We start from the raw sequence: 53,749 nt of genomic DNA, 5'->3' as shown, positions 1-53,749 counted from the left end.
TTCGCTGACCGGCGTCGCTGATCCGTCCCGCCGAAGATGGGGAGGGGTCCCCATCTTTGTCGCGGGCCCATCGCGTTTTTCCCGCACCACGTGGGAGTATCGTCTCGGCGGCGGATGTTTCCGCCCCCGCAGGAGGAGTTTCTGTCGCTGCGACGACGCCCCGTAAGGTGCACTAAGGTCGCTGTAGCGCATCGAGGTGCCGCATGGTTCTCTTCCGAAATCGGCTCGATTCGGGGACCGTGTGAGTGAAGAGGCGGCGTGCAATGCTGTCGTCTGGAGGACAACGTCCGCAACCCGGCCAGCCGGGGCGGACCGGGGAGGGGGATTTGTGAGCGAGATCGTCTTTATCGCCAAGGAATCGGATCCGAACGAGGGACGCGTTGCCGGCTCCGTCGAGAGCGTGAAAAAACTGAAGGCGCTTGGCTTCGACGTGGTTGTCGAAGCGGGTGCGGGCCTCAGTTCACGCATACCAGATCAGGAATACGAGAAGGCCGGTGCGCGGATCGGTACGGCGGCGGATGCGAAAACCGCCGACGTGGTCCTCAAGGTCCGTCGGCCGACTGCGCAGGAGATTTCCGGCTACCGGTCGGGCGCTGTCGTCATCGCCATCATGGATCCCTACGGTAACGAGGAAGCGATATCGGCCATGGCCGGCGCGGGCCTCACGACCTTCGCCATGGAGCTGATGCCGCGTATCACCCGCGCCCAATCCATGGACGTGCTTTCCAGCCAGGCAAACCTTGCCGGTTATCAGGCGGTGATCGACGCCGCGTACGAATATGACCGCGCGCTGCCGATGATGATGACCGCGGCCGGCACCGTACCGGCGGCCAAGGTCTTCGTCATGGGCGCAGGCGTTGCCGGCCTGCAGGCGATCGCTACCGCCCGCCGCCTGGGCGCGGTCGTCTCGGCGACGGACGTTCGCCCCGCCGCCAAGGAGCAGGTAGCCTCCCTCGGCGCCAAGTTCATCGCCGTCGAGGATGAGGAGTTCAAGGCGGCCGAGACCGCCGGCGGCTATGCCAAGGAAATGTCTGGGGAGTATCAGGCCAAGCAGGCCGCGCTCGTCGCCGAGCACATTGCCAAGCAGGACATCGTCATCACCACGGCGCTGATCCCCGGCCGCCCGGCGCCGCGGCTCGTTAGCCGCGAGATGCTCGATTCCATGAAACCCGGATCGGTCGTCGTCGACCTTGCAGTCGAGCGCGGCGGCAACGTCGAAGGAGCCGAAGCCGGCAAGGTGACGGAGGTCGGGGGCATCAGGATCGTCGGCCATCTGAACGTGGCGGGCCGCATCGCCGCTTCCGCCTCGTTGCTCTATGCCAAGAACCTCGTCACCTTCCTGGAGACGATGGTCTCGAAGGAGACGAAGGCGCTGGCACTGAACATGGAGGACGAGCTCGTCAAGGCCACGGCGCTGACCCATGGAGGGGCAGTCGTGCACCCGGCCTTCGGCGGTGTCATGAGGGGGGAGAAGTAAGATGGCGAACGAACTTCTGGACAAGGCACTGACCGATCTGGAACGGGCGGTCGAGGCGGTGAAGACCGCCGCCGAATACGTGCCCGATGCGGCCGGAGCGGTGGCGCATGGCGCGACCGGCGGCGCGATCGATCCCTTCGTCTTCCGCCTCGCGATCTTCGTGCTGGCGATCTTCGTGGGCTATTACGTGGTCTGGTCGGTGACGCCGGCGCTGCATACGCCCCTGATGGCGGTGACCAATGCGATCTCGTCGGTAATCGTCGTCGGCGCCTTGCTTGCGGTCGGGATTTCCGCCTCGGGGCTTGCCACCGGCTTCGGCTTCGTCGCACTGGTGCTTGCTTCGGTGAACATCTTCGGCGGCTTCCTGGTCACCCAGCGCATGCTCGCCATGTACAAGAAAAAAGAAAAGTGAGGCGGGCCGATGAACGCTAATTTCGCTGCCTTCCTCTATCTCGTCTCGGGCGTGCTCTTCATCATGGCGCTGCGCGGCCTGTCGCATCCGACCACCAGCCGCAAGGGCAATACCTACGGCATGGTCGGCATGGGCATCGCGATCGTCACGACGCTGTTCCTGGCACAGCCGTCGATCGGCGGGTTTCTCCTGATCGTCGTAGGTCTGGCCGCCGGCGGCGGTGCCGGCGCCTATATCGCAAAGCGCATCCCGATGACGGCGATGCCGCAGCTCGTGGCCGGCTTTCACTCGCTCGTCGGTCTCGCTGCCGTTCTGGTGGCGGCCGCCGCACTCTATGCCCCGTCCTCCTTCGGTATCGGTGAGGTCGGCTCGATCCACGCCCAGGCGCTGGTCGAAATGGCGCTCGGCGTGGCGATCGGCGCCGTCACGTTCACGGGCTCGATCATCGCCTTCCTGAAGCTCGACGGCCGCATGTCCGGCAAGCCTATCCTTCTGCCCTACCGCCACGCGATCAATCTCGCGATTGCCGCACTCGTCGTCTTCTTCATCGTCGGGTTGGCGCTCAGTGAAAGCCATTTCGATTTCTGGGCGATTGTCGCCCTGTCGCTGGCGCTCGGCGTGCTGATCATCGTTCCGATCGGCGGCGCGGATATGCCGGTCGTCGTGTCGATGCTGAACTCCTATTCCGGCTGGGCCGCGGCCGGCATCGGCTTTACCCTCGGCAACCTGGCGCTCATCATAACCGGGGCGCTCGTCGGCTCGTCGGGCGCGATCCTCTCCTACATCATGTGCAAGGGCATGAACCGGTCCTTCATCTCGGTGATCCTGGGCGGCTTCGGCGGCGAGACGGCGGCTGCCGGCGGCGACGACGGGGTCCAGAGGACGGTGAAACAGGGCTCGGCCGACGACGCCGCCTTCCTGATGCAGAACGCCTCTAAGGTGATCATCGTGCCGGGCTACGGCATGGCAGTCGCCCAGGCACAGCACGCGCTCCGGGAGCTTGCCGACAAGCTCAAGGAGAACGGCGTCGAGGTGAAATACGCGATCCACCCGGTCGCCGGCCGCATGCCGGGCCATATGAACGTGCTGCTCGCCGAAGCGAATGTCCCCTATGACGAGGTGTTCGAACTCGAGGACATCAATTCGGAATTTGCCCAGGCCGACGTCGCCTATGTCATCGGTGCCAACGACGTCACCAATCCGGCGGCCCGGGACGACAAGTCCTCGCCGATCTACGGCATGCCGATCCTGGACGTCGACAAGGCCAAGACCTGCCTCTTCGTCAAACGCTCGCTCGGCTCCGGCTATGCCGGCATCGACAACACGCTGTTCTACAAGGACGGCACGATGATGCTGCTCGGCGACGCCAAGAAGATGACCGAGGAGATCGTCAAGGCGATCAATCACTGAGGGTATCGGCTCCATTTAACTGGAGGCGATCTCCGGATCCCAGGTGAAGAGCTCCTTCGCCCTGGCGATGCCGCGCAACGCGAAGCGCCCGAGCGAAACGGCATTTGCCCGATGCTCGGGCGGACAGGCGGCGATGAATTCCGAAGACATGATCACGTGCCGCTCGACGGAGCGGCACATGGCGGAGATACGGCTCACCTCGTTGACGGCCGGTCCGACGACGGTGAAATCCAGCCGGTTCTGGCTGCCGATATTGCCGTAAAAGACCTCGCCGATATGCAGGCCCAGATAGACGTCGGTAGTCGGCTTCCCCTCGTCGAGCCGCCTTGCGTTCAATTCCGCGAGCATGACCCGCAGCTGACGCTCCGCCGCGATGGCGGCGGCGCAGGCCTCGGCCGGTTTGCGGCCGTTGAAGATGGCAAGCACTCCGTCGCCGATAAGCTTCAATACGCTGCCGCCATGATCGTGGACGGCGGTGATCACCATGCCGGAATAGTCGTTCAGAAAGGGGATGACATCCTCCGGCGCGACGCTGTCGGCTATGCGCGTGTAGTTCCTCAGATCGGAGAACCACATGACTGCTTCGATCCGCTCGGCCGAGCCCCGTTCGATGCTGCCCTCGACGACGCGGCGGCCGGCGTCGGGGCCGAGATAGACATCCGCAAGCGTCCCGATGATGCGCATGCACGAGGCTGCCTTCACCGCGAGCGCAAGGGTGGGTAGCAACACTCTCAGTGCCGCGATGTCCTCCTCACGGAAGCCGGCCTGCTTCTTTGTGGTCCAATAGGAGTACAGGCAATCCATCTGCCCTATGCGGCCGCGGTCGGTGAAGTGATGAATCATGCTGACGCAGTCGGTGTGGCCCTCTGCCTTGAGCGTGTCGAGCATGGTGAAGGGAATATGCTTCTCTCCGGCAAGGCGGGTGCGGCGCTCGGTTTCATTGTTCTTGAGCATTTGGAAGAAGACGGAACGCTGCCAGTTGGTCTGGGCTTCGCCGCCGCTGGTCGAGCCGTATTGCACGACCTCGGGAACCTCGCCGCTTTCGCTGTTCCACTGGAAGGCGCGTCCCTCGAACTCCGGGTGCAGCGTATCGATGATGCCGAGCGCACGATCTATGGGCAGGCCCGCGGCGTGGCACCGTTCACAGAAGCCGGCAAGAAGGTCCTGCTCCTTCAGGCCTCGAATTCCCTCGTCCGACATCCACACAACGATGTCGCGGATCAGCTGTTCCTTCATCCTGCATCCCGTCGTGCCGGCGTTACCGCGTCCGGCAACGATCATCACCATCACAGTGCAGCGACTTGCGGCGCCGCGCAAGGTGGGCCGTGCGGATCACGCAATGTGGCGCGGACGGGGAAGGGAGAAGAGACGGCCTCACCGCTCGCCCCGCGATCAACCGGCCGGCGCCAGGACCAGATGATCCACGCCAAGGGCGACATTCAGGCCCTCTTGCACCTGGACATTGACCGGTTGCAGCATGAAAGCCTTGTTCGTGCCGCCGGCAATGACCTTCGCTCCGCCACCGACAGCGAAGCTCGCATCGGCGCCGACGCCGACATATTCGCCAGCCAGTGCATATTCGTTCAGCGGAGTGCCGGTTTTCGCCAGCACGTCCCAGATCATGACGGTTTTGCCGGTGGAGCCGATGTCCAGGCCGATCTTGGTGATCTTGCCCGCGTAGACTCCTCCAGGCGAGCCATCCGCCGGCGAGAAGGTGCACATCAGGTTCTTGGTGGAGGTGACGATCAGCCCGGTGCCGCCTTCCGAGCCGCATGTGAGACGCCCGAGCGTGACGTAATTCTGGGCGCTGGCAGCTCCGGTGAGCGCCGCAAAGGCGATTGCCGTAATGAGGGTCTGTCGAATCATGGCTCGGATCTCCGTGCTGGACCGTTTCACTGTTCATTCCAACTGTGAAACGCTCTAAACCCGCTGAAACCAGGCGCTTCCGGACGGAAAACCGCTACACACTTTTCCTGGAAGTGCTCTGGTCCAACGCACTTCCGGACGGAAAACCGTTACACACTTTTCCTGGAAGTGCTTCTAGGCCATGGTCAAACGGATTGAATTCAGGATGGTTCCGCGACCCTGTTCGGCTTTGATGAAACGACGACGCCCGCGACAGGCGCGGGCGTCTGATGTCTAACGGAGAATGGGCGACGTCAGGACATCGCCTTGGCGCGGGCAAGGCCGGCACGCGCCGGCTCGTATTTGGGATCGAGCGACAAGGCATGCGAATAGGACTTCGCCGCCTTGGCCTTGTCACCGCGTCGCTCGTAGATCAGCGCCTGGTTTGCCCAGGACTCCGCCAGCTTGCCATTCAGGTTGATGGCCGTGTTGAAGTCGGAGAAGGCATTGTCGTCGTCGCCCTGGGCCACATAGGAGATGCCGCGGCCGTTATAGGGTTCGGGTGAGCTCGGCGAGAGCGAGATTGCCTTGGAGAAATCTTCGATAGCCTGCGCGTGCTGGTTGCGCGCCTGATAGATCAGGCCACGATTGTGGTAGGCGCGGGGGTCCGCCGTATCGAGTTCGATCGCCTTGTTGAAGTCGTTGAAAGCGGCGTCGAGCTGGTTCGCCTGACGGTAGAGATTGCCGCGGCCGATATAGGCGACATCGTAATTCGGATTGATCTGCAGCGCTGCATTGTAATCGGCAAGAGCGGCCTGCTGGTTGCCCAGGTTGCGCTGAACCAGCGCCCTGTTGGCATAGGCCTGATGGAAGCGCGGGTTGAGCTGGATCGCCTGGTCGAAATCGGCGACCGCGCGGCGGAATTCGCCGGCGCGCCCGTAGGCCGAGCCGCGCACATTGTAGCCCTCGGGGTCGCTCGGATTGGACGCGATGACGCTCGAGAGCGAGGCGATGTTTTCTTCCGAGCCCTGTGCCCGTTCGACACGGAACATCGATTCGGGCTTGTCGGTCTGGCATCCTGCGATGAGCAGGGCCGAGCCGAGCACGAGAAAGGCGGCAAGCTTCGGCTTGCGCTGGTGGCGGCGGTTCGCCTCCTCGGTGATGAGGCCGGAGACGTCCGCAGTCATGGCAGCAAGTGTCAAAGTCGATCCCTCAATGCGACAAGGCCCGAAAGCCATCGGCTTTCCGTTTACAGAGCACGCAAGTGCGGCGGCTGACCGTCGCCAGCTGTCACGCTAGACTGTCGACGGACTGGGTGTCCATACCAAAATGGCGGCGGCGATCCCTCGCCTCCGCCACTTGCATTGGAAAGCGTCGAAAAAAAGACGATCAGCGGGCCACGAGGCCTTCGCGCTGCGCCCGCTTGCGGGCCAGCTTGCGAACGCGGCGGACGGCTTCTGCCTTTTCGCGCGCACGCTTCTGGGACGGCTTTTCGTAGAAGTCACGCATCTTCATTTCGCGGAAAATGCCTTCGCGCTGCATCTTTTTCTTAAGAGCGCGGAGCGCCTGATCGACATTGTTATCGCGGACAAGTACCTGCACGTGAATCCCGTTCCTTTGCTTCGAGTTGGCAAGCCTCACCATCAGGTTTGGAGAGGCAATAAATTTGCGTTCGCTGGGCGAGAACCCTACGATTGAAAGAGCGGATAACAGATCGCGTGCCGAAAGTCCAGCGGCGAGAGAAAGCGCGTGGGGAAAAAGCGCCAATACCTCTGCGGCGGCGGGCCGTCGATGTCGCAAGACCGCGCAAGTCCGCCTGATCGCGTCGCAAAAGAAACGTTGCGTGGTCCTCGGATTTGCGATTTCTAACGCCAACGAACGTTACCGGGTTCATGGAGTAGCAGGCTGATGCGCAAATATTCTGTTTTTGCCGTGGCGCGCGAGGCGCTGCGCGGCCACAAAGGGTGGGGCCCGCACTGGGCTTCGCCTGAGCCGCGCAAGCAATATGACGCAATCATCATCGGCGGCGGCGGTCACGGCCTCGGCGCCGCCTATTATCTCGCCAAAGAGCACGGCATCACCAACGTCGCCGTGCTCGAGAAGGGCTGGATCGGCGGCGGCAACACCGGCCGCAACACGACGATCATCCGGTCCAACTATCTCTATGAAGAGAGCATGGACATCTACGAGCATTCGCTGAAGCTCTGGGAAAACCTGTCGCAGGACTTGAACTACAACGTCATGTATTCGCCGCGCGGCGTGATGATGCTGTCGCACAACATCCATGACCAGCAGTCTTTCAAGCGTCACATCAATGCCAACCGGCTCTACGGCATCGACAACGAATGGCTGACGCCGGAGCAGGCCAAGGCCTACTGCCCGCCGCTCGACATAGCGAAGACTGCCCGCTACCCGATCAACGGCGCGGCACTGCAGCGCCGCGGCGGCACTGCGCGCCACGATGCGGTCGCCTGGGGCTATGCGCGCGCGGCCTCGGATCGCGGCGTCCACATCATCCAGAATTGCGAAGTGACCGGCATCCGCCGCGACGAAACCGGCCGCGTGACCGGCGTCGATACCAACCGCGGCTTCATCGGTGCGAAGAAGGTCGGCATCTCCGCTGCGGGCCACTCGTCGGTCCTGATGCAGATGGCGGATGTGCGCGTGCCGCTGCAGAGCCAGCCGCTGCAGGCGCTCGTCTCCGAGCCCTTGAAGCCGATCTTCCCCTGCGTTGTCATGTCGAACTCCGTGCATGCCTATATCTCGCAGTCGGACAAGGGCGAGTTCGTCATCGGCGCCGGCACCGACCAGTACAATTCCTACTCGCAGACCGGCGGCCTGCAGATCATCACGCATACGCTGGATGCGATCTGCGAACTTTTCCCGATGTTCCGCCGCGTCAAGATGATGCGGCAATGGGGCGGCATCGTCGACGTCACCCAGGATCGTTCGCCGATCCAGGGCGTGACGCCGGTGCCCGGGCTCTACCTCAATGCCGGCTGGGGGACGGGCGGCTTCAAGGCGACGCCGGGTTCGGCCAATCTCTTTGCCCATCTCATCGCGCGCGGCGAGCCGCACCGGCTTGCCGCGGGGCTCACGCTCGAGCGCTTCCGCACCGGGCGGCTCATCGACGAGGCGGCCGCGGCCGCCGTTGCGCACTAAAGCATGATCCGACGGAGCGAAGGTCGATAGGATTACGCTTCAGAGAAAGAACGGAGAGCGGCCTTGCGCCTTCCAAGGAAGGCGCGGCGCTCTGATCGAGGACATTCCAGATGCTTCTGATTTACTGCCCCTATTGCGAGGAAGAGCGCTCGGAGCTCGAATTCCGCAATGCCGGCGATGCCCACATCGTCAGACCGGCCAACATCGCCGAGATCAGCGACGAGGAGTTCGAGGAGTACTTCTTCCTCCGTCAGAATCCGAAAGGGCTGATCTATGAAAGGTGGCGGCATATCCACGGCTGCGGTCGCTTCTTCAATGCGGCTCGCGATACGGTGAGCGACCGCTTCCACGTGACCTACAAGGCCGGTGAGCCGAAGCCCGATCTCAACGCCGAGCCGAAGACGAGCGAAACGGTCGAGACCTACGAGGCGCTGGAAGGAGTGGCAGAATGACCGGGGTCAATCGAATTTCGGGCGCCGGGCGCCTGACGCCGGCGCGCACCGCCCGCTTCACCTTCGACGGCCGGACGCTGACGGCGCTCGAGGGCGACACCATCGCCTCCGCGCTCATCGCCAACGACATCCATCTCGTCGGCCGGTCGTTCAAATATCACCGCCCGCGCGGCATCCTTTCGGCAGGCGCCGAAGAACCGAATGCGCTGCTCGACGTTTCGCGCGATGCCGCGCGCCGGCAGCCGAACGTGCGAGCCACCGTGCAGGAAGTCTTCGACGGCATGAAGGTGTCGTCGCAGAACCGTTGGCCGTCGCTCGCGTTCGACGTCGGCGGCTTTAACGATCTGTTGTCGCCCTTCTTCGCGGCGGGCTTCTACTACAAGACCTTCATGTGGCCGAAGGCCGCCTGGCACAAGATCTACGAGCCCTTCATCCGCCGTGCCGCCGGTCTTGGCGTGGCGCCCACGGAGACCGATCCGGACCATTATGCAAGCCGCTACGTCCATTGCGACGTGCTGGTGGTCGGCGCCGGCGCTGCCGGACTTGCGGCCGCACTCGCGGCCGCGAATGCCGGTGCGAAGGTGATCCTGTGTGACGAACAGCCTGAAGTCGGCGGAGCCCTGCATTACGACAGCGGCACCGTGATCGAGGGCCAGCCCGGCTATGACTGGGCGCTGGCGACGGGCAAGGCGCTTGCGGCGATGGACAATGTCACGCTGCTGACCCGCACGACGGCCTTCGGTTACTACAACCACAATTTCGTCGGCCTCGTCGAACGCGTGACCGATCACCTCCCGGCCCCCGACAAGGGGCTTCCGCGCGAGCGTCTATGGCAGGTGCGCGCGAAGAAGGTGATCCTCGCCAATGGCGCGATTGAGCGCCACATGGTCTTCGCCAACAACGACCGCCCTGGAATCATGCTGGCCTCGGCCGGCCGCACCTATCTCAACCATTTCGGCGTCGCGGTCGGCAAGAAGGTGGGCATCTACACGGCCCATGATTCCGCCTATGAGGCGGCCTTCGACCTGAGGAAGGCCGGCGTCGACGTCGCCGTGATCGTCGACTGCCGCGACAGGCCGGGCGACATGGTGCTCGCCGAAGCCCGCAGCCTCGGCATCGAGGTATTGAGCGGCCACTCGGTCGTCAATACCGCCGGCAAGCTCAGGATTGCATCCATGAGTGTGGCTCGCAACGGCGGCGGAGCATCGCGCAAGATCGCGGTCGACGCCCTGCTCGTCTCGGCCGGTTGGACCCCCTCGGTGCATCTCTTCTCCCAGTCGCGGGGCAAGGTGACGTTCGACGCGGCGACGGAGCGGTTCCTGCCGGGAACCTATGCACAGGAATGCCTCTCCGTCGGCGCCTGCAATGGCACGGACGACCTGCAGGCGACGATCGACGAGGCACTCGCCGCCGGTGAACTGGCGGCCCGTGCCGCGGGTGCGGAAGGCGGCGGTCAGGTCGCGCTCTCCGGCCGCAACGCTTTCGAATGGACTGGCGGCATGATCGGCGCGGCGGAAGGCGCGGGGCGAGACACGACAGTCAAGGCCTTCATCGACTTCCAGCACGACGTCTGCGCCAAGGATATCCGGCTCGCCGTGCGCGAAGGGATGCATTCGATCGAGCACATCAAGCGCTTCACCACCAATGGCATGGCGTCCGACCAGGGCAAGCTTTCCAACATGCACGGGCTGGCGATCGCGGCGGAAGCGCTCGGCAAGGAAATCCCGCAGGTGGGGCTCACGACCTTCCGCCAGCCCTATACGCCGGTGACCTTCGGAGCGATCGTCAGCCACTCGCGCGGAAACCTCTTCGATCCGGCCCGCAAGACGCCGATCCATGCCTGGGAGGAGGCGCATGGCGCCGAATTCGAGGATGTGGGCAACTGGAAGCGTGCCTGGTTCTATCCGCAAGCGGGCGAAAACATGCACGAGGCGGTCGCGCGCGAGTGCAAGACGGTTCGCGACGTGGCCGGCGTCTTCGACGCATCGACCCTCGGCAAGATCGAAGTGGTCGGCCCCGATGCCGCCAAGTTCCTGAACCTCATGTACACCAACGCCTGGGACAACCTGAAGCCCGGCCGCTGCCGCTACGGGATCATGCTGCGCGACGACGGCTTCGTCTATGACGACGGTGTCGTCGGCCGGCTTGCCGACGATCGCTTCCATGTGACGACGACGACCGGCGGCGCGCCGCGCGTCCTCCACCACATGGAGGACTATCTCCAGACGGAGTTCCCGCATCTGAAGGTGTGGCTGACGTCGACGACCGAGCAATGGGCCGTCATCGCGGTCCAGGGTCCGAAGGCGCGCGAGATCATCGCGCCGCTCGTCGAGGGCATCGATCTCTCGAACGAAGCCTTCCCCCATATGAGCGTTGCCGAAGGCAGCATATGCGGTGTGCCGACCAGGCTCTTCCGCATGTCGTTCACCGGCGAACTCGGCTTCGAGGTCAACGTACCGGCCGACTACGGCCAAGCCGTGTGGGAGGCGATCTGGGCTCGGGCCGAGCCGATGGGCGCCTGCGCCTACGGCACCGAGACCATGCACGTGCTGCGCGCCGAAAAAGGCTACATCATCGTCGGCCAGGACACGGACGGAACCCTCACGCCGGACGATGCCGGCCTTTCCTGGGCGGTATCGAAGAAGAAACAGGACTTCGTCGGCATTCGCGGCATGAAGCGGCCCGACCTCGTCAAGGAAGGCCGCAAGCAGCTCGTCGGCCTCCTCACGAAGGACCCGCAGGTGGTGCTGGAGGAAGGGGCGCAGATCGTTGCCGATCCGAACGAAGCCAAGCCGATGACGATGCTCGGTCATGTGACCTCGTCCTACTGGTCGCCGAACTGCGGCCGCTCGATCGCGCTCGCGGTCGTCGCCGGCGGCCGCGCACGCCTCGGGCAGACGCTCTACGTGCCGATGGCCGACCGCACGATCGCCGTCGAGGTGAGCGACATGGTGTTCTTTGACAAGGAAGGAGGTCGCCTCCATGGCTGACCACGCAATCGCTACACGCAAAGCTCCGCTTGCCGGCCGCCGTGGCGGCTCGCCGGCGGCGATCCTTACCCCTGCGGAACCCGCTTCGCGGATATCGCTGCGCGCCGGCGCCGACGCGGTTCCCGCACTCTCGGCAGCTCTCGGCGTGACCATTCCCGTGCGGCCGAAGACGTCCGCCTCGACCGGCCGGCGTCATGTCCTTTGGCTCGGTCCCGATGAGTGGCTGGTGATCGACGAGGACGGCGCCGACCTGATGGCGGCGGCCGCATCGAGCGGGACCGTGCATTCGGCCGTCGACGTTTCGCACCGGAACACTGCCGTCAACGTCAGCGGGGCGGGCGCGGAAGCGGCGATCAACAGCGGCTGCCCGCAGGACCTGTCGCTCGCGATTTTCCCCGTCGGTGCCTGCTCTCGCACGATCTTCGGCAAGGCGGAAATCGTTCTTTTCCGAACCGCCGAGGATACGTTCCGCGTCGAGTGCTGGCGGTCGTTCTCGTCCTTCGTGTTTGGGCTGCTGGCCGAAGGCGCGGAAGACGCCGGGCACTGAGGAGGCAATTTCCGGCCCCTCATCCGGCCTGCCGGCCACCCTATCCCCGCCGGGCGAAGGTGACTCGCGGCAAGCTCCAGTCCTCTTCGCCGCCCTGGAAAGAGGGCGAGGCGGTGCCCGCATGTTCCTTCTCCCCGTAAAACGGGGAGAAGGTTGCGGCAGCCGGATGAGGGCCATTTCCTCCTCAGGAGCGATCGCGCTAAGTTCTGCCGGTCGAACCGGGATTCGGGAACGGGAGGAGCGACCTTGAAGACGCGTGCGGCGGTGCTGAGGAAGTCACCGGTCGGAAGGCCTTATGCCCATACGAGGCCGCTCTCGATCGAAACGATCGATCTCGATCCGCCGGGACCGGACGAGTTGCTGGTGAGGATCGGCGCCGCCGGACTCTGCCACTCCGACCTCTCGGTCATCAACGGCGACAGGCCGCGGCCGGTGCCGATGGCGCTCGGCCACGAAGCCGCCGGCACCGTGGAAGCGGTCGGAAGCGGCGTAGGTGACATCGTCCCGGGAGACCGGGTGGTGATGAGCTTCATGCCGAGCTGCGGCCATTGCCTCCCCTGCGCGGAAGGCCGGCCGGCGCTATGCGTTCCCGGAGCGGAAGCAAACGGCAAGGGCACGCTGCTTTCGGGGGAACGCCGGCTGCATTGCGGCGAAGTCCCCGTGAACCATCACCTCGGCGTCTCCGGATTTGCCGATTATGCGGTGGTTTCGCGCCATTCCGCGGTCAAGATCGAGACGGACCTGCCGATGGTAGAGGCGGCGCTGTTCGGCTGTGCGGTGCTGACCGGCGTCGGAGCGGTCGTCAATACGTGCCGGGTTCGGCCGGGCGAATCCGTTGCCGTCATCGGGCTGGGCGGGGTGGGATTGGCAGCCCTTCTGGGTGCCGTTGCCGCCGGCGCCCAGCGCGTCGTCGCGATCGATCTCGCCGAGGACAAGCTGAAGCTTGCCCGCTCGCTGGGCGCGACGGACACGTTCCTTGCAGCCGATCCGGATGTGGCCGAGACTGTCCGACAGGCGACCCGCGGCGGCGTCGACCATGCGGTCGAGGCCGCGGGCTCCGTAAAAGCCTTCGAGCTCGCCTATCGAATTACGCGGCGAGGCGGGCTGACGGTTTCCGCAGGGCTCGCCCATCCTTCAAGCCAGATAGCCATCCCCGCGGTGAGCCTGGTTGCGGAAGAGCGTAGCGTGCGCGGCAGTTACATGGGAAGCTGCGTGCCCTCCCGCGATATCCCGCGTTTCATTGCGCTCTACGAACGCGGCAGGCTGCCGGTCGACCGGCTGCTGTCGAGCACCGGACCGCTGGAGGAGATCAACGAGGCATTCGATCTTCTCGACCAGGGCCGCGTGATACGCCACGTGATCACGTTCTGATACGGCCGCCACACGGTCAGCCGTCCGCCGGCCATCCCTGCCAGGCGATCCAGCGTCCGTGGAAGTCGGCGCGGCCGACGAGATGCCTTTCGCCCTTCGGCCAAATCTGCAATGACAATGCGGCACCCGGCGACTGTCCGTCGGCTTCCATCTGCAAACGGGCAAGCGGGGCCTCGGATGTCGCGGTCGCCCCGGCGGCAGCGATCAGGGCCTCGCCCGTTTCCCGCGCAGCTTCCGGCAGATACTGCCAGGCGATCGAGTGATAGACGACGTGGACAGCGCCCGGATGGACGTGCGCCAGCCGTGTTTTCAGCCAGTCGATCGCGTCCGCCTGCTCGACAAGGCTCCTTTGGGAGGCGGCAAGCTCCAGCGCCTGCCGCGTGCGGTCGATCCGGTCTTGCTGATCGGCCCAGACGTAGGAGAGGAGCCGTAGCCGATCCTCGCTATCGGCCGGATCGAGGGGGTTGATGTCGCAGCCGGCGCGTTCGATCACTTCGACGGGTCGCAGAGGCGGCGCTGCTCCCGACCACTCGGGGGCTATGCTCACGGGGCTGGCTGCATCGCCCCAATGGCTGTTCGCGAGATCGTAGCGGTAGCGGTCCCAATGGAGATTCAAGCCGGCGCTGGCGCCGATCTCGGAAAGGATCAACGGCTTCCCGAAAAGCTGTGCCACGGTGAGGAAACCGGGAAGCAGGGCGCCCGAGCGGCGCACCTCGTTCGTCTGCGGCGCGGAGGTGAGACGATCGAGGACGAAGGGGGCTTCCCGCTCCATAGCCTGAGCGATCGCCTGCCAGAGAGTGTCGTCGTCCGTCCGGTTCGGCGGATAACACGCGCCGAGGGCCGCGCTGCGGCCGGACAGAACCAGCGCGTGCAGAGCACCGGCAAGGCGGAGCGCGACGGAATCGCCCTTCGAAGTCGGGTCGCCGGACCAGCCGAGAACACGCTCGCCTACCCGCGAGTCCGCACCGATCCGGTCGGCGACGAGACGGCAGAGTCGGGCCGTAAATTGCGATCCCAGCTCGTCACAGGACTTCGCCTGGCTGCGGAAGGCATGGCGAACGTGGGTCCCGTCCGGTCTCCCCTCAGACATCGTCCGGCCGATCCTTCGGGTCGAACTGGATGATCGTCTGCCAGGTGGCGGTCAGGGCAGGCTTTCTTTCGCCTTCGATCTCGACAGTGACGTCATAGGTGATCATCAGCATGCCGGCCCCGCGGAAGCGTGCGTCTGCCATGGTGAAGCGGCCGCGCACGCGCGCGCCGCTCTTGACCGGCGCCACGAAGCGCACCTTCTCGAAGCCGTAATTGATGCCCATCGTCTGCTCGCGGATCTTGGGCAGGCAATTGTAGTTCATCGCCGAAAGCAGCGACAGCGAGAGGAAACCATGCGCAATGGTGCCGCCGAAAGGCGTCTCCGCCGCAGCGCGCACCGGGTCGGTATGGATGAACTGGAAGTCACTCGTCGCCTCGGCAAAACGGTCGATCGTCTGCTGCGTCACGGTGATCCAGTCGGAGACGCCGAGCTCCTTGCCGATCAGATCCTTGATATCGGAAAGTGAAATATCCTGCGGCATATGATTTTCCTGAAAATGGGGCCTCCCCGCTGATCTATAGGCCGGCTCGGCAAGGTCTAGCAAGTGGTCCTAAGTCTTGAGATGGTTCACTGTTTTCTTGAAACAGCGAAACCATCCAACTCTCTGGAGCCGGGCACTTCCGGGCAGAAAACCGTTAGACCCTTTTCTTCGGAGCGCTCTCGAAAACCTCGGCGAAAAAGGTGACCGAACGGGCCGGTGCGAGAGAAGGAGCGCTAAGGTCCGAGAGTGCGTCGCGCCATTCGCCCTTAAGGCTCGAAGGCAGGCGGAATGGGTGCGGCGAGTGGCTGCGGTTGATGACCACCGCAAGTCGGGTCGGGCGCCCCTGACGGCGGTCGTCGGTCGCGAGCATCACGACGAGATTGTCGGTTGCGGGGTGCTCCCAATCCTCCACCGTAAGCGGCTCCCCGTCGAGGCGCAGCCAGGCGACGTCGCCGCTGCCGGTGAAGAACCCGGTCTCGCCGAAGACCGAGAAGCGCCGGCGCATGGCGGAAAGCCTGGCGGTATGCTCGACGAGCTTGCCGTCGAGCTTGCTCCAGTCGAGCCAGGTCACGGCATTGTCCTGCGCATAGGCGTTGTTGTTGCCACCCTGGCTGCGCCCGCCTTCATCCCCGGCCGTCAGCATGACTGCGCCGCGCGAGGTGAAGAGCGTGCCGAGGAGCGCCATGACATCGCGTTGCCGGAAGGCGGCGATCTCCGGATCGTCGATCGGACCCTCGGCGCCGTTGTTCCACGAGAAGTTCTCGTCGTGGCCGTCCCGATTGCCTTCACCGTTCGCCTCATTGTGCTTGCGGGCGTAGGAAACGAGATCCATCAGCGTGAAGCCGTCATGGGCGGCGATGAAGTTGACGCTGCGCGTGGCCGTCTCGCCCCAGCGGGAAAAGCTGTCCGAGGAGCCGGCGAGCGCGGTTGCAAGGACGCCGATCGCGTGCCGGTCGCCGCGCCAGTAGCGGCGGATGTCGTCGCGGGCACGGTCGTTCCATTCGAGGAAGGAATGGGGGAAATTGCCGAGCTGGTAGCCGCCGGGGCCGGTGTCCCAGGGCTCGGCGATGAGCACGCGGTCGCAAAGGACGGGGTCGGCGCAGATGGCCGAGAACAGCGCGGCATCGCGGCGGAAGCCGCCCATGTCGCGGCCGAGGATCGATGCGAGGTCGAAGCGGAAGCCGTCGACGCCGGCGGCAAGGACGAAATGGCGCAGGCTGTCGAGGATCAGACGCTGGACGACCGGATGGTCGCAGGCGATCGTGTTGCCGCAGCCGGTGTCGTTGATGAGCTCGCCCGGGTGGCCCGTCGCGTGGCGATAATAGGTCAGGTTGTCGAGCCCGCGCATCGAAAGCGTGGCACCGAAGCGATCGCTCTCTCCGGAGTGGTTGAAGACGAGATCGAGGACGACGCCGATACCGGCCTCGTGCAGGACCTCCACGGTCATGCGCAACTCCTCGATGCCGCCCGGCACCAGGCGTGGATCGAGCGCCATCGGCGTGATCGGATTGTAGCCCCAGCCATTGTGGAGAGCGAGCGGAGGCAGGTGCCGCTCATCGATCCAGGCCGTGATCGGCATGAGTTCGACCGCGGAAACGCCGAGCTTCGTAAGGTGATCGATGACGACGGGTTCGGCGAGAGCAGCCACCGTGCCGCGCTTCCTTTCCGGCACGTCCGGATGAAGGATGGTGAACGGCTTGACTGCAATCTCGTAGATCAGTCCCCCGGTCTGAAATAGCGGCGGCTTCGGCTCCAGCGGTTTTGCCTCGGTCACGATGGCCTTCGGCACGAGGTGCGCCGTCTCTTCGCCGAAGACCGTCAGCCGCTGGTCGTGACGAAAGGGCCGGTCGAGCCTCACCGCATAGGGGTCGACCAGAAGTTTCGACGGATCGAACCAAAGCCCATGGTCCGGCGAGTAGACCCCGTCGGCGCGAATGCCGTAGCGGGTGCCGGCAGCTATGTCGGGCAGCGCGATGCTGTGGACATCGCCCTCGCGCAGCATAGGCAGGCGGCTGAGTTCGGTGTCGCCCGCTTCGTCGAACAGGCAGAGATCGATGCGGGCGGCATTGTGCGACCAGACCGCAAAGCGCCTCCCGTCGGGTGTGCGCGTCACGCCGAGAGGTGAAATTCCGGTCGTCGGCATGGGAGCCTCTTTCGAAGTCTAGTATCGCATGGGCTTGCCACGAGGCGATCTCCCCCCTTGTGGGGGAGATGCCCGGCAGGGCAGAGGGGGGTAAGAGGGGGCGCAGGAAGTGGCGCTTGGTACAGCACCCTCAGGTGATTACGCTCGGTTGGTCGCGGTTGGTACGCTCCTTGATCTCGGCGATCTCGTCGGCAACGGCGATCAGATCGGCAAGCGCTTCCTGCGTATCGAGATCGTGGCGCGCCGGATCCGGCTCGTAGCGTTCGATATAGACGCGCAGCGTCGCCCCCGACGTCCCCGTGCCCGACAGGCGGTAGACGACGCGGGATCCGCCCTCGAAGAGGATGCGGATGCCCTGGTTCTTGCTAACCGATTTGTCGACCGGATCGTGGTAGGAGAAATCGTCGGCAGTCTCGACCGTGAGCGCGCCGAAGCTCTTGCCGGGCAGCGCGGCGAGCTTGTCGCGGAGCGCGGCAACCAGGCCGTTGGCCGCATCGGTGTCGACCTCTTCGTAGTCGTGCCGGGAATAATAGTTGCGGCCGTAGGTCGCCCAGTGCTTGCGGGCGATTTCGAGTGCGCTTTCCTTGCGCGCGGCGAGGATGTTGAGCCAGAGCAGCACGGCCCAGAGCCCGTCCTTTTCGCGTACATGGTTCGATCCGGTGCCGGCGCTTTCCTCGCCACAGATCGTCGCCAAGCCCTCGTCGAGCAGGTTGCCGAAGAATTTCCAGCCGGTCGGCGTCTCATAGATGCCGATGCCGAGCTTTTCGGCGACACGGTCGGCCGCGCCGCTCGTCGGCATGGAGCGAGCGATCCCGGCAAGTCCCTTGGCATAGCCCGGCGCCAGATGCGCATTGGCGGCAAGCATGGCGAGGCTGTCGGACGGAGTGACGAAGATTCCCTTGCCGATGATCAAATTCCGGTCGCCGTCGCCATCGGACGCGGCGCCGAAATCCGGGGCGTCCGGCGCCATCATCGTCTCGTAGAGCGCTCGGGCGTGAACGAGGTTCGGGTCCGGATGATGGCCGCCGAAGTCGGGCAGCGGTATGAAGTTCATGACCGAGCCCTTCGGGGCGCCGAGCCGTTTTTCGATGATCTCCTTGGCATAGGGCCCGGTGACCGCGCTCATCGCGTCGAACACGACACGGAAGCCGCCGGCGATCAGCTTGCGGATCGCATCGAAGTCGAACAGGCTCTCCATCAATTCGGCGTAATCGGCCACGGGATCGATGACCGTCACGGTCATGTCCTCGACCTGCTGGCTGCCTTCGACATCGAGATTGACGTCCGGCGCGTCGGCGATCTTGTAGCTGTCGATCACCTTGCTTCGGGCGAAGATCGCATCCGTCACCTTTTCGGGAGCCGGGCCGCCATTGCCGACATTGTACTTGATGCCGAAATCCTCGGTCGGCCCGCCGGGATTGTGGCTTGCCGAAAGCACGATGCCCCCGAAGGCCTTGTATTTGCGGATGATATTGGATGCGGCTGGCGTCGAGAGGATGCCGCCGCGGCCGACGAGCACGCGGCCGAAGCCGTTCGCCGCCGCCATCTTGACGGCTTTCTGGATGACCTCGCGGTTGTAATAGCGGCCGTCGCCGCCGATCACCAGCGTCTGGCCTTCGAAGCCCTCGAGCGAGTCGAAAATCGACTGGATGAAGTTCTCGGCATAGTTCTTCTGCTGGAATACCGGGACCTTCTTGCGCAGGCCCGAGGTGCCGGGTTTCTGGTCCCCATAGGGGTTGGTCGAGACGGTTCTTGTCATCTGTTTAGCCTTTCGCGAGAAGAGCGGAGTAAAGCGAGACGTAGCGTTCCGCGCTTTTGGCCCAGGAAACGTCGGATTTCATGCCCTGGTTCTGCAGGCGTGCCCAGAGCTTGGGTTCATTGTATGCGCGCAGGACGCGCCGGATCGCAAGTTTTAGCCCGTCGGTGTTCACCGGCAGGAAATGAAAGCCGGTCGCGCACTTCGCCGACAGCGCCGCCTCGTTGGCGTCGATGATCGTGTCGGTGAGACCGCCGGTGCGGGCCACGACCGGAACGCAACCATAGCGCAGGCCATAGAGCTGCGTCAGGCCGCAAGGCTCGAAACGTGACGGAATGAGGATAGCATCGGCGCCTGCCTGCATGAGATGCGACAGCGGCTCGTCATAACCGGTCACCATGCCGATATGTCCGCGGTGGCGCGACGCGGCTGCCATAAGCGCGCTTTCCAGCGCCGGATCGCCGGAGCCGAGCACGACGAGCTTGCCGCCGAGAGCCACGATATCGTCGGCGGCTTCGGCGACGAGGTCCATGCCCTTCTGCCAGGTGAGGCGGCTGATGACGGAGAAGATCGGCCCCGGACCTTTTTCGAGGCCGAAACGCTCTTCCAGCGCCTTGCGGTTGCCGGCGCGCCGTTTGAGCGTGCCGGGCCCGTAATGCGCCGGAAGGTGCGGGTCCGTCTGCGGGTCCCACGTGTCTCCATCGATGCCGTTGACGATGCCCGTCAGGTCCGCGACACGGCTCGACAGGAGCCCGTCAAGACCCATGCCGAATTCGGGCGTCAGGATTTCCTGCGCGTATGAAGGGCTGACCGTCGTGATTGCGCTTGCCGTCTGCAGGCCGCCTTTGAGGAAGCCGACATCTCCATAATATTCGACGAACTGCGTGGAAAAGGCTTCCGGCGGCAGCGCCAGTTCCGGGAACACCGAGGCGCCGAACTGACCCTGAAAGGCGATGTTGTGGATCGTCATCACCGTCGGCAGATCCGGCGCCGGGCCGAAGCGCATATAGACGGGGGTGAGTGCCGTCTGCCAGTCGTGAACGTGAACGATGTCCGGCTTCCAGTTGGAGATGATGCCGTTCCCCGCGATCTCCGCAGCCGCCAGCGACAGTGCGGCGAAGCGTCGGAAATTATCGGGGTAATCCCGCCCGGTCGAATCGAGATAAGGGCCACCGTCCCGGGCATAGAGAGCGGGCTGGTCGAGGACGAGCAGGTCCATTCCGTTGACCTCGGCGGCAAGCACCGTGGCTGGATGGCCGAAGAGGTTGTCGAAGCGGCCGACCGTTTTTTTCTTCTTCAGCTTCTTCAGCACCGAGGGATAGCCGGGCACCAGCGTGCGCGTCCGCACACCATGCGGGAGAAGTGCGGAGGGCAGCGCGCCGACGACATCGGCGAGGCCCCCCGTCTTCACCAGCGGGTAGACTTCGGACGCAACTGACAGGATGTTCATACTCGGCTACATTCCCAGCTTGTCGATCATCGTTTGCGTGATCAGGCAAACGCCGCTCTCCGTGCGGCGGAAGCGTTTAGCGTCGAGCTCCGGATCGTCACCGACGACCAGGCCCTCCGGAATGACGACGCGGCTGTCGATGACGACATTGCGCAGAATCGAATGCCGACCGATCGTCACGTCGGGGAGAACTACGGCATTTTCGAGTCTGGAGTATGAATTCACCCGGACGCCGGTGAACAACAGGCTCCTGTTGAGAGCGGCACCCGAAATGATGCAATCGCCCGATACGAGCGAGGACGTGGCCGAGCCACGGCGGTTCTCGTCGTCATGGACGAATTTGGCCGGCGGCTTGATTTCAGAGAAGGTCCAGATTGGCCAGGTGCTGTCGTAGATGTCGAGCTCGGGCGTGATATGGGTGAGATCGATATTGGCCTGCCAATAGGCGTCGATGGTGCCGACGTCGCGCCAATAGGCCTCGCGCTCGAAGTCGGACCGGACGCAGGAATGGGTGAAGCGGTGGGCCACCGCTTTGCCGTGTTCGACGATGTAGGGAATGATGTCCTTGCCGAAGTCGCGGCTCGATTTGGGATCGGCGGCATCCCGACGCAGCATGTCCATCAGGAATTTCGTGTGGAACACGTAGATGCCCATGGACGCGAGTGCCATGTCCGGATTGCCGGGGATCCCCGGCGGATCGGCCGGCTTCTCGACGAAGGCGATGATGCGGTCCGCATTGTCCACATGCATGACGCCGAAGCCCGTCGCCTCCATGCGCGGCACTTCCAGGCAGCCGACGGTCACGTCGGCGCCCGAATCGACGTGCTGCTGCAGCATCAGTTCGTAGTCCATCTTGTAGACGTGGTCGCCGGCGAGAATCACCATGTATTCGACGCCGTGGTCCTCGATGATGTCGATGTTCTGATAGACCGCGTCGGCGGTGCCTTCGTACCACTGCGTTTCGGAGACACGCTGGCTCGCCGGCAGGATATCGAAGCTCTCGTTACGCTCCGGCCGGAAGAAGTTCCAGCCGCGCTGGAGGTGCCGGATCAACGAGTGGGCCTTGTACTGCGTGGCGACGCCGATGCGCCGGATGCCGGAATTCAGCGCATTTGAAAGCGCGAAATCGATGATCCGCGCCTTTCCGCCGAAATAGACGGCAGGTTTCGCACGCCGGTCGGTGAGTTCCTTGAGCCGGCTGCCGCGGCCGCCGGCGAGAACATAGGCCATGGCATCACGGGCCAGGGGTTGCGTACGTTTTTCCACCATTTTTCCTCCCCAAAATCATTTCGGGGGACTGCTTGGCGTCTCTTCGACGCCTCGCGCCCAAACGATTTCCTCCTGTTCCGCCCGCCGAGCCAGTCCCCGTCGGGCGGGACGCTCTAATCCTGCTCCAGCATCAGCGTCGCCAGAGGCGGCAGCGTGATGGTGGCGATTGTCTCTCCGTTCGCTCTCTTCTCTGCCTGGACGGCGCCGCCGTTGCCCTTGCCACAGCCTCCATAGATTTCCGCGTCGGTGTTGAGCACTTCCTTCCAGCGCCCTGCCACGGGAAGCGGTATGTCGTAATGCTCCCGGTAAACCGGAGTGAAGTTGGTGACGACGGCGACCAGCTTTTCTCCGGGCGCCTTCCTGAGCCAGGCGAAGACGGAATTTTCACGGTCGTCGGCAATCAGCCATTCGAAGCCGTCGCCCTCGCAGTCGCGCGCATGCAGCGCCGGCTTCGAGCGATAGGTGCCGTTCAGGTCGCGCACCAGACGGCGCATCCCCTCATGCAGATTGTATTCAAGCAGATTCCAGTCGAGGCCGCGGTCCTCGGACCACTCGCGCCATTGGGCGAATTCCTGTCCCATGAAAAGGAGCTTCTTACCGGGATAACCCCACATGAAGCCGTAATAGGCCCGGAGATTGGCGAATTTCTGCCAGTCGTCGCCGGCCATCTTGGCGATCAGCGACCCCTTGCCGTGGACGACCTCGTCATGGGACAGCGGCAGCACGAAATTCTCGCTGAAGGCGTAGAGCAGCCCGAAGGTCATGTCGTTGTGGTGGAACTTCCGGTGCACGGGCTCGCGCGAGAGATATTGCAGCGTGTCGTGCATGAAACCCATGTTCCACTTGAAGCCGAAGCCGAGCCCGCCCGCATGCACCGGGTGCGAGACCTTCGGCCAGGAAGTCGATTCCTCGGCGATGGTCAGTACGCCCTGGTGAATGCCGTAGATGCGGGTGTTCAACGTCTGCAGGAAACGCACGGCCTCGAGATTTTCGTTGCCGCCATATTCGTTCGGCACCCATTCGTCATGCTTGCGCGAATAGTCGAGATAGAGCATCGAGGCGACCGCATCGACGCGCAGGCCGTCGACATGGAATTTTTCCGCCCAGTAAAGAGCGTTGTTGACCAGAAAGGCAACGACCTCCTGACGGCCGAAATTGTAGATTGCCGTGTTCCAGTCGGGATGGAAACCCTGGCGCGGATCCGCATGCTCGTAAAGCGCGGTGCCGTCGAACCAGCGAAGCCCGTGTTCGTCGGTCGGAAAATGCGCCGGCACCCAGTCGAGGATGACACCGATCCCGACCTTATGGCAGCCGTTGACAAAACGGGCAAAGCCCTCCGGCTCGCCGAAGCGTGCGGTCGGCGCATAGAGACCCGTGGTCTGATAGCCCCAGGACGGATCATAGGGATATTCCGAAATGGGCAGGAACTCGATGTGCGTGAAGCCCATATCGACGCAATAGGGGATCAGCCTTTCCGCCAGTTCGTCCCAGGTGAGCATGTCGCCATTGTCGCGGCGCTGCCATGAGGCGGCATGGACCTCGTAGATCGAGATCGGCTGGCGGCGCGGATCGATCTCGGCCCAGTGACGACGATGTGCCTCGTCCTCCCAGTCCTGGGCGATCTCGCCTGCGGTCATCGAAGCCGTGTCGGGCCTGAGCTCCGAACGTCGGGCAAAGGGGTCGGCCTTCAACGGCAGCAGCGTGCCATTGCTGTCGACGATTTCGTATTTATAGGGCGTCCCCACGGGCACGCCGGGAATGAAGATCTCCCAGATGCCCGTGTCGGCGCGCAGGCGCATGACGTGTCGGCGTCCGTCCCAGTCGTTGAAACTGCCGACCACGGACACGCGGCGGGCGTTCGGCGCCCAGACGGCGAAGTGAAAGCCCTCGGCGCCGTCATGGCTGATCGGGTGCGCGCCCATCTTGTCGAAGAGGCGAAGATGCGAGCCCTCGCGGATATAGTAGTCGTCCATCGGCCCGAGCACGGGGCCGAAGCTGTACGGGTCGATGACGGTCCACTCGCCGCCGTCGTTGCGGGCGCGGTAGCGGATGGGCTGCTCCTTGCGCAACGCCACCGGACCCTCGAAGAAACCGGCCTCGTCGCGCCGCTCGAGCGTGCCGAGTTCCTTGCCGCTGAGCGTTTCCGCGACCACCGTGTCCGCGCCCGGCACGAAGCACCGGGCGACATAGGTCTTGCCGGCGGCATGAACGCCAAGGACGGCGAAGGGGTTGTTGTGGGTACCGGAAAGTATTGCCGCGATTTCCGGCGCTGGCAGCATGCCTGGCGGGGCGGGGGCTGGGTCCTTGCCGGGCGGAACCGTCATCCGGCTCTCCAGATCTCTCCGGCATATTGCCGGATCGTGCGATCGGACGAGAACCAGCCCATGCGGGCGGTGTTGCGGACCGCCTTCGAATACCAGGCGGACGGCGTGGTCCAGAGCTGGTCGATCTCGCGCTGGGCCTTGGCATAGGCCTCGAAATCGGCTGCAACCATGAACCAGTCGTGGTTGTAGAGCCCGTCCACGAGGCCGGAGAAGCGATTGCGGTCGTCGGGCGAGAAGACGCCGGAAGCGATCGCATCGAGCGCCTGCGAGAGTTCGCGCGAATTTTCGATGACGGCGCGCGGATTGTGTCCTTCCGCTCGCGCCTTGCCCACCTCCTCGGCGGTCATGCCGAAGATCTTGATGTTTTCCTCACCGACCCAGTCGCGCATTTCGACATTGGCGCCATCGAGCGTGCCGATGGTCAGCGCTCCGTTTAGCGCGAACTTCATGTTGCCGGTGCCCGAGGCTTCCATGCCCGCCGTCGAGATCTGCTCGGAGAGATCGGCCGCCGGCACCATCACTTCCGCAAGCGACACATTGTAGTTGGGGACGAAGACGACCTTCAGGAGCCCGCGGACGGCCGGATCGTTGTTGATGACGCGGGCGATGTCATTGGCAAGTTTGATGATCAGCTTGGCGTTATGATAACTCGGTGCCGCCTTGCCGGCGAAGAGCTTGACGCGCGGCACCCAGTCGAGCTCGGGATGGGAGCGGATCTGGTCGTAAAGCGCCACGGCTTCGATGAGATTCAGCAGCTGCCGCTTGTATTCGTGGATTCGCTTGATCTGGATGTCGAACATCGCCGAGGGATCGATCCGGATGCCGAGATTCGCCTGGACCAGCTTTGCCAGCCGCACTTTGTTGGCGCGCTTGACGGCTGCAAAGTGCTCCTGGAAATCCGCCTTGTCGGCAAAGGCGTCGAGGGCCTGAAGTGCCTCGGTATTGTCCATGAACTCGTCGCCGATCGCCTCCCGGATCAGGCCGAAAAGACCCGGATTGCACTGCATCAGCCACCGGCGCGGCGTGATGCCGTTGGTCTTGTTGTTGATGCGGTCCGGATAGAGCCCGTGAAGGTCGGCGAAGACCGTTTCCTTCATCAGGTCGGTGTGGAGAGCCGATACGCCGTTGATCGAGTGCGAGCCGACGAAGGCAAGATTGCCCATGCGCACCCGCCGGTCGCCCGTTTCGTCGATCAGCGAGATGTTGCGGATCGCCTCGTCCGTCGCGTGCCTCTCCCGGCGTGCCTCGATCAGGATCTTGGCGTTGATGGCGTAGACGATCTGCATGTGACGCGGCAGCAATCGCTCGAAGAGCGGAACGGGCCAGCTCTCGAGTGCTTCGGGCAGCAGCGTGTGGTTCGTATAGGAGAAGGTCCGCCGAGAAATGTCCCAGGCCTGTTCGAAATCGAGCCCGTGGACATCGGTCAAGAGACGCACCAGCTCGGCGACGGAGACTGCCGGATGCGTATCGTTGAGCTGGATGGCGACGGCGTCCGGCAGCGACGTGAAATCCGGATATTGCTGCAGATGACGGCGCAGGATGTCCTGGAGCGAGGCGGAGGAGAAGAAATATTCCTGCCGGAGCCTCAGTTCCTGGCCGGCCGGGGTGGCGTCGGCCGGATAGAGCACGCGCGTCAGGCTTTCCGCCTTGTTGCTTTCGCGCAGCGCCCCGATATGGTCGCCGGCATTGAAGGCGTCGAGCAGGATGGGGTCGATCGGCTGCGCGGCCCAGAGGCGAAGCGTGTTGACGCGCGTTGCCCGCCATCCCACGGCCGGCGTGTCGAAGGCGGTGGCGATAACGCGCTCGGCCGGCTTCCACACGTAGCGCTGCACTTCCTCGTCGATGTTGACCGTTTCGACGCTGCCGCCGAAACCGATCTCGTAGGAGCTTTCGCGGCGCTCGAATTCCCAGGGGTTGCCGTGAGCGAGCCAGGTCTCCGGCAGTTCGACCTGCCAGCCGTCGGCCATCTGCTGACGGAAAAGGCCGTGCATGTAGCGTATGCCATAGCCGTATGCAGGCACATCGACGGTCGCCATGGATTCCATGAAGCAGGCGGCGAGGCGGCCGAGACCGCCATTGCCGAGCGCCGCATCCGGCTCCAGAGCCGCAACCACGTCGATGTCGACGCCGAGCGAGGCGAGCGCATCGCGCATCTCGTCCATGAGGCCGAGATTCGTCATCGCGTCGCGCATCATACGGCCGATGAGGAACTCGAGCGACATGTAGTAGACGCGCTTGGCGCCGGTCGAATAGGTCTTGCGGGTGGAGTCCATCCATTTGTCGGTGATGCGGTCACGCGCCACGAGGATGGCGGCCGTCAGCCAGTCGTGCGGCTTGGCGACTTTCGGGTCCTTGCCGATGCGGTATTTCAGACGCTCGAGGATCTCGACTGCAAGCTGGCTGGGTTCCGAGGATCTGAGGGCGGGTTGCGGCAGTTCGGTGGTTGAGAGCCGAGTCATCATGAGAACTGTCATACCCTTATTGCATTTCGGAAAGCCCCAGGTCGGAACCGACCAGGTTCAAGGCAATTTATGCATCGATCCGAAGCGCTTGCAACAGGTGTTTTTAAAAGGATTAAAACAGCAGATGCTTGTCAGCCCCCGCTCCCGGCGGCAGTTCAAGCTCAAGGCCGCCCGGCAGGACCGGGCGGCACTTCAGCCGGACTCCCGGGTCATTTCGTCAGGCGGGAAGCCAGTGCAGAGGCGCGTTCACCGATCGCCTTGAAGGCGGCGACCAGATCGGACGCCTCGTCCGCTTCGAAATAATGCGAGGAGGACGAGGCGCAGTATTTCAGCAGCTTCTGGCCGCGGTCCGGCGCCATGAAAGCTACGCTGTAGACCTGAACCTTGCTCGCCTTGGCCGTGTCGCACCATTGTTTGGTGACGGTATCGTCATTGGCGTAGTTGTTTTCGCCGTCGGTCATGAAGACGATGTACTTCGTCGGCACCTGTCCGTTCCTGGCGCCGTGCGCGCTGTCTTCGGTCAAGGCTGTCACCTTCTGGTAGGCGGTCTTGAAGGCGCTGCCGGAGGCAGTTCCGCCCGTTGCCACGAGGGCGTTGACATAGTCGGCTGCACCCTTCGTGCCCCAGGAGAGACCGCTCGCCGTGTCCTGAGCGGAGTTGTAGGAAACCGCGCCGGTACGGACATAGATCGATTCCGGGTCCGCCGTCACAAGCTGGCGAAGGAGGTCGGCGACGGCTGCCTTCAAGGCGTCGACCTTGGTGACGTAGCAGGGGCTGGTCGCCTTCAGGTCCGGATACTTGCTCCAGTTCGCTTCCGTGTAGTTTTGGCATTTCGCCTTTGCCGTGTTGACCGTGTTGGTCTTCCACGCCATCGAACCGGAGCGGTCGAGCACCAGATACATGGACAGGGCGTTCTTGCTCTCCGTAGCGCTCTCGGCGGTCGACTGAGTTTCGATCTCGACCGACTCCTGACCGAGCAAGCGTGTCATCGCATTGAGCTGGAGGCGGTGTTTGTTGGCGACCGTGACCTGGAACGACATCCCCTTCGCGCCGTTCGCCGTCGCGGCGATATTGATCTCCGTCGTGTTGATGTCGTCCCATTGTGGTGCGGCGGCCGCCGGTCCCTCGCTCTCCGAAGCCTGGCGGGTGCCAACCTGCTGTTCCTCGCCCGGCATGTCCGTCGCGGAGGCCACTGCCGTCTGGGTCTTCAGGAACTTGCGTGCGATCGCCTTCGCTTCTTCGATGTCCGGTTTCGCATCGGATACGAGCGCGGAAGCCGCCGCGAGCGCTGCCGCGTCGGTTGCGTCCTGAAGCTGGTTCTTTGTCATCAGCATGTTGGCGACATCGACGGACACTCCGCCCACGGCCAGGAGCAGTGGCGCGAGCAGCGCCGTCATCATTCCGAAATTGCCGCCCCGATCGCGCAGCATCGCCAAGAAGGATCGGCTTATGATTGAACGTCTTCGCATCTGTGAACACCCCAGCAAATACATTGCAAGCCCGAGGCGACAATTAGCGGCGATACCTTGCTCTCAAGTTCAGGAAATCGGTTGAATTTTAGCGAAGCTCCTGAAAAACCCATGGCTACTAATGGAATTTCGCCCGGTGCGGCCGTGCCGAAGCAGGACATATGTGCCGTTTCGGGTCAGCCGACGGGTACGACGTCGACGGCCTGCTCCGTCGTGTGACGGCCGTAGCCCTTCAGCACCCCGATCACAGGGGCGACATCGCCGTAGTCGCGGCCATGGCCGACGACGATGTGGTCGATGCCGGCCGGAATATTGTTGGTAGGATCAAGCTCCATCCAGCCGCCCGTGGTGCCGCACCAGAAGCGGACCCAGGCATGCATCGCGTCGGCGCCTTCCAGCCGGTCCCGGCCCGGCGGCGGCAGGGTTCTCAGGAACCCGCTGACATAGCCGGCGGGGATCCAGAGGCTGCGCAGCGCCACGATCATCACATGGGCGAAGTCCTGGCAGACGCCGCGCTTCAGCTCGAAGGCCTCGCCGGGGGTGGTGCTCACGGTGGTCGCTTCGGGGTCGTAGGCGAAGTCGCGGTGGATGCGATCGCAGACGGCGGCTCCGATCTGCTCGACCGTCATAGCGTTGCCGGCGATCGCGCGGGCATAGGCGGCGATCTCCGGCACGGCGGGAAGGAGCGGGCTCGGACCCAGGAAATGATGCGGGGATTCGGCGTCGACCGACCAGCAGGCGGCAAGCTCGGATGCAAGACTGCCGAGCGGAGGCGAGAGGTCGGCCGTGAGCGCCGGCGCCTCGGCCTGGACAAGCGCCTGCATCCGCATGACGAGATGGTCATGCACGGAGCGGAACAGGATCGACGTCGTGTGATTGGCGAAGAAATCCTTGCCTTCCCGGCGTTCGAAGGGCACCGGCTGGCAAGTCACGGATCCGGCTACAAGACGTTGCCGCCCGGGAATGGATACCGGCAGGACACGTAAGAGATGTCTTCCGCCGCTTACCGGAGCTTCGTAACCGTAGGTGATCTTCAGGTTGATGTCGTAGAGCACGGCAGCCATCTCCTTCAGCCGAGATAGGTCTGCGCCAGCAGTTCGGACAGCCGTTCGAGATCCTGCATCAGGCGCCTGTAGACGGCCATATCCATCTGCTCCGGCGTCATGATCGCAAGCCCGGAATGAAGCCGCATCGTCTCGCGATAGAACGGTGACATCTGCCCGTTGACGAAGGCATTCGGCAGAAGCTCGACCTCTTTCTTGATCTCGTTGAGCTGATAAAGCACCGAGCGCGGATTGAGCGGATCGAGCGCCAGAAGGTCGGTGACCGTCGGTGCCGCCGTGTTGACGTTGTAGCGCCGGCGGTGCGTCATGACGCTGTCGCCGATCTCCAGCAGCATGTCATAGGCGCCGTCGGGAGCCTCCGGCCCGGACATGTGGCCGAGCAGTCCCGTCATATGCAGGCCGCGTTCGAGATAGCGTCCGATCGACAGGAACCGCCATCCCGTGAAGCGATACATGTTTTCGTGCACCAGGCCCGCGAAGCCGGCGAGTTTTCGCAGAAGGACCGTCATCGCGTGCGTGGCGTCGTCGCCCGCCTGAACGGTCGCGTGGAACTTCCGCGCCGTTCTGGAGAGGTCGTTGAGCGCGAGCCACCCGTCCGGCGAGAAGCGGTCGCGGATGTTCCCGGCGCTGAAAAGGGCGCTGTCGATACTGGAAAGCAGGCTGTCCGGTACCGGCTCTCCGGTGTTGATTCCGAGTACGGCGAGGTAGTCGCTCACGTCCTTCAGGAGCGGCATGTTCGCATCGGCGGATTCGGCGAAACGCCCGTGCCAGGCGCGCAGAACCCGAAGGGCGCCTTCCGCCCTTTCTATATAGCGGCCGAGCCAGAAGAGGTTGTCCGCAGCCCGGCTGGGCAGGCTGCCGGGCAGGTTTCGGGTGAAGCTCTCCTCCGCCGGAAGCAAAGTCGTGCGGTCGACGGGCTTGCCGCTCACGATCCAGACGTCGGCGGCAGTGCCGCCGGCCTGCATTGCTATTGCCGCCACGTCATCGCCGGAGCCGATGCGAGCGAAGCCGCCCGGCATGATCTGCCAGCCGTCGCGCGTGCGCGCGGCAAACACCCGGAGGCTCATCGGTCGAGGTGTGAGCCGGCCAAGCACCCAGGCCGGCGTCGTCGACAGCGTAACGGCCTCCTGGCCCACCAGCTTGCCGCCGTCCGCGGCGAGCCATTCGCCGACGGAGGTCCCGGCGCTTTCGCGAAAGGAGGCGCCGAGTACCGACTGGCCTTCGTCGTCGAAGAAGGGCCGCGTCGAATAGGCCGGGCCGATGACCATGCGCTCGATATTGCCGGCGACATGCCGCCGTTCGGCTTCCTGTCCGCACCACCAGGTGGCGATCGACGGCAGCTTCTGCTCCTCGCCGAGCAGATGACGGCAGATCGCCGGCATGAAAGCCAGGAAGGCACGCGTTTCCAGGATACCGGATCCGAGTGCATTGACGATCGAGACGGAGCCGGCCCTCAGCGCCTCGACGATGCCCGGGGTGCCGATATGGGAGGATTGGTTGAGCTCCAGCGGATCGGCAAACGATGCGTCGAGGCGGCGCCAGAGCACACCGACGGGTTTCAGGCCGGCCACCGTGCGCACCATGACCCGTCCTCCGACAACCGTCAGATCCTCGCCCTCGAGCAGCATGAAACCGAGATAGCGGGCAATGTAGGCATGCTCGAAATAGGTCTCGTTGGCGAAGCCCGGCGAGAGCACGGCAATGCGGTCGTCCGCATGCTGCTTGTGCCCCTGCAGCGTGTCGCGGAAGGCGCCGAAGAATCCCGCCAGGCGATGGACATGGCTTTCTGCATAGAGGTCGGAAAAGGCGCGCGTCGTCGCCACCCGGTTCTCGAGCGCAAAGCCGGCGCCGGAGGGCGCCTCGGTCCGGTCGGAAAGCACCCACCAGTTTCCGTCGGGGCCGCGTCCGATCTCGAAGGAGCAGAAGTGCAGAAAATGTCCGTTCGCCGGTTCGAGACCGACCATCGGGCGCAGGAACTCCGGATTGGAAGCGATGAGCGCGGGAGGCAGCAGGCCGGCCCTGACCAACCGGTTCTCGCCATAGACGTCGGCAAGCACCCGCTCGAGCAGTTCGGCCCGCTGGATGAGGCCGGCGGAAACGGTGGCCCATTCCGCCTCGTCGATTAATACGGGAATGTGCGAAAGCGGCCAGCCGCGTTCGGAATTCTCCTTGCCATAGGCACGATAGAAGACTCCGGCATCGCGCAGGTACCGGTCCGCGCGGGCGAAGCGGTTGGCAAGATCCGTCTCGTCCATGCGGCCGAGCGTCGCGACCAGTCGCTGCCATACCGGCCGGACGTTGCCGCGCGCGTCGAGCATTTCGTCGGCGACGCCGGGCAAGGCGCAATAGCCATAGGCCGGGCCGCCCTCGATTCGGCTCATCTGTTCCGGCCCTGCCGCCTGCCTCTTCGTCATTCCAACTCCTGCCGGACGCCCCGCTCGCGCAACATCATCGGCTGAACCGCCGATTCCGATTCGACCATGTATCACAAACATTGAATGTTTCGCTGGCGAAGCTTTCGGCAGATGGCCGGCAGGCCCGTTTGGAGCTGCCGGCTTCGCCGCTTGCGTGCATGTCCCGTTTCTTCAGACGACCGGCGGGTTGATCCGCGCGAAGCCCTCCTGCCGGTAATAGGGGAAGTAAGGGTAGGGGGCGGTCGTCACACTCGCCGCGTCGAGCCGGGCAACCGCCTCGGCGGTGAGCGACCAGCCGACGGCGCCGAGGTTCTGTCTGAGCTGCTCTTCATTGCGCGCGCCGATAATGACACTCGAAACGGTCGGGCGCTGGAGAAGCCAATTGATGGCGATTTGCGGAACGGTCTTGCCGGTTTCCTGCGCGATGGCATGGAGAACCTCAACGACGTCGTAGAGCTTTTCCTCGTCGACCGGCGGCCCGAAGGAGGCGGTGTCGTGTAGGCGGCTGCCCTCGGGCCAGGGCTCGCCGCGGCGGATCTTGCCGGTGAGCCGCCCCCAGCCGAGCGGGCTCCAGACGAGTGCGCCGACGCCCTGATCGAGACCGAGCGGCATCAGTTCCCATTCGTAATCGCGGCCGACCAGCGAATAATAGACCTGGTTGGCGACGTAGCGCGGATATCCGTGGCGGTCGGCGGCGGCGAGGGATTTCATCAGCTGCCAGCCGGAAAAATTGGAAACGCCGACATAGCGCAGCTTGCCCGAGCGCACGAGCGTGTCGAGGGTCGACAGCACCTCTTCGACGGGCGTTCCGGCATCGAAGGCGTGCAGTTGCAGCAGGTCGATATAGTCGGTTCCGAGCCGTTTCAGCGCCTTTTCCACACCGCTGATCAGGCGCGAGCGCGACGAGCCGGCGGCGTTCGGCCCTTCGCCGACAGGAAGCGACAGCTTCGTCGACAGAATGACGTCGTCGCGCCGGCCCTTGATCGCGGCGCCAAGAACCTCTTCCGAAGCGCCGTCGGAATAGACGTCTGCCGTGTCGAAAAGATTGACGCCCGCCTCCAGGCAAATGTCGACGAGGCGGCGCGCCTCGGACGCATCCGTACTGCCCCAGGCGCCGAAGAGCGGCCCTTTGCCGCCGAAGGTGCCCGCTCCGAAGCTGAGGACCGGTACTTTCAGTCCCGAGGAACCAAGCCGTCGATATTCCATAGGTGCAACTCCACTCTTGCTCATGAATCAGTCACATGAAGATGGAGCTGTACTCGCTTTGGATATAGACTGTCGCCGGGAATATTATCTGTGAGCTGAATTCATATGTCGAGACCCTCGGTCAATCGCTCCGGCGAAATGGAGATCTTTGCGAAGGCGGTGGAGCTTGGCGGATTTTCGGCTGCTGCCCGCCATTACCGGATGACGCCTTCGGCCGTCAGCAAGCTCGTGCTGCGCCTCGAGGAGCGGCTTGGCGTGAGGCTGGTGAACCGCTCGACGCGAAAGCTGCAGCTGACGCCGGAGGGACATGCATTCTACGAGCGCACGGTGCGCATCCTCGCCGATATCGACGAGGCGGAGCGATCTGCATCGGCCGGCGAGAGCCCTGTCGGCCGGGTCCGGCTGAACGTCAACGCCTCGTTCGGCACCCACGTCCTGATGCCGCTGGTGCCCGAGTTCCGGGCGCATTTTCCTGCTGTCAGCCTCGACATCGTCATGACCGACGCCGTCGTGGACCTGATGGAGGCGCGCGCCGACGTGGCTGTCCGCACGGGGCCGCTGAAGAGCTCGACGCTGATTGCGCGCAAGCTCGGGGCGACGCGGATGATGATCGTGGCGGCACCGTCCTACATAGAACGGTACGGAATGCCGTCGTCGATCGAGGAGCTCAAGGAGCATGAGCGGCTCGGCTTCTGCTACGCGCGCGCCGTCGACGGCTGGCCGTTGAGGAGAGGCGGGGAAACGGTGGTGCTGCCGGCCTCGGGGGCGGTACAGGTGAGCGATGGCGAGGGGTTGCGCCAATTGGCGCTTGCCGGCGCCGGGCTGGCACGGCTTGCGGAGTTCACCGTAAGGGAAGACGTCAGCGGCCGGCGGCTCGTGCCGGTTCTGGAAGACCTTAATCCGGGCGATCTCGAGGAGGTTCACGCGGTCTATCTCGGCCAGGGCGGCGCTCTGCCCGCGCGCGTCCGCGCCGTCCTCGATTTTCTCGCCCGCCATGCCCGCGTCACGCCGGGGCAGGACGCGGGCAGGCGCCGGACTTCGCCGGTACCGGCACCGGCATGAGATGATCGCCGGAGCAGGACAGCGGCGACGATGTTCGCCGCCTTCCCGCATTTCGAGAGGCGCCAACCTTCAGCGTTTCGGCGCGACCAGCGCGAAGAGCGCCCCTTGAGGGTCGGTGAACTGCGCGATCCACGCTCCGCCGGGCACTTCCATCGGACCCATCAACAGCTTCGCGCCGCCGGATTGCGCCCGGTCGATTGCCGCGTCAATCGCCTCGACATTGAAGTAGTAGAGCCAGAAGGGATTGGGAACCTCTCTCGGTCTGGTCATCATCCCGCCGATCGGCTGACCATTATGGGCGAAGATCTGATAGATGCCCATCTCGCCCATATCCATCGCCTGGTCCTTGGTCCAGCCGAACAGCTTGGAATAGAAGCTGAAGGCCGTGTCGAGGTCGCCGGCCATCAGTTCGTGCCAGCCGATATTGCCGGCAGCCATTTGTTCCATGGCCGGTGGCGGATCGCCGTCGCCCCTGAAGAGGGCGAAGGCGGCGCCGTGCGGGTCGGTCACGATCGCGAAGCGGCCGATATTCGGAATGTCCTCCGGCGCTCGATGGACCGTTCCGCCTTCGGCGGCGAGTTTGGCGGCGGTCTCGTCGACATCGTCGACCGCGATATAGCCGAGCCATGCCGGCGGTATCTGCATGTCGAGCGCACCTTCCGGCATCGTCATGAGACCCGCTACCTGGTGGTCTCCGGCGGAAAAGAGCGTGTAGTTCATGCCGGGCACTCCCGCGTCGCGTGCGCTCCAGCCAACGATGTCCTTGTAGAAGGCTTCCGCCGCCTTCATGTCCGTCGTCATCAGTTCGTACCAGACGAATTTCCCATGCATTGTCGGTCCTCCGGTTGTTCTGGATGTGTCGTTGCGGGTGGCGACGGACGGTCGCGTGGGGGGACGCGAACGCAATCGAAGGCTAGTTCCGGTCCGTCCGCACGCGCTTCATGTCGTTGGTCGACCTGAAATCGTGAACGTGATCGCCTGTAAGTCAGCGCGGAATGCGGGCGGAAAACCGCGCGCACTTTTCCTCGATTCCTCTCTAGCGGCGGCGGTATTCCGCGCGCATCATTTCTTTCCAGTCGCCGCTTTCGGTCTGGACGCGGGCCGTAAGGGTTCGGCTGTTCGCGTCGATGAGCGTTATTCTATCCTGATATCGTGCAGTCTTGCCGGGATTTTCGAAATCGGGGCCTTCACAATTGAGGGCAAGCGTCTTCCCGTCGTCCTCGATCACGCCGTCATAGACCCACATATGCGTCATCATGGATCCTATCCAGGTGCCGAGATAACGCTTGGTGTCGGGATTGTAGCCGAGCGTCATCAAAGTCTGGCCGGGGCTCCCCCCGGGCATGATGCCCTGTCCCTCGCACACGACCCAGAGACCGTGCATCGAGCGGACGTTTTCGATCCAGGGCTGGCTGTCCTCGCCGCTTCCCGTCGAATCCTTTGACGTGACCGTCCACTCGCCGAGCAGCTGTTCCAGCCATCGGTGTTCTTCCTGCGGCTCTATTTTCACGATTCTCTCCCATGGTCGTGCACAGCGTCCCCATCGCGGCGCTGAAACGCCGCTCAGCGGCCGAAGGATCCTTCCGTGCTTCCTTCGTGCTCGCCTCATGCCGGCGCTTGACTAATTATGTTGATATCAACATTACTATTTTATGTCAAAGCCGCTGCCGATACCTTTTTCCACCACGCTCTTCGTCAGGGACACCTGCCTGTGCCTGCATGTCCAGCGCGCCGCCCGGGCGCTCGCCCGCCGGTTCGACGAGGCGCTGAGGCCGCTCGAGATTACCAATGGTCAGTTCTCGCTGATGATGTCGCTCAACCGGCCGGACCCGCCGAGCATGAGCGCGGTTGCCGCCGTGCTCGCCATGGACCGCACGACCTTGACGGCGGCGCTGAAGCCGCTGGAGCGACGGGGCCTTGTAGAGGCGTTCGCCGACCCTGGCGACAGGCGTCTGAAACGCGTGCGGCTGACGGCGGAGGGTGGCCGGCTGCTCGCCGAAGCCCTGCCGATCTGGAAGGCAACCCATGAAGCGCTCGACGAAGGTCTGGGGGAGGGCGGCGCGCAACGTCTGCGGGCAGATCTTCTCGCACTGACCTGATGGAGCCGGCAAGCGCGCCGAAAAATCGCGAGCGGAGGGAGCGCATCATGGAATAAGCGGGGCAACTCGCTCGTCTCTACGCCGCGGAGGAAAAATGGGACGAACCGGAAGAATCGAGGCGGGAACGCGAGCAGCCCTGATCGGGTGTCATGTCGGGTATCATGCGCTCGCGCGTTGAACGGAGACTGGAACCGCATTATGCGCGGCTTTTCGCTTATGCCGTCGCGCTTTCGCGCGATCGCGACGGAGCACAGGATATCTTCCAGGAGTGCATCGCCCGCGCCTTGGATGCGCGAAACGTGCCCGAAACGGAGCCGGCATTTCGCGCATGGCTGTTCTCCATCCTGCGCAACATCTGGATCGATCAGTCCCGTTCTCGCCGCCGCCGGTCCGACCTGGAACAGGAGTTCATCACGGATCTGGTGCCCGCGCCGGTCGCGCCGGAAACCGTGCTGGTCGATGCGTTTTCCGTGCGCCAGGCGTTTACCCGGCTTAGCACGGAACACCGGGAGATACTTGCACTCGTCGATATATCCGGTTTCAGTTACGAGGAAGTGGCAATGATGATCGCCGTGCCCAAGGGTACCGTCATGAGCCGCGTCAGCCGGGCCAGACGGGCACTGGCAGCGCAGCTCGGCGAGGCCAACGTCGTCCAGCTCACCCGGCAACGAGAAGGCCGAAAATGACGGAAAACGAGATCGATCCCGAAATCTTGAGTGCCTATGTCGACGGTGAGCTCGAGCCGGAGGAAGCGTCGCGCGTCGCGCGTCTGATCGCGTCCGACGAGGCCGTCGCGCGGCACGCGGCGAAGCTGTCGGAGGTCAAGGCCGCGGTGGCTGGGATGGCTCCGGAAATCGTCGTGGTCACCGTGCCTCGTCCGCGGCCGGTGAGTAGATGGATGCTGTCGTTTGCTGCGGGTGCGTGCGTCACGCTGCTGGTCTTCGCGGCGACCTGGTTCGGGGGCGCGAGGGCGCCGGGAGGGCCGGTGGATGCGGCGGTTCGCGATGCCGCTCTGGAACATGCTGCATGGGTCGGGGGCTCAATAGCGCCGCCGGTGCTTCCGGCTTCCGCGCCCGCGGACCTGTTTGCACCGGAAATGACCGCAGCCGGCTTGACGCCCGCCTTCGTGCGCGACACGTCCGTGGACGGCAAAGCCGCCCTGCATACGGGGTATGTCGGGCGCTCCGGTTGTCGGCTGAGCCTTTTTCGATTCACTCGCCCCGACGCGAGACAGGAATTCGACTTGTCGAGCGAAGGCGGACTTCTTCACGCCTCCTGGTCGGGCGGCGCCGAAGGCTTCCTGCTCGTCGCCCGAGGCATGGACGAAGCCCGCTTCGCCCTTCTCGCCGGTTCCCTGAAGCTCGCGAGCGAAGGGGAGCGCCAGGGAGGGGGGCTCATCGCCAGCCTCGGGGTGATGCGCCAACCCTGCGTCGGCTGACCGCTCGATAAGTCGCGGCACCGTCGGATTTCGGAAAAATAATCCGACGGAGGGAATTTTCCACGCCGTCACTCGTCTCTTCCGATCATTCGAAGAAGATCGACCGGGCATGCTGCCCTGCGGAAAAGGGAGACGCGACTTGATTGACTTGCTGACCATGAAGCGGCGGAGTTTTCTGACCGGGAGCGCCGGAGCTGTCGTCGCTGCCGGTACCGGTGGGGCTTGCGCAGGCGAAGGAAACGAAGCCTCTGCCCGACTACATTGCCTGGAAAGACGCCGACGCGCTGATCGTTCACAGTGACAAGACGCTGGAGACCAAGCGGAGCGAGTTCGGCACCAGCGTCATCACGCCCGAGGATAAGCTCTACATCCGCAACAACGTCAACACGCCTCCCGAATCGATTCTTGCCGATCGCGACGGATGGAAGGTGGAGATATCAGGCGTAAAGGAGCCGCGGACGCTCACGGTCGCCGAGCTGAAGACTCTGGGCCTGGTGACGGCGGCGACTGTGCTGCAATGTTCGGGCAATGGACGCAAATATTTCAAGGATCAACTGACGGAAGGTCAGAAAATGAGCGGCACGCCCTGGACGGTGGGTGCTGCGGGCTGCGTCATCTGGAGCGGCGTCCCTCTGAAGGCCGTTGTCGAGGCCCTGGGCGGGCCTGCCGAAGGCGCCCGCTTCATCACGGGGACGGGCGGTGAGGAGCTTCCGGCAGGTCTCGACCCCAAGCTTCTGGTGGTCGAGCGCTCGGTCCCGATCTCGAACCTCGATAATGTGATCCTGGCATGGGAGATGAACGGGAGGCCTCTTTCCCTCGCCCACGGCGGCCCGCTGCGCATGGTCGTTCCGGGCTATTCGGGCGTCAACAACATCAAATATGTGAAGACGGTCGCCCTGACCGAGGCAGAGACGGACGCGAAGATCCAGAAGTCCAGCTATCGCCTTCATGCGCTCGGGCAAAAAGGTGCGCCCGACCAGCCATCGGTCTGGGAGCAGCCCGTGAAGTCCTGGATCACCACCGCGCAGGAGGCCGCGAAAGCGGGCCCGGTTCAGATTGCAGGCGTCGCCTTCGGCGGAATGAATGCCTGCAAGAGCGTGGAAGTCTCTGTGGACGGCGGCCAGACGTGGCAGGAAGCCGAGTTCGTCGGACCCGACCTTGGACGTTTCGCCTGGCGCGTCTTCGTCCTCTCGGCCGACCTGGCGCCCGGGACCTACACGCTCGTCAGCCGTGCGACGGATACCGAGGGCAACGTACAGCCCGAGGAAAGCGAAATGAATGGAGGCGGCTACAGCCACAACGGCTGGCGTGCGCCGGGCGTCAAGCTCACCGTCTCCTGATGAAAGGAAGGGTTCCGCTGCGCATGCCGCGGAACCCTGTTTCACGATCTTCCCCTATCAGTTTCGGATCAGAAAATGACCTATGCTTCAAGCCGCCGGATCGCGGCCGTGCTCACCTGCGTAACCATCGGCCTGTCGACGATCACGGCATCCGCCGAAGAAGACAAGCTTGCACTCGGTAAAGAGATATTCCTCGAACGGTCGGAACCGCAGTGTGCGCTCTGTCATACGCTGGCGGATGCGGAGGCCGTCGGGGAAGTTGGACCCAATCTCGATGAACTCGCACCCGACGCGGAGAGGGTGAGCACGGCCGTCATCAACGGCATAGGCCCGATGCCGGCCAACGAAATCCTCACGGACGAAGAAATCGAGGCCGTTGCGCGTTATGTCTCGACGGTTGCCGGAAAGGCCGAGTGATCGGCGTCATGCGAGCGTTGCTCGTCAAGCAGAGGAGAGTGCGTTGAAGACAAGAATGATGCTTTTGGCGATGTTGGGGGCGGCGTACGCAGGTCAGGTACAGGCCGAGGAATTTCGCATCGAAATGCTGAACAAGGCCGCCGACGGCCGGATAATGGCATTCGAGCCCGCAGTCGTGCGTGCCCAGCCCGGAGACACCATCACCTTCGTGGCGACGAACAAGGGGCACAATTCAGCTCTGATGAAGGGCGGTGCGCCGGAAGGGGCAGAGAGCTGGAAGGGCAAGATCAACGAAGAGGTCAGCGTGACGCTGAGCGAGCCCGGTGTCTACATGTATCAATGCACGCCGCATCTGGGCATGGGCATGATCGGCGCCATCGTGGTCGGAGAGCCGACGAACCTCGAAGCGGTCAAGGGCATCAAGTATCCCGGAAAATCGAAGGCAGCCGCGGAGGAGATCTTCGCGGAAATCGAGCGCGGCGGCTGACGGACGGTTGCTTGCGCTTGTAGCGGGATGAGGAAAATTGCTTGCGGTTTTCCGTCCGCATCCCGCGTCTTCTTGGAATCGATCACGTTCATGATTTCAGATCGGCCCGACCTGAGATCATTGTGATTTCGTGTTTTCCTGATTTCTGTGCTTGTCACAAGGACCAGCAGCGCTACGCCCGTGGCGCGGGAGTTCTTTCCAGCCCAAGGACTTGGGCTGGCTGGATTCCGGTGACAGGCACGGGAACGAGGAGCGGAAGGGTAGCGTAGCGATAGCCGGCGACACCGCCGCTGCCGTCTTCGTTTGCAACAACCGTTTTGCCGGCGGCGCTTACGGCGGGGCCGCCGCACCGCGCTCGCGGAAGAGCGCGATGATTTCTCCGACGAGCACTGTCGCCCGCCGCAGCTTTTCCTCTCCGACTTCGCTGCCAAGCTCATTCGCCCAGACGGTCTGGCGTGCGGTGATCTCGGCGAGGACCGTCTCGCCCCGCGGCGTGAGCACAATCAGCTTCGCGCGCTGATGTGCGGGATTGTCCCGGTACTCTATCAAACCCTCGGCTTTCAGAATGTCGGCAATGCGCTGTACCCCCTGCCGGGCGAGCCCGAGTGCACGCGCGGTATCGGCAACCGACATGGCAGCATGTCGAGCCGCGGCCAGAACCTGCCAGCGGGCGCTGCTCTGGCCGGATGGTTGCGCGAGCCTATCTCCTTCGGAGGTCAGATGTCCGGCGAGGCGAAGGACCGAGATGGCGAACTCTGCGAAGGCGTCGCCGGGCGGTGTACGAGAGCTTGGATTCATATTGACAACATATTGTCGTTCCGCTTAGATGACAACATGTTGTCACTATGCTCGATGCTTGGCAAGCCTGCGATCATTGAACATCAAGGAATGTCTCGAACATTTAGATCCAAACGGGGAGAAACGAGGATGCAAAAGACCTATCAGGGCAGCTGCCACTGTGGACGGATCCGCTTCGAGGTCGATGTCGACCTCGAAGCGGGAACCAGCCGCTGCAATTGCTCGTACTGCTCGAAACTGCGTTATTGGGGCGCAAGCGTTAAGCCGGAGGATTTCCGGCTGATGTGCGAGGAGGCAGGCATCGGCGACTATCAGTTCGGCACGATGAGCGGCCATCATCGGTTCTGCACGGCGTGCGGCGTGACGCCCTATGGCCACGGCTATGTCGAAGAGATCGGCGGCGCCTTCGTCTCCATCAACGTCGCATGCCTCGACGGGGTCGATCCGGCCGAGTTTGCGGCCCTGCCGATCCAATATATGGACGGGCTCCACAACAACTGGTGGAATGCACCGGCCGAGACGCGGCACATGTGAATTGGCAGCTCCGAAACAAAAGCTCCCGCCGCGGCGGGAGCCTTTTCGACAGCTGCAATGCCGTTAGTTTAACGGTCGCCCAGATCTCTCACGGCGCCGCGGTCGGCTGATGTCGCAAAGGCCGCGTAGGCCTTGAGCGCGGTCGTTACGCGGCGCTTGCGTTGCTCGACCGGTTTCCAACCCTTGGCGTCCTGTTCGGCGCGGCGAGCGGTAAGCTCGGCCTCGTCCACCCGCAGACTGATGGTGCGGTTCGGAATGTCGATATCGATCATGTCGCCTTCGCGCACCAGCCCGATCGTTCCGCCGTTCGCCGCTTCGGGCGAGACGTGGCCGATCGAAAGACCGGAGGTGCCGCCGGAGAAGCGTCCATCGGTGATCAGCGCACAGGCTTTGCCGAGACCCTTCGACTTCAGGTAGCTCGTGGGGTAGAGCATTTCCTGCATGCCCGGTCCGCCCTTCGGCCCCTCGTAGCGGATGACGACGACGTCGCCGGCCTTGATCTCGTTGGAGAGGATGCCCTTCACGGCGGCGTCCTGGCTCTCGAAGACGCGCGCCGGGCCGGAGAATTTCAGGATGCTCTCGTCCACGCCCGCGGTTTTCACGATGCAGCCGTCGAGCGCGATGTTGCCCTTGAGTACCGCGAGGCCACCATCCTTCGAAAAGGGATGTTCGACCGACCGGATGACGCCGTTTTCGCGGTCGGTATCGAGCTCGTCCCAGCGTGCCTCCTGGCTGAAGGCGACCTGCGTGGGAATGCCTCCGGGAGCGGCGCGGAAGAAGTTTCGGACAGTGTCGCTCGACGTGCGGGTGATGTCCCAGCGGTCGATGGCGGCGCCGAGCGTCTCGGCGTGGACAGTCGGGCAGTCGCGGTTGATAAGGCCGCCCTTGTCCAGCTCGCCGAGGATCGACATGATGCCGCCGGCCCGGTGTACGTCTTCCATGTGCACGTCGGCTTTCGCCGGAGCGACCTTCGACAGGCACGGGACCTTGCGCGACAGCCGGTCGATATCGTCCATGGTGAAGTCGATCTCGCCCTCATAGGCGGCGGCAAGGATGTGGAGCACCGTATTGGTCGAGCCGCCCATGGCGATGTCGAGCGCCATGGCGTTCTCGAAGGCCTGCTTGGTGGCGATGTTGCGGGGCAGCACCCGCTCATCCTCCTGCTCGTAATAGCGGCGCGCCAGATCGACGACGAGGTGGCCGGCCTCGACGAACAGGCGCTTGCGGTCGGCATGGGTCGCGAGCGTCGAGCCGTTGCCGGGCAGCGACAGGCCAAGCGCCTCGGTCAGACAGTTCATCGAATTGGCCGTGAACATGCCGGAGCAGGAGCCGCAGGTCGGGCAGGCGGAGCGCTCGATGATCTTGACGTCCTCGTCGGAAATCTTGTCGTCGGCGGCAGCGACCATAGCGTCGACGAGGTCGAGCGCATGCGTCTTGCCGTGCAGCACCACCTTGCCGGCCTCCATCGGGCCGCCGGAGACGAAGACGGCCGGAATGTTCAGGCGCAATGCCGCCATCAGCATGCCGGGGGTGATCTTGTCGCAATTGGAGATGCAGACCATGGCGTCGGCGCAATGGGCGTTCACCATATATTCGACGCTGTCGGCGATGATCTCGCGCGAGGGCAGCGAGTAGAGCATGCCGTCATGGCCCATGGCGATGCCGTCGTCGACCGCGATCGTATTGAATTCCTTGGCGACGCCGCCGGCCGCCTCGATCTCGCGCGCGACGAGCTGGCCGAGGTCCTTCAGATGCACATGGCCCGGCACGAACTGCGTGAACGAGTTCACCACCGCGATGATAGGCTTGCCGAAGTCGCTGTCCTTCATGCCCGTCGCGCGCCAGAGGCCGCGGGCGCCGGCCATGTTGCGGCCGTGGGTGGTGGTGCGGGAGCGATAGGCAGGCATGAACGTGTTCCTTCACGGACGAATGTCATTAGGCGGATGTGACGATCGCAGAGCGCCGTTGCAGGGGGGTAGTAGCGCAAAATTGCGCGCGCGTCATCTTCCGCGCCAGATTATTTCCGGCGGCGCGCGCTGGCGCCGGCACGGCTCCGCGCAAGAAAAAAGGCCGGGCTGAACCCGACCTTCCTCAACACCTTCAGCCGATGCCAGTACATCCGTGGTCAATGGCGAGGTGGGTATCTCTTAACAAGCGAACATGAAAACCATGTGACAACGATTCGAAAATCCCGCGCGCGCTTTCGGCAAGCCGGCAGAATCGCCGCCGTTCACGGGTTTCGGTCTCGGCTTCGGTTAAGGGCGAAAATGCTCTGCTCGGATCAGCGAGGCTGGGGGAATTGAAAAAGGGCTTGCGGTCTCCCGTAAGCCCTTTTGAAACTGGGATGGTGGGCGTGACAAGGATCGAACTTGTGACCCCTACGATGTCAACATTCTTCCCCGTGCTGCAAGCCCTGTGTTTCCGGGAAAAGAGCGCTACGCAACATGCTGTTTTAGGCACATCAATCATGTTTCGTTCTTGTTTACAGGTTCAGTGGTGCCAGGGAGCACTACGTAAATTAGAAGGTCAGGGACGAGGCTAGATTGCGCAGATAATTCGGGCTGAATCTAGCATACACCTTCTCGGTCACTTTCGTATTGCTGTGCCCCAGAAACTGGGCAATCTCTGACATGCTGTGCCCGTCCTCTGCCATCCACACAGCAGCGGAGTGGCGCAAAACGTGCGGCGACACCTCCGGCAGCCCCGCCGCTTTCCCCGCGGCCTTCAATCCCTTCTTAATCGACTTCACCCTGTTCCCGGCCCATTCTATTACGAATGGGGACATGGCGCCCTTCTTGGCGTCCAGCAGATCGGCGCGAAGCTGATCGTTCATCGGGACTGCCGCGCGCCCCTTCCTTCGCGTGCGGTCGAACGGGTTTCGAAGATTGATAATCCCCCTTTCGAAATCAACGCGATCCCACGTCAGCTCCAGGGCCGCCGTGCTGCGTGCTCCCGTCGCTATCAGCAGCCGTATTGCAAGGGCGATATGCGGAGAGTTCGCGCTCTCACGTAGCCGCGCCGCTTCGACCCGCGTGATGTGGTATTCTTTCGGGTCTGGCTTTGCCGGTCGCTCTATATGCGGCGCCTTGCTGATCAGGCTGTTGTTCTCAGCCCATTTCAACACCATGCGCAAATGCCCTAGCTCTGTGTGGATCGTACCATCTTTGATCCCGGCCTTTCTACGCTCCTCGGTGTGAGCCCTGCAGTCGGCGACGGAAACGGCCGAGCCATCCAGATTGGCGAAGCGCGGCGCTAGGGCCTTCCACGTGTGCTTCATAGTAGAAAGGACGGCTAGGCCGTCCTTGTCGAGCACGTAGCTATCCCATAGGGCCTTGACGTTCGTTCCTACCGGCCGAGTGAGTTCCGCGTATCGAGCCGGGGCGCGGCGGGCCGCCTCTTGGGCATCGGCCGTTCCAAGGCGATAACGTCTGCGGACTCCGTCCTTGTCATCCCATGTGATGCAGAATTCTCCGCGTAGTCGGGTGATCCGCCATTCTGGCATTCGAATTTCTCCACGTCTTCTTTTCGGATTCTGAGCAGCTTGCCCCCGAGACGGAAGGAAGGCAATTCGCCCGATGATATCAGGTTCCTTACATGCCGCTCGGAACATTCCCAGCGCTCTGCAAGGCTGGCCGGGGTGAATACTAGCGTCGTCATTCGTCCTCACCTCCTTCGCTCACCGCCTCCGGCTTGGGAGAGGGGGTCTCGAAGTGTGGGTCGAAGTCGTCGTAGCTAGGATCGATGAAGCCATCGCCGCAGCACTCTTCGCACGTCTCGTCGCCGTGGCCGCAGATGCAATCACCCGGCCAGCAATCGCAACGGTGATAGCCTAGACCGCTGCATGCTAGGCACTTGGTAAGCTTATCGCTCATGGCTGCTGCTCCTTGGCTGCGAGGGTGGACCGGTTCTCTCCGGTGGTTAGCCAACTCCACCTCCTGCCTCTCTGTATGGCGCAGATGGCGCTTCGGGAGACGCCGAACCTACCGGCCAGTGCATGTTGAGACTCAATGCCTTTGAGGGCGAGGATGTCGCGCACCTGCGCTTCGGTGAGTTTTGACAGAGAGCACCGTTCACCGCGGCCGTGCGTGCCATGGATCAATTTGTCGGCCTCGTTCTCCGTGCGCGTCTTCCATTCAAGGTGGTTGGGATTAACGCAGCCTAGTTTGCCACGCCCACAGCTGTGCGCGGCCTCGTGGGCTGGTGATGGTGGCTCGCCATGGACGAGAGTGCAGAGGTAGCGGTGGGCCCCAGTCCACGCGCCGCCAACTAGGACACGGCCGTAGCCCTTGAGGTTTTTCGTGTAAGGCCACGTAAGGCAGTCGTCGCCGATGTGCTGTAAGGCGACGCCATGGATGAACTGGAGTGGCTCGCCGAGAGGCGTACGACCGCCGAGTGGGTCCCCATGCGCCCTCATGCGGTGGTAGTGACGTTGGCAATACCCTTTTGCGCCATTCGCAGAGCTGCTCGCATTACCCTCACAGCCATCTACAGAGCACGGTTTGAATTTCTCTCTCTCGACTATCCCGCTCACGTATCCGGCCTCGTTCTATCGAAGCCTCGGCTCTGGAGCTTGGCCTTGGACTTCGGGAAAATTCCCAAATGCTTCTTGCGTATCCGGTCACACTTCGCCTGAATGGATTGCTCCTCGGCGGACTTCTCGCGATGCGGCTGTTTCAGAACCGGGTGCAGGTTGCTTTCCCGGTGCTCGCCGCCGCGCCATAGGGCCTTGACGTGGTCCAAGTCCCAAGCATCGCCGGCCATGATCTTCCGCTGCGATAACTGGCATATGCCGTTATATCGTTCGAACACGCGCAGGCGGACCCGAGGCGGGATGGCCTGATCGTCGTGCTTGGCAATCCATTCGTCGGTCGCTCGCATCTCAGGCCTTTCCGGTTAGGCGCCTGATCATCGCGACGACGCCACGCTGGTTGATTGCCGGCCGGCGCAGTTCTTCCGCCTTCTCCCGCTTCTGCACGTAATGCATGACGTTGGAGATCCGCATGTGGGGATGTTTGACGTAAAGGCTCTGGATGAGTTCAAGTTTGCGCTCTGGGGTCATAGTGCGACCCACTTCGCCATAGAGCTGACCATCAGGAGCCCGACAAATAAGAACCAGCCCCAGCCCTCTGTGCCGTTGATGGCCATGTAGGCAGCGGCGGAAACACACCCGACCGCTGCAAAACCGACTGCTATTGCTGCTGTTGTCATGCTGCTGCCCTCGCTCTTTCCTCAGGAGTTGGCGCGACGTATCCGAAATCTCTCGCGAGCAATTCCGTGACCGAATTGAAAAACGCGATCATCTCGGGCTCGTCGCACTGCCTGGTGTTGATCGCTCGCGGGACGCCAACCAGAAAGCCGTTGGCGAGGCGGATGGTGTCGACAAAGTTGACTGCCGGCCGGATATAGGCGTCCAGCGCTTCCTTGCTGGGCGCGCAGCCTGTCGCGTCAACGCAGTCCTGCAATGTCGCCCAATAGGCCTTGAGCCGGTCCAGGTTGCGCCATTGCTTGATTTCGAGCTTGACGCGCTGGCCATCCTCGATGCCCTCTAGGGCTTGCCGGTCGTACTCCATCTCGGGACGCAAGGAGTCGCCTCGCCGGATGAATGCGTAAACGGGCTTCTCTGGTTTCTTGGCCATCAACGCCACTCCATGAGGAACGGAATGTCGTCGTCCAAATCGCGCGAGAAGTTCGCGGATTGGCCTTGGCCCTTCGGCTCGTCGTAATCGTCGTAGCTGGATTGATCGCGCTGCTGCGGCTTGGGCTGGCGTTCGCCGCTCGGGCCGTCGAGCATGATTAGCTTGGCGTCGAAGCCCTGCAGAACCAGTTCCGTCGAGTACCGATCCTGGCCGTCCTGAGTTTGCCATTTGCGAGTAGAGATCTTGCCCTGCAGGAGAACGTGGCTTCCCTTTTTCAGGTACTGCTCGGCGACCTTGCAAAGGCCTTCGGAGAAAATCACGACGTTAAACCATTCCGTTTTTTCCTTGCGCTCGCCGCTGTTTCGGTCGCGCCAGGTCTCGGACGATGCAACGCGAAGGTTGGCGATTGGCTTTCCGTCCTGAGTGCGGCGAACTTCAACGTCGGCGCCAAGGCGGCCGGTGATTGTGCACTGGTTAAGGTCTGACATTTCACTCTCCAGCCATCAGCGGCGATTGTTGTGCGTTCTCAAGTTCGATGCGCTTTTGAAGTTCTGCCTCGTAGCCGCCGAAAAGCTCGGAGAGACCGAACAGGAACGCTTGGTTCCACCCTTTCTTCTTGGCTTCGGCGCGGTAGTGCTCCTTGATCGTCTCGAATTGGGTGAACGTGCTGACATCGAGCATGTCCTGAGCTAGCTCATGGCGGATGCGCTCGAATGTGCCGTCTCGCTTGAGAGAGGCGCTTGACTTGGGCTTGTCGTTGGCGGGAGCCGGCAGATCGGCGCGGGGCTCGGCAGGAGCCTTGAAGTCGTCCGCTTCATCTTCGGAATAGACGAGGCCGTGAATGCCAACGAGCTTGAGAACGACGCGATCCTTGGCGCGCTTTTCGGCCATCGCCCACGGATAGCTGTTTTTATTGTTTTTCGGGCTTGCTTCGCCGGTTGCCCACTCGATGCGGGTTCCCATCTTCCCGGTGGCGACGAGCACGGCAATGCCGCCGTTCGTGTCAGCCTGGATGATCTGAGGCGACTGCCATTCGACATTCGCCTTGGTGGCGACCACCTCAAGGGCGGCGTGCTTGCAAACCCACTGCTTGTTTTGCGGGATCTGCCAGAAGTCTTCCTTCGCCAGCCCGTATTTCTCACGGACGGATTCAATGCGGGGATCGAGCGCCATTATGCTGCCTCCGTGTGGTGTTCTGCGCGTTCGCATTCGATGCGCCATTCTTCGCGAGCGCAGATTTCCTCGTAGAAATCCGCATCAGCCTCGCGGCGGTCGGCCATCACGTGGTTGCCCTCGGCGCGGTATTCGCCGGCCATCTGGCGGGCGTGCTTTGCGTGGGCTCGGAGCTGGTCGGGTGTCGGATAGCTCATCGTGTCAGTACCCATGTTGCTTCGAATAGAAGGGCGCCCGAAATGACGATGAAGCAGGCAAACTCCGTGATCGGGTGGCGAAGGAGGCGTTTCATTGACGGCCCTCCGCTTTGGCGATAACGCCATCGACATAATCAACGTCATGGTCGAGACCGCGAAGGAAGCGGCGCGCGTATTTCAGCGCTTCCAGCAGATCAGGAGCGGCGGCGATCAGGCGGGCGTTCGCTAATTGCGTGTGGCAGTCGTCTTGTTCAAATCCGCCTCCGCCGCGCTTCATTGCGCCGGCCAGCATGTCCCCGAAAGACGCAGCGTTGGTCACTTCGGCGATTACGATGCGCAGATCGCGATGCCCCACGCTGATGTTTCCGGTGTTCATGGAGACTGACGTAACGGCCCAAGGTCCGGGAGTGTGCGTGCTCATTCTGCCGCCTCCAGACTGCGAGTGCGGGACAGGGCGGAGTTGATCGCCTCTTCCGCGGAAAGCCACGCCCAAGTCTTCTTGCTATGGATTTGAGAAACCGTCTGCTGAATGATGCCGAACCTCTTCGCTATAGAGCGCTGAGACTCTTTGCCTTTCAGCGAAAGGATTTCGCGAGCTTCCCGCTCTGTTAATTTGGACGTGCCGCAGCGCTCGCCACGGTTGTGGGTTCCGTGAGCTAGACGGTCAGCTTGGTTCTCGGCTGGGGTCTTCCAAGAAATATGACGTTTGGTGACACAGCCGAATTTACCATTACCGCAGGAGTGTGCGGCTTCATGTTTGGGCGTCGGAGGAGCCCCTTTTGTATCCTCACAGAGGAACCGAGAAACAATCCCTCTTTCTCCATCTTTTGTCATCGTGCCGTATCCTTTTGTCTTAGCGTAAGGCCAGACCAGGCACTCGTTGCCGTCGTACGGCAGGACAACGTCACGGTAGAATTTCTGAGGCTCCCCTTTCGTGGTGAGCTTGATGAGAGGGTCTCCGTTCCTGGTCAGGCGGGAGTAGTGCATACTGCACAAACCTTTAGCTTTCTCAGGCTTGCCACAATCCTGGATGGAACATTCCCTAGTTATCTTCATTTTTTCGCCCCAATGCTTTCAAGATTGCCTCTTCGGAGTCCTTCAAAGAATCCATCGTTGGCTTCAGGTTGTACCGAGCGTCTTCCTGCCAGTGCCGGACGTAGGCGAGCTGCATGCGCAATGTTGCCTTGAGGGTTTCGTTCTCAGCGCGCATTAGGCACCTGCCTTTACAAAGTCGACTTGGGCCACGTAGCGAGCATTCATGCGTGCCTTCTCGGCGTCACCCGCCCAAACGTGGAACCAGTGGATGCCATACTCACCGAGGTTTTCTTCGCTTTCCGTGATCGACGTTACCCCGTCGAAGCCGACGATATGTGCGATGGGGAATTCCCCCTCTCTTCGCGGCTCGTCTCCGTAAATTCCTCTGATCGTGCTCATCACGCACCTGCCTTCTTGAGAGCTTCCCGCACGACCTGCAGGAGTTTCATTTCTTCGTTGGGGATGTAGCCGTCCTGATCGCAGTCAGCGTCGGCGCGGTTGTCGAAGTAGTCTTCACATTCCTGAAGGGCGGCGATCAGATCGGCTCGCCCATTGACGGCCCTAACGACAATGGCTGCCGTTTCGTCTCCGCTACCGTGGATCTGTTCTCCGGTAGTGCGGTCGACTTGGTTCGGGAAGATCGCGATCGTTTCGATACCCATGGTGACGATCCCGAATTCCCACTGCCGACCGGCCACAGTTGGTCCGTCGATGCTCGGTGTGGTCGGCCCGGAAACGCCATTACCCCAGCCGACGACCCATCTGTTCTCACTCACAGCCTCGCCCCCTCTACGACCGAGCCGAACTGCTGCTCTCGGTTCATTGTGGAATAGACGGCGGAGCGGGTAGGCGCTTCGAACTCGCGCTCTCTCATCAGCTCGAAATACGCATCGTCCACCAGATCAGCGGCAGGAACTGCTTCCCTCTGGAATACCTCTGCGTTGCAGCCGAGCCAGAAGCTCAGAGAGGCGAGGTCGTTGTAATTGCTGCCGAGGTAGCGCTTAAGGGCGAACTGGCAGTCTTCGTCCGACGCTTGCCCGCTGATGGTCGCGAACATTTCGTCTATCCGAGAGTGCATGAGGGATTTGATGTCGAGCATTGCCATGTTGGTTACTCCTGTGGATCACTTTCGATATCCGCCGCAGTGAAGGGCGGATGCCGAAGGGGGGTCAGTCCTCAGTGGGTTCGATATTGAGCTTGCCTTCAACGGCCGCCTTCCCATCCTCTGAAAGGGACCAGAAGAATTTCCTCCCCTCCTTTCGAAAGGATGCGTAGCCGCGCTTGCGGAGCCTCTGGAGAGTCCTATCGGCGACACGGTACCCTTCGTCGGGAAGGCCGATGTGAAGGTCTGAAAACTCGAACTCAGACTTTTCGAGCATTCTCTTATAAACCTTGGACTGTGTGCTCATTGGTCTTTCCCTCCAGCAGAGGAGGGGGATGAGGCTGCTGGAGGCATGCCGCACTCAACAAGCCACTTCTCGCGCTCTCCCGCGCGGATTGCTGGCAGTTGCAGGAATGCGAGGCGATCTTTCAGCCACTCGTTCTGAGCAGCCAGCGAGACAATGTAAGCGGCGTCGGCTTCGCTCTCGGCCGACATGACCTGCCCGAACTCATCGGAAACGATGATCCACGGGTAATCCCTGTCCTGACGCCACGTTCCGGGAGTACGCTCACTCATCGCGCCGTCTCCCAATCGCAATCGACGGCCAGATCATTGCCGGTGTCGTTGCGGTGCCGGTCGCAGGCGCCCTTGAACCAAGTGAGGCATTCATCCTTGCTGCCGGTGACCTTCGGCACGCCGTCTATGTCGATGCGGTAGTGAGCTGCATTTTTGCGGGCTCGGTTAAAGCCTGTGACGTTCGGGGTGCTCGCCGGGATGAAAATGAGCTTGGCTTGCATTTCCGCTTCCTCCGTTTGAGTGAGGCAACCAGCCGGTTGCCGTTCATCCATTTCGATATCCCGCCGCTGTGTGCGGGATGCCGAAGGGGATCATGCGGCCTCGACGTGGTTCCGGGCCTGATGGTCCAGAGCCCGCTCGGCAATCCACATGTTGAATTCTTCTCGATAGAAGGGGCGGTCTTCATGTCGGATGCCTTTAGCCCCCTCAAACTCGCTCCACCTGTGGCTGATCCAGAGCATGTATTCCGTCTGGTTGCGGTAGAGCGCCGCAGCCTCAGCTGGGGTCCGGTATCCTTTCTCGATCATGAAGGCAGCGTAGTAAGGCTGGATCGCCTCACCGTTCGCGTCTCGGAAATTGCCTATCCCCATCTCGCTCAACCCTTGAACCAGACGGAGCCGCGCTTCGTGTAGCCGGTCATGTCGGCGGCGCGGAAAGCTGCGTTTGAGACAGACAGACCGAACTGCTTCGCGAACATTGCCGGAACGATGAACTGCTGGCCTGCATTCTTCGCCAAGTTGATTTCGTTTAGCGCCAGTTCCATCTCTCATTCCTCCGTTTGAGTGAGGCAACCAGATCTGCCGGGGCGTCTTCGTGGTTGCTTTCGATGAGGATGGTTATAGCACCGCTACAACTGTAGTGCAACTATTTTTTAGTGGCGCTATTATTTTTCGTCGTGTATCAATGGCGCATGGATGATTACGTCGCCACTTGGAACCGAAACAGGGTCTCTTGGCTCTACGCTCTAGCCAGAAGCGAGAAGCTCGGCGCGGCCGCCGTTCGCGTCGGCCTGTTGTTCGGAACGTTCCTGCAGGCAGATGAGCGGGAAAGCGTGAAGCCGAGCTATGACTGGCTATGCGACAACGCGCACATGAGCCGGGCAACACTAGCCAAGGCCATCAAGGAACTAAAGGCGGCTGGGTTCCTGGACGTGACAACGTATCACGCCGAGGGGAACCACTACTCGATGCCCTTCGACGGTGAGTCGGAGTGGACGCCTCCGAAGTGATTGAGTTTAAAAATTGAACTCATAGATATATGGTCTTTATATATTCTTATCTTAGATAATTATATAGACCGTATATCTTGAGTCTAAAAATTGAACTCAATGGTCTCCAGGGTCGATGCATCGCCGGTGGCGTTCTTCACGAAAAAGTGATCGTAGAAATAGGCGGCCATTTTCTCGCCACAATAGGCCAACTGGCCTAGACCGGCTGACTCCGAGCCATCAGACTTGTCGAAGGACCACTCAAATACGCATGGTTTTTGTAGCGAATATTCCAAAATTTCTACCAAGTGGTGAGTGGGCGAAACCTGCGGTTTAAATGCCGAAAAGTATATGACGTATTTCTAATGCATCAAAAGATATAGCACAAAAGGCTTATATCTGATTAGCTTTCCTCGCGCTCACACGGGGTGACGGCAGGGGAAATTTCAAAATTATGAATAGACGGGAATTTTTTACGCTCGCGGCTGCAGGTGCAGTCGTGGCGTCGCCGAAGGTTGCTCATTCCGAGCGCCTTCAGTCCATGACGGAGCAGATCGAGGCAGTTATTCGCCGCGAATTGCCAGACCTAAAAAGCCTTGAAATAACCTACAACCCAGAAGACGAGCGATGTCCGTTGGTCGTGGTGGCCTTCAGGATCTAGCCTGTTTTCAGAAGCGTCTCTACGACTGCGATTATTTGGCTCCGTCGTTCTGGCGTCGCGCGCTTTAGCTGGTCCTCGATAGACCAGACGGAGCCCTCTCTCAGCGGATCGCGCATTAGCAGGTCTGCTGGCGTGCATTGCAGTGCCTCGGCTAAGGCTTCGAGCATATCCTGGGTGTATTTAGTGCGCCCAGTTTCGAGCTGGGATATCGCGCCAGTCGTGAAAGGCGTCCGCTCCGCCAGACGCTCCTGCGTCAGGCCACGGTACTTTCGCCACTCCCGCACATAGTGCCGGATTGGTTTCGCCTTTGGCCTAAGCATTTGATTCCCTTCCATGCGCCGACTTTGCTCTCTCGCCAATCCAAAAGCCACATAGTGAGACTAAAAATAATAGTTGCACTACAACTGTAGCCGTACTATAAACGGCTCATGGAAACGCTTCTCACATACCTCAAGGCCGAAAGGGGCCGCCTTTCAAGATTGGCTGACGCTCTGGCGATTACGCCAGCCGCGATCAAGCAGTGGGCCATTGTCCCTGCTGACAAGTTGATAGCGATCGAAGCGGCCACGGGGATCCCGAGGCAAGTCCTTCGACCCGATCTGTACGAAGGTATGCGCAGGACTCCGAGAGCAAGGATGGAGGTCGCGCAATGAAAAGCGACAAACAATATCTGCGGATCTGCGATTGGCCCGAGTACAAGGTTCGCGCCGGAATGATCCAGAGATGCACCAACCCTAAGAGTGGGGCCTGGGAAAGATACGGCGGGCGAGGGATCAAGGTCTGCGACCGGTGGCTGGATGATTTTCTTAACTTCTATGCCGACATGGGGCCACGCCCGTCCGACGCTCATACCCTTGAGCGTATCGACAATGACGGGGACTACGAGCCGAGCAATTGCAAATGGGCGACGTGGGACGAGCAGGCATCTAACCGCTCCAATAATTGGACTGACGAGCAGAAGGATACGCTCAAGTCTATGTGGGAGGCTCTCTGCTCTGCGGAGGAGATAGGTGATGTTCTCGGGAAGTCTGCAGATGCGGTGCGACAAGGCGCTCATCGGTTCAATTTCCGCAGAGATAAGGGCGCAGTGCACCTCTCCAAGAGCTTCCCTCATCTCGTCCACCTAATTCGCGAACAGGGCGTCGAGGCCTTCAAGAGTGCTGCGCAGAAAGCCAGCGCCGCAAAGCGCGCCC

Annotated in this window: 61 protein-coding genes and 1 pseudogene (2 of these 62 running past the window's edge); 21 read left to right on the top strand and 41 right to left on the bottom strand. The window is 62.5% G+C overall.

The genetic code is table 11. From position 1 onward, the window contains the following. The 4 genes from ACTJKL_RS05090 to ACTJKL_RS05075 all read left to right on the top strand — a co-directional run. Positions 1-8: the 3' end of an aa3-type cytochrome c oxidase subunit IV gene (locus ACTJKL_RS05090; protein ID WP_003528928.1), read on the top strand. The gene continues 217 nt to the left of window position 1, outside the view; the window shows 8 of its 225 coding nt (coding positions 218-225); its start codon lies beyond the left edge, outside the window; its stop codon occupies positions 6-8. 320 nt (positions 9-328) lie between these two features. Continuing rightward, complete coding sequence (locus ACTJKL_RS05085; protein ID WP_411921732.1) at positions 329-1,477, top strand: Re/Si-specific NAD(P)(+) transhydrogenase subunit alpha; 1,149 nt, start codon at positions 329-331, stop codon at positions 1,475-1,477. A gap of 1 nt (position 1,478) precedes the next feature. Beyond that, entirely contained in the window at positions 1,479-1,889 is a 411-nt protein-coding gene (locus ACTJKL_RS05080; protein ID WP_003528932.1) for an NAD(P) transhydrogenase subunit alpha part 2, read from the top strand. A 9-nt stretch (positions 1,890-1,898) separates the two neighbouring features. Further along, positions 1,899-3,299, top strand: a complete 1,401-nt coding sequence (locus ACTJKL_RS05075) for an NAD(P)(+) transhydrogenase (Re/Si-specific) subunit beta (RefSeq protein ID WP_127709118.1) — start codon at positions 1,899-1,901, stop codon at positions 3,297-3,299. A gap of 15 nt (positions 3,300-3,314) precedes the next feature. Here the strand turns inward: ACTJKL_RS05075 and ACTJKL_RS05070 are convergent, their stop codons facing one another. The 4 genes from ACTJKL_RS05070 to rpsU all read right to left on the bottom strand — a co-directional run bounded on the left by ACTJKL_RS05070 (position 3,315) and on the right by rpsU (position 6,746). Continuing rightward, positions 3,315-4,586, bottom strand: a complete 1,272-nt coding sequence (locus tag ACTJKL_RS05070) for an adenylate/guanylate cyclase domain-containing protein (protein WP_440852344.1) — start codon at positions 4,584-4,586, stop codon at positions 3,315-3,317. Between the two features lie 105 nt (positions 4,587-4,691). Beyond that, the gene (locus ACTJKL_RS05065) at positions 4,692-5,165 is read right to left on the bottom strand and encodes a DUF992 domain-containing protein (RefSeq protein WP_100672898.1); all 474 of its coding nucleotides are present in this window, start codon (positions 5,163-5,165) and stop codon (positions 4,692-4,694) included. 293 nt (positions 5,166-5,458) lie between these two features. Then, entirely contained in the window at positions 5,459-6,382 is a 924-nt protein-coding gene (locus ACTJKL_RS05060) for a tetratricopeptide repeat protein (protein ID WP_440852343.1), read from the bottom strand. Between the two features lie 151 nt (positions 6,383-6,533). Further along, complete coding sequence (rpsU, locus tag ACTJKL_RS05055; protein WP_025424858.1) at positions 6,534-6,746, bottom strand: 30S ribosomal protein S21; 213 nt, start codon at positions 6,744-6,746, stop codon at positions 6,534-6,536. 306 nt (positions 6,747-7,052) lie between these two features. Between rpsU and ACTJKL_RS05050 the strand changes: the two genes are divergently transcribed. The 5 genes from ACTJKL_RS05050 (at position 7,053) to ACTJKL_RS05030 (ending at position 13,666) form a co-directional block, all read left to right on the top strand. Further along, positions 7,053-8,306, top strand: a complete 1,254-nt coding sequence (locus tag ACTJKL_RS05050) for a sarcosine oxidase subunit beta family protein (RefSeq protein ID WP_018096724.1) — start codon at positions 7,053-7,055, stop codon at positions 8,304-8,306. Between the two features lie 110 nt (positions 8,307-8,416). After that, positions 8,417-8,758, top strand: a complete 342-nt coding sequence (locus ACTJKL_RS05045; protein ID WP_003533888.1) for a sarcosine oxidase subunit delta — start codon at positions 8,417-8,419, stop codon at positions 8,756-8,758. Beyond that, positions 8,755-11,748: a sarcosine oxidase subunit alpha gene (locus tag ACTJKL_RS05040; protein ID WP_440852342.1), complete on the top strand. Its 2,994-nt coding sequence runs from the start codon at positions 8,755-8,757 to the stop codon at positions 11,746-11,748. Before ACTJKL_RS05045 ends, ACTJKL_RS05040 begins: the two co-directional genes overlap by 4 nt. Further along, positions 11,741-12,295 carry a sarcosine oxidase subunit gamma family protein gene (soxG, locus tag ACTJKL_RS05035; RefSeq protein WP_440852341.1) on the top strand — a complete coding sequence of 185 codons (555 nt, stop codon included), beginning with the start codon at positions 11,741-11,743 and terminating at the stop codon, positions 12,293-12,295. Before ACTJKL_RS05040 ends, soxG begins: the two co-directional genes overlap by 8 nt. 246 nt (positions 12,296-12,541) lie before the next feature. Beyond that, complete coding sequence (locus tag ACTJKL_RS05030) at positions 12,542-13,666, top strand: zinc-dependent alcohol dehydrogenase family protein (RefSeq protein ID WP_440852340.1); 1,125 nt, start codon at positions 12,542-12,544, stop codon at positions 13,664-13,666. Between the two features lie 16 nt (positions 13,667-13,682). On the opposite strand, the gene ACTJKL_RS05025 is transcribed toward ACTJKL_RS05030, so the two are convergent. From ACTJKL_RS05025 to ACTJKL_RS04970, 12 genes are all read right to left on the bottom strand, one after another. Continuing rightward, positions 13,683-14,756, bottom strand: a complete 1,074-nt coding sequence (locus ACTJKL_RS05025) for a DUF2332 domain-containing protein (RefSeq protein WP_440852339.1) — start codon at positions 14,754-14,756, stop codon at positions 13,683-13,685. Next, positions 14,749-15,237: a MaoC family dehydratase gene (locus tag ACTJKL_RS05020; RefSeq protein WP_018096729.1), complete on the bottom strand. Its 489-nt coding sequence runs from the start codon at positions 15,235-15,237 to the stop codon at positions 14,749-14,751. Before ACTJKL_RS05020 ends, ACTJKL_RS05025 begins: the two co-directional genes overlap by 8 nt. 154 nt (positions 15,238-15,391) lie before the next feature. Continuing rightward, positions 15,392-17,380, bottom strand: coding sequence for a glycogen debranching protein GlgX (gene glgX, locus ACTJKL_RS05015; RefSeq protein WP_440852338.1), 1,989 nt, complete (start codon positions 17,378-17,380; stop codon positions 15,392-15,394). Positions 17,381-17,510: 130 nt separating this feature from the next. Then, positions 17,511-19,139, bottom strand: coding sequence for an alpha-D-glucose phosphate-specific phosphoglucomutase (locus ACTJKL_RS05010; protein ID WP_275597333.1), 1,629 nt, complete (start codon positions 19,137-19,139; stop codon positions 17,511-17,513). Positions 19,140-19,143: 4 nt separating this feature from the next. Further along, positions 19,144-20,586 carry a glycogen synthase GlgA gene (gene glgA, locus ACTJKL_RS05005; protein WP_440852337.1) on the bottom strand — a complete coding sequence of 481 codons (1,443 nt, stop codon included), beginning with the start codon at positions 20,584-20,586 and terminating at the stop codon, positions 19,144-19,146. A gap of 6 nt (positions 20,587-20,592) precedes the next feature. Continuing rightward, positions 20,593-21,855 (bottom strand): glucose-1-phosphate adenylyltransferase, encoded by a 1,263-nt coding sequence (gene glgC / locus ACTJKL_RS05000; RefSeq protein WP_003533906.1) that lies wholly within the window; start codon positions 21,853-21,855, stop codon positions 20,593-20,595. Between the two features lie 113 nt (positions 21,856-21,968). Next, positions 21,969-24,134, bottom strand: a complete 2,166-nt coding sequence (gene glgB / locus ACTJKL_RS04995) for a 1,4-alpha-glucan branching protein GlgB (protein ID WP_440852394.1) — start codon at positions 24,132-24,134, stop codon at positions 21,969-21,971. 41 nt (positions 24,135-24,175) lie between these two features. Beyond that, complete coding sequence (locus ACTJKL_RS04990; protein WP_440852336.1) at positions 24,176-26,653, bottom strand: glycogen/starch/alpha-glucan phosphorylase; 2,478 nt, start codon at positions 26,651-26,653, stop codon at positions 24,176-24,178. A 197-nt stretch (positions 26,654-26,850) separates the two neighbouring features. Then, entirely contained in the window at positions 26,851-28,110 is a 1,260-nt protein-coding gene (locus ACTJKL_RS04985; RefSeq protein ID WP_440852335.1) for a vWA domain-containing protein, read from the bottom strand. Positions 28,111-28,286: 176 nt separating this feature from the next. Further along, on the bottom strand, positions 28,287-29,174 hold the full coding sequence (locus tag ACTJKL_RS04980) for a transglutaminase family protein (RefSeq protein ID WP_440852334.1): 888 nt from the start codon (positions 29,172-29,174) through the stop codon (positions 28,287-28,289). A 5-nt stretch (positions 29,175-29,179) separates the two neighbouring features. Then, on the bottom strand, positions 29,180-31,588 hold the full coding sequence (locus ACTJKL_RS04975; RefSeq protein ID WP_440852333.1) for a circularly permuted type 2 ATP-grasp protein: 2,409 nt from the start codon (positions 31,586-31,588) through the stop codon (positions 29,180-29,182). Positions 31,589-31,759: 171 nt separating this feature from the next. Next, complete coding sequence (locus ACTJKL_RS04970; protein WP_018096738.1) at positions 31,760-32,794, bottom strand: aldo/keto reductase; 1,035 nt, start codon at positions 32,792-32,794, stop codon at positions 31,760-31,762. Between the two features lie 105 nt (positions 32,795-32,899). Between ACTJKL_RS04970 and ACTJKL_RS04965 the strand changes: the two genes are divergently transcribed. After that, positions 32,900-33,856, top strand: a complete 957-nt coding sequence (locus ACTJKL_RS04965; RefSeq protein WP_440852332.1) for a LysR family transcriptional regulator — start codon at positions 32,900-32,902, stop codon at positions 33,854-33,856. A 69-nt stretch (positions 33,857-33,925) separates the two neighbouring features. Here the strand turns inward: ACTJKL_RS04965 and ACTJKL_RS04960 are convergent, their stop codons facing one another. Further along, entirely contained in the window at positions 33,926-34,687 is a 762-nt protein-coding gene (locus tag ACTJKL_RS04960; protein ID WP_440852331.1) for a VOC family protein, read from the bottom strand. Positions 34,688-34,892: 205 nt separating this feature from the next. Further along, positions 34,893-35,366 carry a DUF1579 domain-containing protein gene (locus ACTJKL_RS04955; protein WP_440852330.1) on the bottom strand — a complete coding sequence of 158 codons (474 nt, stop codon included), beginning with the start codon at positions 35,364-35,366 and terminating at the stop codon, positions 34,893-34,895. 142 nt (positions 35,367-35,508) lie between these two features. Here ACTJKL_RS04955 and ACTJKL_RS04950 point away from each other — a divergent pair, with 142 nt between their 5' ends. From ACTJKL_RS04950 to ACTJKL_RS04925, 6 genes and pseudogenes are all read left to right on the top strand, one after another. Next, the gene (locus tag ACTJKL_RS04950; RefSeq protein WP_018096742.1) at positions 35,509-35,955 is read left to right on the top strand and encodes a MarR family winged helix-turn-helix transcriptional regulator; all 447 of its coding nucleotides are present in this window, start codon (positions 35,509-35,511) and stop codon (positions 35,953-35,955) included. 149 nt (positions 35,956-36,104) lie between these two features. Then, entirely contained in the window at positions 36,105-36,641 is a 537-nt protein-coding gene (locus ACTJKL_RS04945; RefSeq protein WP_100672912.1) for an RNA polymerase sigma factor, read from the top strand. Then, entirely contained in the window at positions 36,638-37,393 is a 756-nt protein-coding gene (locus ACTJKL_RS04940; protein WP_440852329.1) for an anti-sigma factor family protein, read from the top strand. The genes ACTJKL_RS04945 and ACTJKL_RS04940 overlap by 4 nt, the downstream gene beginning before the upstream one ends. Positions 37,394-37,532: 139 nt before the next feature. Next, a pseudogene (sorT, locus tag ACTJKL_RS04935) lies at positions 37,533-38,733 on the top strand (SorT family sulfite dehydrogenase catalytic subunit). Positions 38,734-38,808: 75 nt separating this feature from the next. After that, entirely contained in the window at positions 38,809-39,150 is a 342-nt protein-coding gene (gene sorU, locus ACTJKL_RS04930; protein ID WP_440852328.1) for a SorU family sulfite dehydrogenase c-type cytochrome subunit, read from the top strand. 43 nt (positions 39,151-39,193) lie between these two features. Beyond that, positions 39,194-39,637, top strand: a complete 444-nt coding sequence (locus tag ACTJKL_RS04925) for a pseudoazurin (protein WP_100672915.1) — start codon at positions 39,194-39,196, stop codon at positions 39,635-39,637. Between the two features lie 330 nt (positions 39,638-39,967). On the opposite strand, the gene ACTJKL_RS04920 is transcribed toward ACTJKL_RS04925, so the two are convergent. Then, the gene (locus ACTJKL_RS04920; RefSeq protein WP_437408062.1) at positions 39,968-40,435 is read right to left on the bottom strand and encodes a MarR family winged helix-turn-helix transcriptional regulator; all 468 of its coding nucleotides are present in this window, start codon (positions 40,433-40,435) and stop codon (positions 39,968-39,970) included. 129 nt (positions 40,436-40,564) lie between these two features. Here ACTJKL_RS04920 and ACTJKL_RS04915 point away from each other — a divergent pair, with 129 nt between their 5' ends. Beyond that, positions 40,565-40,969, top strand: a complete 405-nt coding sequence (locus ACTJKL_RS04915) for a GFA family protein (RefSeq protein ID WP_324762342.1) — start codon at positions 40,565-40,567, stop codon at positions 40,967-40,969. A gap of 68 nt (positions 40,970-41,037) precedes the next feature. Here the strand turns inward: ACTJKL_RS04915 and ilvD are convergent, their stop codons facing one another. The 21 genes from ilvD to ACTJKL_RS04810 all read right to left on the bottom strand — a co-directional run bounded on the left by ilvD (position 41,038) and on the right by ACTJKL_RS04810 (position 51,451). After that, positions 41,038-42,876: a dihydroxy-acid dehydratase gene (ilvD, locus tag ACTJKL_RS04910; RefSeq protein WP_440852327.1), complete on the bottom strand. Its 1,839-nt coding sequence runs from the start codon at positions 42,874-42,876 to the stop codon at positions 41,038-41,040. A 611-nt stretch (positions 42,877-43,487) separates the two neighbouring features. Next, the gene (locus ACTJKL_RS04905) at positions 43,488-44,282 is read right to left on the bottom strand and encodes a tyrosine-type recombinase/integrase (protein ID WP_440852326.1); all 795 of its coding nucleotides are present in this window, start codon (positions 44,280-44,282) and stop codon (positions 43,488-43,490) included. A 32-nt stretch (positions 44,283-44,314) separates the two neighbouring features. Next, positions 44,315-44,626, bottom strand: coding sequence for a helix-turn-helix domain-containing protein (locus ACTJKL_RS04900; protein WP_440852325.1), 312 nt, complete (start codon positions 44,624-44,626; stop codon positions 44,315-44,317). Beyond that, positions 44,623-44,841: a hypothetical protein gene (locus tag ACTJKL_RS04895; protein ID WP_440852324.1), complete on the bottom strand. Its 219-nt coding sequence runs from the start codon at positions 44,839-44,841 to the stop codon at positions 44,623-44,625. The genes ACTJKL_RS04900 and ACTJKL_RS04895 overlap by 4 nt, the downstream gene beginning before the upstream one ends. A 655-nt stretch (positions 44,842-45,496) precedes the next feature. After that, positions 45,497-45,847 carry an HNH endonuclease gene (locus tag ACTJKL_RS04890; protein ID WP_440852323.1) on the bottom strand — a complete coding sequence of 117 codons (351 nt, stop codon included), beginning with the start codon at positions 45,845-45,847 and terminating at the stop codon, positions 45,497-45,499. A 1-nt stretch (position 45,848) separates the two neighbouring features. Beyond that, positions 45,849-46,028, bottom strand: a complete 180-nt coding sequence (locus tag ACTJKL_RS04885; RefSeq protein WP_440852322.1) for a hypothetical protein — start codon at positions 46,026-46,028, stop codon at positions 45,849-45,851. 145 nt (positions 46,029-46,173) lie between these two features. Further along, entirely contained in the window at positions 46,174-46,608 is a 435-nt protein-coding gene (locus ACTJKL_RS04880; protein ID WP_440852321.1) for a hypothetical protein, read from the bottom strand. Next, on the bottom strand, positions 46,605-47,093 hold the full coding sequence (gene ssb, locus ACTJKL_RS04875; protein WP_440852320.1) for a single-stranded DNA-binding protein: 489 nt from the start codon (positions 47,091-47,093) through the stop codon (positions 46,605-46,607). Before ssb ends, ACTJKL_RS04880 begins: the two co-directional genes overlap by 4 nt. 1 nt (position 47,094) lies before the next feature. Continuing rightward, positions 47,095-47,778, bottom strand: coding sequence for a hypothetical protein (locus tag ACTJKL_RS04870; RefSeq protein ID WP_440852319.1), 684 nt, complete (start codon positions 47,776-47,778; stop codon positions 47,095-47,097). After that, complete coding sequence (locus ACTJKL_RS04865) at positions 47,778-47,990, bottom strand: hypothetical protein (protein ID WP_440852318.1); 213 nt, start codon at positions 47,988-47,990, stop codon at positions 47,778-47,780. Before ACTJKL_RS04865 ends, ACTJKL_RS04870 begins: the two co-directional genes overlap by 1 nt. Positions 47,991-48,066: 76 nt before the next feature. Next, positions 48,067-48,396, bottom strand: a complete 330-nt coding sequence (locus ACTJKL_RS04860) for an XkdD/Y8K6 family phage-associated protein (protein WP_440852317.1) — start codon at positions 48,394-48,396, stop codon at positions 48,067-48,069. Next, positions 48,393-48,809, bottom strand: coding sequence for a hypothetical protein (locus tag ACTJKL_RS04855; protein WP_440852316.1), 417 nt, complete (start codon positions 48,807-48,809; stop codon positions 48,393-48,395). Before ACTJKL_RS04855 ends, ACTJKL_RS04860 begins: the two co-directional genes overlap by 4 nt. Positions 48,810-49,017: 208 nt before the next feature. Next, entirely contained in the window at positions 49,018-49,185 is a 168-nt protein-coding gene (locus tag ACTJKL_RS04850; RefSeq protein ID WP_440852315.1) for a hypothetical protein, read from the bottom strand. Next, positions 49,185-49,409 (bottom strand): hypothetical protein, encoded by a 225-nt coding sequence (locus tag ACTJKL_RS04845; RefSeq protein WP_440852314.1) that lies wholly within the window; start codon positions 49,407-49,409, stop codon positions 49,185-49,187. Before ACTJKL_RS04845 ends, ACTJKL_RS04850 begins: the two co-directional genes overlap by 1 nt. Next, positions 49,409-49,786 carry a hypothetical protein gene (locus ACTJKL_RS04840; protein WP_440852313.1) on the bottom strand — a complete coding sequence of 126 codons (378 nt, stop codon included), beginning with the start codon at positions 49,784-49,786 and terminating at the stop codon, positions 49,409-49,411. The genes ACTJKL_RS04845 and ACTJKL_RS04840 overlap by 1 nt, the downstream gene beginning before the upstream one ends. Continuing rightward, positions 49,783-50,115: a hypothetical protein gene (locus tag ACTJKL_RS04835; RefSeq protein ID WP_440852312.1), complete on the bottom strand. Its 333-nt coding sequence runs from the start codon at positions 50,113-50,115 to the stop codon at positions 49,783-49,785. The genes ACTJKL_RS04840 and ACTJKL_RS04835 overlap by 4 nt, the downstream gene beginning before the upstream one ends. Before the next feature lie 64 nt (positions 50,116-50,179). Further along, on the bottom strand, positions 50,180-50,419 hold the full coding sequence (locus ACTJKL_RS04830; protein ID WP_440852311.1) for a hypothetical protein: 240 nt from the start codon (positions 50,417-50,419) through the stop codon (positions 50,180-50,182). Then, a complete protein-coding gene (locus ACTJKL_RS04825; RefSeq protein WP_440852310.1) occupies positions 50,416-50,688 on the bottom strand; it encodes a hypothetical protein in 273 nt (90 codons plus the stop codon). Before ACTJKL_RS04825 ends, ACTJKL_RS04830 begins: the two co-directional genes overlap by 4 nt. Then, complete coding sequence (locus ACTJKL_RS04820; protein ID WP_440852309.1) at positions 50,685-50,960, bottom strand: hypothetical protein; 276 nt, start codon at positions 50,958-50,960, stop codon at positions 50,685-50,687. Before ACTJKL_RS04820 ends, ACTJKL_RS04825 begins: the two co-directional genes overlap by 4 nt. A gap of 39 nt (positions 50,961-50,999) precedes the next feature. Continuing rightward, positions 51,000-51,278 (bottom strand): hypothetical protein, encoded by a 279-nt coding sequence (locus ACTJKL_RS04815; RefSeq protein ID WP_440852308.1) that lies wholly within the window; start codon positions 51,276-51,278, stop codon positions 51,000-51,002. A gap of 5 nt (positions 51,279-51,283) precedes the next feature. Continuing rightward, entirely contained in the window at positions 51,284-51,451 is a 168-nt protein-coding gene (locus tag ACTJKL_RS04810; RefSeq protein WP_440852307.1) for a hypothetical protein, read from the bottom strand. A 147-nt stretch (positions 51,452-51,598) separates the two neighbouring features. On the opposite strand from ACTJKL_RS04810, the gene ACTJKL_RS04805 reads away from it, so the two are divergent. Together ACTJKL_RS04805 and ACTJKL_RS04800 are read left to right on the top strand one after the other, a co-directional pair. Continuing rightward, positions 51,599-51,916 carry a hypothetical protein gene (locus ACTJKL_RS04805; RefSeq protein ID WP_440852306.1) on the top strand — a complete coding sequence of 106 codons (318 nt, stop codon included), beginning with the start codon at positions 51,599-51,601 and terminating at the stop codon, positions 51,914-51,916. Between the two features lie 433 nt (positions 51,917-52,349). Next, complete coding sequence (locus ACTJKL_RS04800) at positions 52,350-52,556, top strand: hypothetical protein (protein WP_440852305.1); 207 nt, start codon at positions 52,350-52,352, stop codon at positions 52,554-52,556. Here the strand turns inward: ACTJKL_RS04800 and ACTJKL_RS04795 are convergent. After that, positions 52,553-52,876 carry a helix-turn-helix domain-containing protein gene (locus ACTJKL_RS04795; protein ID WP_440852393.1) on the bottom strand — a complete coding sequence of 108 codons (324 nt, stop codon included), beginning with the start codon at positions 52,874-52,876 and terminating at the stop codon, positions 52,553-52,555. The genes ACTJKL_RS04800 and ACTJKL_RS04795 overlap by 4 nt on opposite strands. Positions 52,877-52,984: 108 nt before the next feature. Between ACTJKL_RS04795 and ACTJKL_RS04790 the strand changes: the two genes are divergently transcribed. Both ACTJKL_RS04790 and ACTJKL_RS04785 read left to right on the top strand, forming a co-directional pair. Beyond that, on the top strand, positions 52,985-53,209 hold the full coding sequence (locus ACTJKL_RS04790) for a YdaS family helix-turn-helix protein (RefSeq protein ID WP_440852304.1): 225 nt from the start codon (positions 52,985-52,987) through the stop codon (positions 53,207-53,209). Beyond that, positions 53,206-53,749, top strand: partial view of a hypothetical protein gene (locus ACTJKL_RS04785; protein WP_440852303.1) — the 5' portion only. 155 nt of this gene lie beyond the right edge of the window; only the first 544 of its 699 coding nucleotides appear in the window; its start codon is at positions 53,206-53,208; its stop codon lies off the right edge, out of view. The genes ACTJKL_RS04790 and ACTJKL_RS04785 overlap by 4 nt, the downstream gene beginning before the upstream one ends.

Origin of the sequence: Sinorhizobium sp. 22678 (assembly GCF_052044265.1) — a bacterium.
Lineage (GTDB): Bacteria > Pseudomonadota > Alphaproteobacteria > Rhizobiales > Rhizobiaceae > Sinorhizobium > Sinorhizobium meliloti_A.
This window is presented reverse-complemented; position numbering and strand designations above follow the sequence as displayed.

What these genes read in the sequence shown, in the direction of transcription:
- ACTJKL_RS04890 (WP_440852323.1), bottom strand. Translation starts at nt 45,847, where the DNA reads ATGCGAGCGACCGACGAATGGATTGCCAAGCACGACGATCAGGCCATC.
- ACTJKL_RS04915 (WP_324762342.1), top strand. Translation starts at nt 40,565, where the DNA reads ATGCAAAAGACCTATCAGGGCAGCTGCCACTGTGGACGGATCCGCTTC.
- ACTJKL_RS04790 (WP_440852304.1), top strand. Translation starts at nt 52,985, where the DNA reads ATGGAAACGCTTCTCACATACCTCAAGGCCGAAAGGGGCCGCCTTTCA.
- ACTJKL_RS05070 (WP_440852344.1), bottom strand. Translation starts at nt 4,586, where the DNA reads ATGGTGATGATCGTTGCCGGACGCGGTAACGCCGGCACGACGGGATGC.
- ACTJKL_RS04795 (WP_440852393.1), bottom strand. Translation starts at nt 52,876, where the DNA reads ATGCTTAGGCCAAAGGCGAAACCAATCCGGCACTATGTGCGGGAGTGG.
- soxG (WP_440852341.1), top strand. Translation starts at nt 11,741, where the DNA reads ATGGCTGACCACGCAATCGCTACACGCAAAGCTCCGCTTGCCGGCCGC.
- ACTJKL_RS05020 (WP_018096729.1), bottom strand. Translation starts at nt 15,237, where the DNA reads ATGCCGCAGGATATTTCACTTTCCGATATCAAGGATCTGATCGGCAAG.
- ACTJKL_RS04825 (WP_440852310.1), bottom strand. Translation starts at nt 50,688, where the DNA reads ATGAGTGAGCGTACTCCCGGAACGTGGCGTCAGGACAGGGATTACCCG.
- ACTJKL_RS04865 (WP_440852318.1), bottom strand. Translation starts at nt 47,990, where the DNA reads ATGGGTACTGACACGATGAGCTATCCGACACCCGACCAGCTCCGAGCC.
- ACTJKL_RS05060 (WP_440852343.1), bottom strand. Translation starts at nt 6,382, where the DNA reads ATGGCTTTCGGGCCTTGTCGCATTGAGGGATCGACTTTGACACTTGCT.
- glgB (WP_440852394.1), bottom strand. Translation starts at nt 24,134, where the DNA reads ATGCTGCCAGCGCCGGAAATCGCGGCAATACTTTCCGGTACCCACAAC.
- ACTJKL_RS04800 (WP_440852305.1), top strand. Translation starts at nt 52,350, where the DNA reads ATGAATAGACGGGAATTTTTTACGCTCGCGGCTGCAGGTGCAGTCGTG.
- glgX (WP_440852338.1), bottom strand. Translation starts at nt 17,380, where the DNA reads ATGCCGACGACCGGAATTTCACCTCTCGGCGTGACGCGCACACCCGAC.
- sorU (WP_440852328.1), top strand. Translation starts at nt 38,809, where the DNA reads ATGACCTATGCTTCAAGCCGCCGGATCGCGGCCGTGCTCACCTGCGTA.
- ACTJKL_RS05040 (WP_440852342.1), top strand. Translation starts at nt 8,755, where the DNA reads ATGACCGGGGTCAATCGAATTTCGGGCGCCGGGCGCCTGACGCCGGCG.
- ACTJKL_RS04885 (WP_440852322.1), bottom strand. Translation starts at nt 46,028, where the DNA reads ATGACCCCAGAGCGCAAACTTGAACTCATCCAGAGCCTTTACGTCAAA.
- ACTJKL_RS04940 (WP_440852329.1), top strand. Translation starts at nt 36,638, where the DNA reads ATGACGGAAAACGAGATCGATCCCGAAATCTTGAGTGCCTATGTCGAC.
- ACTJKL_RS04970 (WP_018096738.1), bottom strand. Translation starts at nt 32,794, where the DNA reads ATGGAATATCGACGGCTTGGTTCCTCGGGACTGAAAGTACCGGTCCTC.
- ACTJKL_RS04975 (WP_440852333.1), bottom strand. Translation starts at nt 31,588, where the DNA reads ATGACGAAGAGGCAGGCGGCAGGGCCGGAACAGATGAGCCGAATCGAG.
- ACTJKL_RS04985 (WP_440852335.1), bottom strand. Translation starts at nt 28,110, where the DNA reads ATGCGAAGACGTTCAATCATAAGCCGATCCTTCTTGGCGATGCTGCGC.
- ACTJKL_RS05025 (WP_440852339.1), bottom strand. Translation starts at nt 14,756, where the DNA reads ATGTCTGAGGGGAGACCGGACGGGACCCACGTTCGCCATGCCTTCCGC.
- ACTJKL_RS04845 (WP_440852314.1), bottom strand. Translation starts at nt 49,409, where the DNA reads ATGAGCACGATCAGAGGAATTTACGGAGACGAGCCGCGAAGAGAGGGG.
- ACTJKL_RS04850 (WP_440852315.1), bottom strand. Translation starts at nt 49,185, where the DNA reads ATGCGCGCTGAGAACGAAACCCTCAAGGCAACATTGCGCATGCAGCTC.
- ACTJKL_RS04870 (WP_440852319.1), bottom strand. Translation starts at nt 47,778, where the DNA reads ATGGCGCTCGATCCCCGCATTGAATCCGTCCGTGAGAAATACGGGCTG.
- ACTJKL_RS04920 (WP_437408062.1), bottom strand. Translation starts at nt 40,435, where the DNA reads ATGAATCCAAGCTCTCGTACACCGCCCGGCGACGCCTTCGCAGAGTTC.
- ilvD (WP_440852327.1), bottom strand. Translation starts at nt 42,876, where the DNA reads ATGCCTGCCTATCGCTCCCGCACCACCACCCACGGCCGCAACATGGCC.
- ACTJKL_RS04980 (WP_440852334.1), bottom strand. Translation starts at nt 29,174, where the DNA reads ATGGCTGCCGTGCTCTACGACATCAACCTGAAGATCACCTACGGTTAC.
- ACTJKL_RS04855 (WP_440852316.1), bottom strand. Translation starts at nt 48,809, where the DNA reads ATGACAAAAGATGGAGAAAGAGGGATTGTTTCTCGGTTCCTCTGTGAG.
- glgC (WP_003533906.1), bottom strand. Translation starts at nt 21,855, where the DNA reads ATGGTGGAAAAACGTACGCAACCCCTGGCCCGTGATGCCATGGCCTAT.
- ACTJKL_RS04960 (WP_440852331.1), bottom strand. Translation starts at nt 34,687, where the DNA reads ATGCATGGGAAATTCGTCTGGTACGAACTGATGACGACGGACATGAAG.
- ACTJKL_RS05075 (WP_127709118.1), top strand. Translation starts at nt 1,899, where the DNA reads ATGAACGCTAATTTCGCTGCCTTCCTCTATCTCGTCTCGGGCGTGCTC.
- ACTJKL_RS04895 (WP_440852324.1), bottom strand. Translation starts at nt 44,841, where the DNA reads ATGAGCGATAAGCTTACCAAGTGCCTAGCATGCAGCGGTCTAGGCTAT.
- ACTJKL_RS04830 (WP_440852311.1), bottom strand. Translation starts at nt 50,419, where the DNA reads ATGAGCACACAGTCCAAGGTTTATAAGAGAATGCTCGAAAAGTCTGAG.
- ACTJKL_RS05010 (WP_275597333.1), bottom strand. Translation starts at nt 19,139, where the DNA reads ATGACAAGAACCGTCTCGACCAACCCCTATGGGGACCAGAAACCCGGC.
- ssb (WP_440852320.1), bottom strand. Translation starts at nt 47,093, where the DNA reads ATGTCAGACCTTAACCAGTGCACAATCACCGGCCGCCTTGGCGCCGAC.
- ACTJKL_RS04990 (WP_440852336.1), bottom strand. Translation starts at nt 26,653, where the DNA reads ATGACAGTTCTCATGATGACTCGGCTCTCAACCACCGAACTGCCGCAA.
- ACTJKL_RS05045 (WP_003533888.1), top strand. Translation starts at nt 8,417, where the DNA reads ATGCTTCTGATTTACTGCCCCTATTGCGAGGAAGAGCGCTCGGAGCTC.
- ACTJKL_RS04820 (WP_440852309.1), bottom strand. Translation starts at nt 50,960, where the DNA reads ATGGATGAACGGCAACCGGCTGGTTGCCTCACTCAAACGGAGGAAGCG.
- glgA (WP_440852337.1), bottom strand. Translation starts at nt 20,586, where the DNA reads ATGAACATCCTGTCAGTTGCGTCCGAAGTCTACCCGCTGGTGAAGACG.
- ACTJKL_RS04965 (WP_440852332.1), top strand. Translation starts at nt 32,900, where the DNA reads ATGTCGAGACCCTCGGTCAATCGCTCCGGCGAAATGGAGATCTTTGCG.
- ACTJKL_RS04815 (WP_440852308.1), bottom strand. Translation starts at nt 51,278, where the DNA reads ATGGGGATAGGCAATTTCCGAGACGCGAACGGTGAGGCGATCCAGCCT.
- ACTJKL_RS04950 (WP_018096742.1), top strand. Translation starts at nt 35,509, where the DNA reads ATGTCAAAGCCGCTGCCGATACCTTTTTCCACCACGCTCTTCGTCAGG.
- ACTJKL_RS04860 (WP_440852317.1), bottom strand. Translation starts at nt 48,396, where the DNA reads ATGAGCACGCACACTCCCGGACCTTGGGCCGTTACGTCAGTCTCCATG.
- ACTJKL_RS05050 (WP_018096724.1), top strand. Translation starts at nt 7,053, where the DNA reads ATGCGCAAATATTCTGTTTTTGCCGTGGCGCGCGAGGCGCTGCGCGGC.
- ACTJKL_RS04805 (WP_440852306.1), top strand. Translation starts at nt 51,599, where the DNA reads ATGGATGATTACGTCGCCACTTGGAACCGAAACAGGGTCTCTTGGCTC.
- ACTJKL_RS04945 (WP_100672912.1), top strand. Translation starts at nt 36,105, where the DNA reads ATGTCGGGTATCATGCGCTCGCGCGTTGAACGGAGACTGGAACCGCAT.
- ACTJKL_RS05080 (WP_003528932.1), top strand. Translation starts at nt 1,479, where the DNA reads ATGGCGAACGAACTTCTGGACAAGGCACTGACCGATCTGGAACGGGCG.
- ACTJKL_RS04835 (WP_440852312.1), bottom strand. Translation starts at nt 50,115, where the DNA reads ATGGCAATGCTCGACATCAAATCCCTCATGCACTCTCGGATAGACGAA.
- ACTJKL_RS04900 (WP_440852325.1), bottom strand. Translation starts at nt 44,626, where the DNA reads ATGACGACGCTAGTATTCACCCCGGCCAGCCTTGCAGAGCGCTGGGAA.
- ACTJKL_RS04810 (WP_440852307.1), bottom strand. Translation starts at nt 51,451, where the DNA reads ATGGAACTGGCGCTAAACGAAATCAACTTGGCGAAGAATGCAGGCCAG.
- ACTJKL_RS05065 (WP_100672898.1), bottom strand. Translation starts at nt 5,165, where the DNA reads ATGATTCGACAGACCCTCATTACGGCAATCGCCTTTGCGGCGCTCACC.